At 41.3% G+C, this 42,274-nt stretch carries 39 protein-coding genes; 17 read left to right on the top strand and 22 right to left on the bottom strand.

Annotated features, from left to right (window positions below; genetic code table 11):
• The 5 genes from ACJAT7_RS06835 to ACJAT7_RS06815 form a co-directional block, all read left to right on the top strand.
• The coding region (locus ACJAT7_RS06835) for a hypothetical protein (RefSeq protein WP_415226051.1) at positions 1-256 on the top strand (256 nt) is incomplete at its 5' end.
• A 370-nt stretch (positions 257-626) separates the two neighbouring features.
• On the top strand, positions 627-2,531 hold the full coding sequence (htpG, locus tag ACJAT7_RS06830; RefSeq protein ID WP_415226050.1) for a molecular chaperone HtpG: 1,905 nt from the start codon (positions 627-629) through the stop codon (positions 2,529-2,531).
• 117 nt (positions 2,532-2,648) lie between these two features.
• Complete coding sequence (gene adk, locus ACJAT7_RS06825) at positions 2,649-3,293, top strand: adenylate kinase (protein WP_415226049.1); 645 nt, start codon at positions 2,649-2,651, stop codon at positions 3,291-3,293.
• Between the two features lie 72 nt (positions 3,294-3,365).
• Positions 3,366-4,346 carry a ferrochelatase gene (gene hemH, locus ACJAT7_RS06820; protein ID WP_415226048.1) on the top strand — a complete coding sequence of 327 codons (981 nt, stop codon included), beginning with the start codon at positions 3,366-3,368 and terminating at the stop codon, positions 4,344-4,346.
• Positions 4,343-4,870: a C40 family peptidase gene (locus tag ACJAT7_RS06815; RefSeq protein WP_415226047.1), complete on the top strand. Its 528-nt coding sequence runs from the start codon at positions 4,343-4,345 to the stop codon at positions 4,868-4,870. Before hemH ends, ACJAT7_RS06815 begins: the two co-directional genes overlap by 4 nt.
• A gap of 132 nt (positions 4,871-5,002) precedes the next feature.
• Here ACJAT7_RS06815 and ACJAT7_RS06810 read toward each other — a convergent pair whose 3' ends face one another.
• From ACJAT7_RS06810 to ACJAT7_RS06785, 6 genes are all read right to left on the bottom strand, one after another.
• Positions 5,003-6,130 (bottom strand): JmjC domain-containing protein, encoded by a 1,128-nt coding sequence (locus ACJAT7_RS06810; protein WP_415226046.1) that lies wholly within the window; start codon positions 6,128-6,130, stop codon positions 5,003-5,005.
• Between the two features lie 94 nt (positions 6,131-6,224).
• A complete protein-coding gene (gene purB / locus ACJAT7_RS06805) occupies positions 6,225-7,598 on the bottom strand; it encodes an adenylosuccinate lyase (protein WP_415226045.1) in 1,374 nt (457 codons plus the stop codon).
• A gap of 63 nt (positions 7,599-7,661) precedes the next feature.
• Positions 7,662-8,291, bottom strand: coding sequence for a high frequency lysogenization protein HflD (gene hflD, locus ACJAT7_RS06800; RefSeq protein ID WP_415226044.1), 630 nt, complete (start codon positions 8,289-8,291; stop codon positions 7,662-7,664).
• Positions 8,292-8,295: 4 nt separating this feature from the next.
• A complete protein-coding gene (gene mnmA / locus ACJAT7_RS06795; protein ID WP_415226053.1) occupies positions 8,296-9,444 on the bottom strand; it encodes a tRNA 2-thiouridine(34) synthase MnmA in 1,149 nt (382 codons plus the stop codon).
• Positions 9,445-10,300: 856 nt separating this feature from the next.
• On the bottom strand, positions 10,301-10,651 hold the full coding sequence (locus ACJAT7_RS06790; RefSeq protein ID WP_415226043.1) for an Imm51 family immunity protein: 351 nt from the start codon (positions 10,649-10,651) through the stop codon (positions 10,301-10,303).
• 429 nt (positions 10,652-11,080) lie between these two features.
• On the bottom strand, positions 11,081-11,386 hold the full coding sequence (locus tag ACJAT7_RS06785) for a hypothetical protein (RefSeq protein WP_415226042.1): 306 nt from the start codon (positions 11,384-11,386) through the stop codon (positions 11,081-11,083).
• A gap of 327 nt (positions 11,387-11,713) precedes the next feature.
• Between ACJAT7_RS06785 and ACJAT7_RS06780 the strand changes: the two genes are divergently transcribed.
• Positions 11,714-12,334 (top strand): glutaredoxin family protein, encoded by a 621-nt coding sequence (locus ACJAT7_RS06780; RefSeq protein WP_415226041.1) that lies wholly within the window; start codon positions 11,714-11,716, stop codon positions 12,332-12,334.
• A 130-nt stretch (positions 12,335-12,464) separates the two neighbouring features.
• Here the strand turns inward: ACJAT7_RS06780 and ACJAT7_RS06775 are convergent, their stop codons facing one another.
• Entirely contained in the window at positions 12,465-13,250 is a 786-nt protein-coding gene (locus ACJAT7_RS06775) for an NRDE family protein (RefSeq protein WP_415226040.1), read from the bottom strand.
• A gap of 1 nt (position 13,251) precedes the next feature.
• Positions 13,252-13,764, bottom strand: a complete 513-nt coding sequence (locus ACJAT7_RS06770) for a DinB family protein (RefSeq protein WP_415226039.1) — start codon at positions 13,762-13,764, stop codon at positions 13,252-13,254.
• Positions 13,765-14,055: 291 nt separating this feature from the next.
• On the opposite strand from ACJAT7_RS06770, the gene ACJAT7_RS06765 reads away from it, so the two are divergent.
• The 5 genes from ACJAT7_RS06765 to ACJAT7_RS06745 are packed head-to-tail and all read left to right on the top strand — an operon-like array spanning position 14,056 to position 17,969.
• Positions 14,056-14,511 (top strand): YHS domain-containing (seleno)protein, encoded by a 456-nt coding sequence (locus tag ACJAT7_RS06765; RefSeq protein ID WP_415226038.1) that lies wholly within the window; start codon positions 14,056-14,058, stop codon positions 14,509-14,511.
• On the top strand, positions 14,511-15,050 hold the full coding sequence (locus ACJAT7_RS06760) for a hypothetical protein (protein ID WP_415226037.1): 540 nt from the start codon (positions 14,511-14,513) through the stop codon (positions 15,048-15,050). The genes ACJAT7_RS06765 and ACJAT7_RS06760 overlap by 1 nt, the downstream gene beginning before the upstream one ends.
• Positions 15,044-15,883, top strand: coding sequence for a hypothetical protein (locus ACJAT7_RS06755; protein ID WP_415226036.1), 840 nt, complete (start codon positions 15,044-15,046; stop codon positions 15,881-15,883). The genes ACJAT7_RS06760 and ACJAT7_RS06755 overlap by 7 nt, the downstream gene beginning before the upstream one ends.
• A complete protein-coding gene (locus ACJAT7_RS06750) occupies positions 15,880-16,788 on the top strand; it encodes a cyanophycin synthetase (protein ID WP_415226035.1) in 909 nt (302 codons plus the stop codon). The genes ACJAT7_RS06755 and ACJAT7_RS06750 overlap by 4 nt, the downstream gene beginning before the upstream one ends.
• Positions 16,788-17,969 (top strand): MFS transporter, encoded by a 1,182-nt coding sequence (locus tag ACJAT7_RS06745; protein WP_415226034.1) that lies wholly within the window; start codon positions 16,788-16,790, stop codon positions 17,967-17,969. The genes ACJAT7_RS06750 and ACJAT7_RS06745 overlap by 1 nt, the downstream gene beginning before the upstream one ends.
• 208 nt (positions 17,970-18,177) lie before the next feature.
• Here the strand turns inward: ACJAT7_RS06745 and ACJAT7_RS06740 are convergent, their stop codons facing one another.
• The 6 genes from ACJAT7_RS06740 to ACJAT7_RS06715 form a co-directional block, all read right to left on the bottom strand.
• Positions 18,178-18,906, bottom strand: coding sequence for a DsbA family protein (locus ACJAT7_RS06740; protein ID WP_415226033.1), 729 nt, complete (start codon positions 18,904-18,906; stop codon positions 18,178-18,180).
• Positions 18,907-18,915: 9 nt separating this feature from the next.
• A complete protein-coding gene (locus ACJAT7_RS06735) occupies positions 18,916-19,443 on the bottom strand; it encodes a protein disulfide oxidoreductase (protein ID WP_415226032.1) in 528 nt (175 codons plus the stop codon).
• Positions 19,443-21,542: a protein-disulfide reductase DsbD family protein gene (locus tag ACJAT7_RS06730; RefSeq protein WP_415226031.1), complete on the bottom strand. Its 2,100-nt coding sequence runs from the start codon at positions 21,540-21,542 to the stop codon at positions 19,443-19,445. The genes ACJAT7_RS06735 and ACJAT7_RS06730 overlap by 1 nt, the downstream gene beginning before the upstream one ends.
• 1,244 nt (positions 21,543-22,786) lie before the next feature.
• On the bottom strand, positions 22,787-23,659 hold the full coding sequence (rhlP, locus tag ACJAT7_RS06725; protein WP_415226030.1) for a rhombotarget lipoprotein: 873 nt from the start codon (positions 23,657-23,659) through the stop codon (positions 22,787-22,789).
• 631 nt (positions 23,660-24,290) lie between these two features.
• Complete coding sequence (locus ACJAT7_RS06720; RefSeq protein ID WP_415226029.1) at positions 24,291-24,962, bottom strand: hypothetical protein; 672 nt, start codon at positions 24,960-24,962, stop codon at positions 24,291-24,293.
• A 1,064-nt stretch (positions 24,963-26,026) separates the two neighbouring features.
• Complete coding sequence (locus tag ACJAT7_RS06715) at positions 26,027-26,620, bottom strand: pseudouridine synthase (protein ID WP_415226052.1); 594 nt, start codon at positions 26,618-26,620, stop codon at positions 26,027-26,029.
• 331 nt (positions 26,621-26,951) lie between these two features.
• On the opposite strand from ACJAT7_RS06715, the gene ACJAT7_RS06710 reads away from it, so the two are divergent.
• Complete coding sequence (locus ACJAT7_RS06710) at positions 26,952-29,180, top strand: NADP-dependent isocitrate dehydrogenase (RefSeq protein WP_415226028.1); 2,229 nt, start codon at positions 26,952-26,954, stop codon at positions 29,178-29,180.
• A 91-nt stretch (positions 29,181-29,271) separates the two neighbouring features.
• Here ACJAT7_RS06710 and ACJAT7_RS06705 read toward each other — a convergent pair whose 3' ends face one another.
• The 3 genes from ACJAT7_RS06705 to ACJAT7_RS06695 all read right to left on the bottom strand — a co-directional run bounded on the left by ACJAT7_RS06705 (position 29,272) and on the right by ACJAT7_RS06695 (position 32,253).
• Positions 29,272-29,868: an FMN-dependent NADH-azoreductase gene (locus tag ACJAT7_RS06705; RefSeq protein ID WP_415226027.1), complete on the bottom strand. Its 597-nt coding sequence runs from the start codon at positions 29,866-29,868 to the stop codon at positions 29,272-29,274.
• Positions 29,869-30,221: 353 nt separating this feature from the next.
• On the bottom strand, positions 30,222-30,701 hold the full coding sequence (locus tag ACJAT7_RS06700) for an aminoacyl-tRNA deacylase (protein WP_415226026.1): 480 nt from the start codon (positions 30,699-30,701) through the stop codon (positions 30,222-30,224).
• A gap of 868 nt (positions 30,702-31,569) precedes the next feature.
• Positions 31,570-32,253 (bottom strand): DUF3334 family protein, encoded by a 684-nt coding sequence (locus tag ACJAT7_RS06695; RefSeq protein ID WP_415226025.1) that lies wholly within the window; start codon positions 32,251-32,253, stop codon positions 31,570-31,572.
• 258 nt (positions 32,254-32,511) lie between these two features.
• Between ACJAT7_RS06695 and ACJAT7_RS06690 the strand changes: the two genes are divergently transcribed.
• The 3 genes from ACJAT7_RS06690 (at position 32,512) to ACJAT7_RS06680 (ending at position 35,701) form a co-directional block, all read left to right on the top strand.
• Entirely contained in the window at positions 32,512-33,957 is a 1,446-nt protein-coding gene (locus ACJAT7_RS06690) for an ATP-binding protein (RefSeq protein ID WP_415226024.1), read from the top strand.
• Positions 33,958-33,960: 3 nt separating this feature from the next.
• Positions 33,961-34,656: a response regulator gene (locus tag ACJAT7_RS06685; protein WP_415226023.1), complete on the top strand. Its 696-nt coding sequence runs from the start codon at positions 33,961-33,963 to the stop codon at positions 34,654-34,656.
• Between the two features lie 160 nt (positions 34,657-34,816).
• Positions 34,817-35,701, top strand: a complete 885-nt coding sequence (locus tag ACJAT7_RS06680) for an EF-hand domain-containing protein (RefSeq protein WP_415226022.1) — start codon at positions 34,817-34,819, stop codon at positions 35,699-35,701.
• Positions 35,702-35,778: 77 nt separating this feature from the next.
• On the opposite strand, the gene ACJAT7_RS06675 is transcribed toward ACJAT7_RS06680, so the two are convergent.
• The gene (locus ACJAT7_RS06675; protein ID WP_415226021.1) at positions 35,779-36,207 is read right to left on the bottom strand and encodes a hypothetical protein; all 429 of its coding nucleotides are present in this window, start codon (positions 36,205-36,207) and stop codon (positions 35,779-35,781) included.
• A gap of 318 nt (positions 36,208-36,525) precedes the next feature.
• Here ACJAT7_RS06675 and ubiK point away from each other — a divergent pair, with 318 nt between their 5' ends.
• Positions 36,526-36,792: a ubiquinone biosynthesis accessory factor UbiK gene (gene ubiK / locus ACJAT7_RS06670; protein WP_415226020.1), complete on the top strand. Its 267-nt coding sequence runs from the start codon at positions 36,526-36,528 to the stop codon at positions 36,790-36,792.
• An 8-nt stretch (positions 36,793-36,800) separates the two neighbouring features.
• Entirely contained in the window at positions 36,801-37,184 is a 384-nt protein-coding gene (locus ACJAT7_RS06665) for a DUF2750 domain-containing protein (protein WP_415226019.1), read from the top strand.
• Positions 37,185-37,276: 92 nt separating this feature from the next.
• Here the strand turns inward: ACJAT7_RS06665 and rraB are convergent, their stop codons facing one another.
• From rraB to hemL, 4 genes are all read right to left on the bottom strand, one after another.
• On the bottom strand, positions 37,277-37,642 hold the full coding sequence (rraB, locus tag ACJAT7_RS06660; RefSeq protein WP_415226018.1) for a ribonuclease E inhibitor RraB: 366 nt from the start codon (positions 37,640-37,642) through the stop codon (positions 37,277-37,279).
• Positions 37,643-37,654: 12 nt separating this feature from the next.
• On the bottom strand, positions 37,655-38,398 hold the full coding sequence (locus ACJAT7_RS06655; RefSeq protein WP_415226017.1) for a 1-acylglycerol-3-phosphate O-acyltransferase: 744 nt from the start codon (positions 38,396-38,398) through the stop codon (positions 37,655-37,657).
• A 6-nt stretch (positions 38,399-38,404) separates the two neighbouring features.
• Positions 38,405-40,669, bottom strand: a complete 2,265-nt coding sequence (gene parC / locus ACJAT7_RS06650; protein ID WP_415226016.1) for a DNA topoisomerase IV subunit A — start codon at positions 40,667-40,669, stop codon at positions 38,405-38,407.
• 178 nt (positions 40,670-40,847) lie between these two features.
• The gene (hemL, locus tag ACJAT7_RS06645) at positions 40,848-42,125 is read right to left on the bottom strand and encodes a glutamate-1-semialdehyde 2,1-aminomutase (protein WP_415226015.1); all 1,278 of its coding nucleotides are present in this window, start codon (positions 42,123-42,125) and stop codon (positions 40,848-40,850) included.
• Positions 42,126-42,274 lie beyond the last annotated feature (149 nt).

Below are 42,274 nucleotides of genomic sequence, written 5' to 3'. Positions count from 1 at the left end.
ATTGAATCGACACTCATTTTTATCCGTCATTCCCGAGTTGTTTTGTCGGGAATCTCATCGCAATAACTGTAGAACTCAGCGAGATCCTCAACAAAATACTTTGAGGATGACGGTGAATAATCTGCGCAGATGGTACTGCAAGTATCGCGACAGCGATGTGGTACGAGCGGGTGAATTCTGCGAACCCTTATCGTTGCATTTTGTTTCCTTAAACCTTGTTCAAGGGACTGCAATGCAAGGGGGTATTCCCATGTGATAGTAGGGCGAGTTTGCCGATAGGCAAGGTTCACGAGCGGACGAGCTCTGCGAATCCTGACCGTCGCCAAGCGCCTAATAGCGATAAACCCCAGTCCTTCTGTGAAGGGCTGGGGTTTTTTCGTTTAAGCGCTTAACGCGCTGAGTACTCGAGCATGGGAAATAAAGAGTTGCCACGCAGTGGCATGAGCGGGCTAAGCTCTGCGAGTCCTGACCATCGCCAAGCGACTCCTTTATAAGAGATGTGATGAATTAGAATTATTTATGATTAATTCATCGTCTTACCTTGAAATTTTATCCTGCATCCCCATTTTATGGTTATCGTTTAAACCAAAGTCTTGTTTAGGCTAATTCAAAGAGAAATAGATATTATGGAACATCAACAAAATCATACGTTCAGTGCTGATACTGGCAAACTTCTTAAATTAATGATCCACTCTTTATACTCAAATAAAGAGATTTTCCTGCGTGAGTTAGTGTCAAATGCAGCCGATGCTGCTGATAAATTACGCTTTAAAGCCCTTTCTGATGGCTCCCTTTTTGAAAATGAGGCAGATCTACGTGTTCGCTTAAACTTCGATGCAGATCTTAAAACCATCACTATTAGCGATAATGGTATTGGCATGACGCGCGATGAGGTCATTGAACATTTAGGTACGATTGCGAAATCAGGAACCAGTGATTTCTTTGAACATCTTTCTGGTGACCAAGTTAAAGACTCGCAACTTATCGGTCAATTTGGTGTTGGTTTTTACTCTTCATTCATTGTTGCTGATAAAGTAACGGTCAATACACGTAAAGCAGGTGAAGATGCTTCAACAGGTACCTGCTGGACTTCAACGGGTGAATCAGATTACACCGTTGCTGATATTGAAAAAGCGGACCGTGGTACTGAAATTATCTTGCACCTTCGTGATGACGAAACTGAATTCTTAAACGATTCAAAATTGCGCTCAATTGTTACTAAATATTCTGACCATATCAGTATTCCTGTGGAAATGTTAACAGCTGCAACAGAAGAGTCTGAGGGAGCTGACGGCGAAAAAGTGCCTGCAACTGAAGCCGTTTGGGAATCAATCAATAAAGCGACGGCGCTTTGGAGCTGTGATAAAAACGAACTTAAAGATGAAGAATACCAAGAGTTCTACAAGCATATCGCTAATGATTTTGAAAACCCGTTAACCTGGACTCATAACAAAGTTGAAGGCGAGCAGGCCTACACAAGCCTACTGTATATTCCTAAACGTGCGCCGTTTGATCTGTGGAACCGCGAAAAAGCGCATGGTCTGAAATTATATGTTCAACGTGTCTTTGTTATGGATGATGCTGAGCAGTTTATGCCGACTTATTTGCGTTTCGTTAAAGGTGTGCTTGATTCAAACGATCTTCCATTAAACGTTTCTCGTGAAATTCTGCAAGATACACGTGTTACCGCTAAATTACGCGGCGCATGTACAAAACGTGTGTTAACAATGTTGACTAAGTTTGCTGCTAAGCATGAAGAGGAATATAACGGTTTCTGGAAAGAGTTTGGTCAAGTATTGAAAGAGGGCCCAGCTGAAGATTCTAAAAATAAAGAAAAAATCGCTAAACTATTCCGCTTCTCTTCAACAAAAACGGATTCAAGCGCGCAAACTGTTTCATTAGATGCATACATCAGCCGTATGATTGAAGGTCAGGATAAGATTTACTACATTACCGCAGACAGTTTTAATGCCGCTAAAAACAGCCCGCACTTAGAAGTGTTACGTGAGAAAGGTATTGAAGTTTTATTGCTTTCTGATCGCGTAGACGAGTGGTTATTAAGCCATCTACCAGAATACGACGGCAAAGTTTTCACTTCTGTTACACAGGGCGATCTAGATTTAGGTAAGCTCGATAGTGAAGAAGAAAAGCAAGAGCAGGAGAAAAAAGAAACTGAATTTGCAAGTTTTGTTGAACGCGTTAAAACAGTGCTCGGAGATAAAGTTAAAGATGTGCGTTTAACGCATCGTTTGACCTCTACGCCATCTTGTATCGTTGCTGATAGCGATGATATGAGCACGCAAATGGCTAAGTTAATGGCGCAAATGGGACAACCTGTACCTGAAAGTAAGCCTGTTTTCGAGATTAACCCTGAGCATGTGATGATTGTTAAATTGGCTGATATGGCTGATGAAGATCTATTCACGCAATGGTCTGAGCTGTTACTTGAACAGGCGATTCTCTCTGAGAAAGGCAGTTTAGATGATCCGTCTGAGTTTGTTGCTCGTATCAATAAGTTGTTATTAGGTTAATATAAAACCTTCAAAAGGCCAGCTTATGCTGGCCTTTTTTGTTTACGGCCTTGAGAAATAGGGCGTAAAAGTGTAAATTCCAACTCAATTTATTAATAGTTAACAAAGGACGCAACAATGCGCATTATCTTACTAGGTGCTCCAGGTGCAGGCAAAGGAACGCAAGCTCAATTTATGATGGATAGATACGATATTCCACAAATTTCTACCGGCGATATGTTGCGTGCCGCTGCAAAAGCGGGCACAGAGCTTGGTTTAAAAGCCAAAGAGTTAATGGATGCAGGGCAACTTGTCTCTGATGAATTAATCATAGGTTTAGTGAAAGAGCGTATCGCTCTCGATGACTGTGCAAAAGGTTTCCTGCTTGATGGTTTTCCGCGCACTATTCCGCAAGCTGATGCGATGAAAGATGCTGGCGTTATTGTTGATTTTGTACTTGAATTTGATGTGCCAGATGAAGAGATAGTTAAACGTATGGCGGGACGCCGAGTTCATTCTGGATCTGGACGTACTTACCATCTCGTTTATAATCCGCCTAAGGTGGAAGGCAAAGATGATCTGACTGGCGATGATTTATCTATTCGCCCTGATGATCAAGAGTCAACGGTCCGTAAGCGTTTAGATATCTACCACGCACAAACAGAGCCGCTTGTCGCTTATTACAAAAATGAAGCTGCGCAAGGCAACGGCGCGCATTATAAATTTGATGGTACAAAAGCTGTTGATGTTATCAGCGGTGAGCTCGCTGAAATTCTTGGTTAATATTTAACCTGAAATTTTATTAGGGGCGTGAAGCCCCTTTTTTGTCGCTGAAATTTATGATATAGGTAAATAATGAATAAAAAAATTGCAGTTTTATTGGTTAATCTGGGTACACCTGAATCTCCTGACAAAAAAAGTGTCAGGAAATTCTTACGCGACTTTTTATCCGATAAGCGTGTTGTTGATACCGCCCGCTTAATCTGGCTGCCGATTCTTTATCTGATTGTCCTGCCGCTTAGATCGCAACGGGTTGCCAAGCTTTATAAAAAAATATGGTTTGAAAATGAATCGCCGTTACGTTTTTATACGCGGTCACAGGCGCAAAAATTAGCGGATAAGCTGGCTTGTGAAAAGATAACTGTTGAGTATGCGATGACCTATGGTAAACCGACAATTGCACAGCAGATGCATAAATTCCAGCAGCAGGGGATCACAAATTTAACTGTATTACCTTTATACCCGCAATATTCAGTCTCCACTACTGCACCTGTTTTTGATCAGCTAAGCGCTGCAATTAAGCAGCAGTTTAACTTCCCCGCGCTTAACTTTATTCACGACTATCATGATCACCCGCTCTATATTAACGCTTTAGTTAACTCGATAAAAACAAGCTGGCAGGAAAAGGGACAATCACAATTATTGGTCTTCTCGTTTCATGGTATTCCTAAGCGCTATGTCACCCTCGGAGATGTTTACCAGCAGCATTGTGAATCGACCGTGCAATTGGTGGTGAGCGCGCTCGGGCTAAGCAAAGAGCAGTATAAGTTGTGTTACCAGTCACGTGTGGGGCGCGAGGAGTGGTTAAAACCATATTTAGATAAAACCCTGCCGGAAATTGCGAAAAGGGGGATACACTCTATCGATATCATTAGCCCGGCATTTTCTTGTGACTGTTTGGAAACCCTGGAAGAATTAGCTATTGATAATAAAGCGCTGTTTTTAGAAAATGGTGGAGAGCAGTATCATTACATTCCCTGTTTAAATGATAGTGAAGAGCATATTCAATTATTTCAAGCATTGGTGAACGGATCTAGGGTTACTCAATCAGAGTGAATAACTCATTATCAATACTGTTCTCGCTGCTTTTTATCAGCCTGCTCAGCGCGTGCTCTGCTACCTCTCCTGTTTCAGAAAAAAGTGCGGGTACAATAGACGTCACGGACAGATCAAATGTGCAAAGATCTGCGGCAATGAAAACCGATGATCTGCTTTTTGTTTTATTGCGCAGTGAATTCCAATATTGGAAAGGGACGCCCTATAGCTTTGGCGGGCAGACTAAAAAAGGCATTGACTGCTCCGCATTAGTGCAAAATGTCTATGAAAACAGTTTTCATCTGCCACTGCCGCGCGTTGCTAAAAGACAAGCCGCAACCGGTTTGTTTGTCTACAAAAATGCTATTCAAGTCGGTGATTTACTGTTTTTCAAAACAGGTTGGAAAGAGCTGCATGTGGGAATCTATATGGGAGATAAGCAATTTTTCCATGCATCAAGCAGTAATGGGGTGATGATTTCATCCCTTGATAATGTTTATTGGCAATCTAAGTATTGGCAAGCTCGGCGCATTATTGATGAGTGATTTAGATAGCAGTGAATGAGCAACCTCTTTGCTTGAAGCTCGCCTGGATAGCTAAGCAATAAAGCGCTGTGCCGGATTTTAGCCGAGATAAAAGAGAACGGCTAGGCACCGTTAGCGGTTCTCTTAGAGACGTTAAGTTGCGTACCAGTAACCAAGATTGACCAACTGAGTAAATAGGGTTAACGCGTTTTTATCTTCGATAAGCAGTTCCAGTAACTCACTGCCGACCTCATCCTGATCGCAAAGATGATGGCCCAACTCAGTGAACCCTTCACAGTTAAATAGTTCCCCATTGATGAACAGCAGTTGCGGCTCTCGTTCGAAGTATACTGCGCGCAATCCACCGATGCGGGTGAATTGTGCTCCCTCATCAAATAGTGCCAGTATCTCAGCACTGCTATGAGGCTGCTCAGGTTCAGCAATATCTAACTCATGTTTTGCTTCACTGATCATTTTTCCAAACCAGGGGATAAGCGCCGCGGGTGTTTGGCATTTTGCCAACATTACTCTATGTAATTCGTTCAATTCCTGCGTTTCAATTTGCCCCGGCTTTTCACGCATCTGCATCTCTCTATCCAGATAGCGCTCAGACGGCTCGTTGCTATCAAGAGAGTAATCGGCAAAACTGCTTAATAGATCATTTTGATCCGGCGCGCGAAAGCCCACGCTGTAATTTATTGCAGCTTCTAGCGCAGTACCTTCGTGTGGATAGCCGCATGGAATATACAATATATCGCCGGGCTCAAGCTCTACATCGATAATCGCAGCAAACGGTTCGCAGTGTTTGAGCGCGCCATGAGCGGCAAACTCTGTCATGGCTAATTTATCGCCCACTCGCCAGTGACGTTTACCTAAGCCTTGGATAATAAATACATCGTAATTATCGATATGCGGGCCAACGCCGCCTCCTGCTGTTGAGTAACTAATCATCAGATCATCAATGCGCCAGTTAGGCAAAAAACGGAAAGGGCGTACTAACTCCTGCGCTTCTACATGCCAGTGATCCACTGCCTGCACCAATAAGCTGGCGCCATCATTTTCCAGTTTTTCAAAGCTGCTAAAGGGGCCTAATTCAGCTTGCCATTGCTGATCGGTTTTATAGACAAGGCGGCTTTCAATTTCCTCTTCCATTGCCAAACCGGCAATTTCATCGGGCATAATGGGATCTTCAAAGTCGATAAACCCTTTTTTAATCACAGTGGGTTTTTTCTGCCAGTAGGTGTCGAGAAAATGGTTGATATCTAAATTGAGTTCGAACATTAAAACCTCATTAAACAGTAAGTAATAAAAATATTATATAACAAACAAAAAAGGCAACCCGTGGGCTGCCTTAAATAAAGTGATGATCTGCGACTTAGTCGACTAGTTTTTCTACTAGTTGGATTGCCTGACCGATATAGTTAGCCGGTGTCATTGCTTTAAGCTGTGCTTTTACAGCATCGGTGAGTTCAAGGGTATCGATGAAATCCGCCATGCCAGCGCCATCAACACGTTTACCGCGAGTCAGCTCTTTCAGTTTTTCGTATGGTTTTTCGATACCGTAACGGCGCATTACCGTCTGAATTGGCTCAGCTAGCACTTCCCAGTTAGCATCTAAATCTTTAAGCATATTGGCTTCATTAGCTTCTAACTTGCTGATCCCTTTAAGGCTTGATTCATATGCGATAACAGAATAACCGATTGCAACACCTAAGTTACGCAGTACAGTTGAATCTGTTAAATCACGCTGCCAGCGGGAAACGGGCAGTTTTGCTGCAAGATGATCAAATATAGCATTTGCCAGCCCTAGGTTACCTTCAGAGTTTTCAAAATCAATCGGGTTAACTTTATGAGGCATAGTAGAAGAGCCGATTTCACCCGCAATTGTTTTTTGTTTGAAGTGACCCAGACAGATATAACCCCACATATCGCGGTCAAAATCTAACAAAATAGTATTGAAACGCGCAATCGCATCAAATAGCTCGGCGATATAATCATGCGGTTCAATTTGTGTGGTGTACGGGTTAAATGTTACGCCCAAGCTGGTTACAAACTCTTCTGCAAAGGCTTGCCAATCAAGTTCAGGGTAAGCGCTAAGGTGTGCGTTGTAGTTACCTACCGCGCCGTTAGTTTTACCTAATACTTGTGTTGCTTCTATCTGTTTAACTTGACGCTGCAGACGCGCGACAACATTAATCAGTTCTTTACCAAGTGTTGTCGGTGAAGCGGGTTGACCGTGTGTGCGGGACATCATTGGAATTGCTTTGTACTCGAGCGCTTTTGCTTTAATCGCAGCAATGATTTTGTTGCAGTAAGGAAGAATAACGTCGCTTTTAGCAGTGCCCAACATTAATGCGTGAGAGAGGTTATTGATATCTTCAGAGGTACATGCAAAATGAATAAACTCAGATACTGCATTTAACTCTGCAATGTTAGCTACTTTTTCTTTTAAGAAGTACTCAACGGCTTTCACATCGTGGTTAGTGGTTGCTTCAATATCTTTAACACGTTGCGCATCAGCTTCGCTGAAGTTAGCAACAATTGCATCAAGATGTGCGTTAGCTTGATCAGAGAATGCGGGAACTTCTGCAATACCGTCAGTTTCTGCTAGTTTTTGTAACCAGCGCACTTCAACTTGTACACGGAATTTGATTAAACCGAATTCACTAAAAATACCACGTAAAAGTTCCGTTTTGCTACCGTAACGGCCGTCAACTGGTGATACAGCTGTTAGTCCTGAAAGTTCCATCTGTTGCTCCTAAGTAAAAGTAGGTTGTTCTAAAGCTATGTAGGTTTAATCATCACTGGTTGATTAAACGCGGTGTAAATTCTGTTTGGCCTGGTGAATAATCGCTTTACGAGAGAACATTAATTGACGGCGTTTGCCCCCAATTTGTCGCCATAAAACAGCCGCCCGGACACCGGCTAATAACAGTGCGCGGATTTTATGCTGAGTCTGCTCCTGTTGCAAGCAAGACGGGTTACCATTCACTTGAATTTTGGGACCTAAATTACTGATCAGGTCTTTATAGATAGAATCCAAATTGCTCAGCACGTTACTGTCATCAATTTCAAAATGGGCCAGCTGCCGTTGTACTTGATTGATGCGCTCGCCGAGCATATTCAGGGCAGAGCCATTGGCAGTTAGTTTCTTTTCAAGGGCAAGCATGCCAATAATATATTTAGTTACCTGCAAATTGCGTTTGTTGCCGCTGTTGTCCAGTTGCTCAATCATACTTTTAAAACCAACAGCCAGTGATTCATACCCGCCAAAAATTTCTAATGGTGAATCACTCTCGGTGCGCATAATTGAGCGCAGGGAGGCGTCAAAGGCCGCCGCATCGGGGCACAGTCCTTTAGTTGCAAGTTTATCCACCAGATAAGCCGCCTGGCACATAGCCGCGAACGCGATACTACGAGATTGTAAATTATGGAATGACATGATTTTATTTCTCTTGTTGTAAATGCTGTTCAATAATTGCGCCACCTAGGCATACTTCATCGATGTAAAATACCGCTGATTGGCCCGGAGTTACCGCCGCTTGTGGTTCGTCGAAAATTACTTCTAAGGTGTCATCATCAATGGGCGTCACAGTGCAAGGAATATCCTGTTGACGATAACGGGTTTTTACCGTGCATCTAAACGGTTTGCTTTTAATGGTTCGGTCTACCCAATCGCACTGTTTAGCAATAAGGCCGTAGGAAAATAGTGCAGGGTGATCAGCGCCTTGCGCGACCAATAAACGGTTATTTTCCATATCTTTGCCAACCACATACCAGGGATTTTCATTGGAGTTCTGTAACCCGCCGATACCCAACCCTTTACGTTGGCCTAGCGTGTGGTACATCAGCCCCTGATGTTGACCAATCACTTCACCTGTTGGGGTGAGAATATCTCCCGGCTGTGCCGGTAAGTACTCTTGCAGGAATTCTGTGAATTTACGCTCACCGATAAAGCAGATGCCGGTGCTGTCTTTTTTATTGGCAGTGATTAAATCTTGCTCTTCAGCGATACGGCGCACCTCAGGTTTCTCTAATTCGCCAACGGGGAACAGTGTCTTAGCTATCTGTTTTTCACCCACGGCATATAAGAAATAACTTTGGTCTTTATTATTATCGAGTCCACGTAACAGCTGCACATGACCATTTTTTTTACGGCGGCGCACATAGTGACCTGTAGCAATATAATCGGCACCGAGATCTTCCGCAGCAAATTCTAAAAATGCTTTGAATTTAATCTCTTTATTACACATGATGTCAGGATTTGGGGTACGCCCTGCTTTATACTCAGCAAGAAAATGTTCAAAGACATTGTCCCAGTATTCCGCTGCAAAATTGATAGTGTGTAAGATGATTCCTAACTTATCACAGACTGCTTGCGCATCCTGAAGGTCCTGAGCTGCGGCACAATACTTATCAGTATCATCCTCTTCCCAGTTCTTCATAAATAGCCCTTCAACCTGGTATCCCTGTTGCTGTAACAGATACGCGGATACGGATGAATCGACACCGCCGGACATTCCGACGATCACTTTAATTTGGCTATTGTCTGTCATAAAGAACTCTCTTACTGATTTGGAACGTGATTTTAACAGAATTTAAATAAGAAAGCAGGGGGGATTTGTGCTCTTAAAGCCTATAAATTTACTCTGTATACAGGGGCTTTACCGATCCCATGCGCCGTGCGGGAACCTATTTATTGCTAATATCAAGTTGCAAACCCTTGTGATATTTTCGCGTCGACCGCTATATTATGCTGGAGTTTATTTTACTCCTATTACTCTACTTTGCGGAACGACTAAGCTGCGCTATCGGTAATAACGATTCCGATAGCACGGGAGGGAGATGTAATTGTTAGTTGAAAATGACTTTTATCCCGGATATTTTTTAAATGCGGCAGTTGCTAGGAATAAATCAGCCTTATTGTGTAATAAAGAAACGGAAAAACCTCTTTAAGATCTACTTTTGTGCTGATTTAGGCTATTCAATTGTTTATTTTGTAATTATATTTCACTTTACTATTTACATTAAAGTGTGATCTAGGTAACATTTATTTGTCCACTGAGGACAGCAAATAAAATTATAAAAGGAAATTATTATGGATATGCAAGCATTTCACACAGCACAAAACTTTCTAGCCTATAGCAACAGTGAAAAAAGCAAGAAGAATAAGAGCGCTAAGAGCAAATTTACTTTTCCATTCTTTAAAAAGTGATGAGAAAAGCACTGGTTAGAGAAAACCAAACTTCAAAAATAAATATAACAGCGGAAGTGGATCTTTATAACAGATAAAAGGAAAATATCTTCCGCTTTATTTATGGTTACTACTCATTTAAAAAAAATGCCTCCTTGCCTGCAACTTTCCCTGTTTGCAGATAGTCAGTTAACAAATCAGCCATTCAGTTTATTCTTATTTGATCGTCCTTAATAGCGAATTGACATCTGCGTTATCTAATTAACTAAATTCGGTTCAAAGTCATATTGAGCATATCTTGTAATCTGCGCATCTAATAACGCTTTATCTTCATAAAATGAAAATACCATCTCTGCAATTTCGTGCAGTGCCTCTTTATCTTCACTGTGGATGCAAAAGCTCATCGTTTCATCGCCAAATGTGATTTTTTCCAGCAGGGTTGGATTTTTTTCTGCAAGCATATTTTCTATCAATAAAGCCCAGTCCTCGCCATCACCTAAAAAATCATGCAATTCAAATGCAGACCATTTTAAATCACTTAACATAAGGGTATGGTCTTTTTTGAAACTTGAAAACAGAAAAGGTTGGTAAGCATTTGCTTGTTTCATAATGTCTCTCTGAGTAAATGGATGAAATATATATTTTTCGGATTGTCTTCATCCTACATGCTTACTATCTTTTTAATGCAGCCCGCATCAAAATTTTGAATTTAAAAAGTAAAGATTTTCAAATGGTCGGGGAAAATTATTGTTTTTATGAGAAGGGAACAGCGGAATTTTAAAAGCAGAAGCAGCTGGTTAATTTTCTGATTTGCAGGTTTGTCGTTGTAAACCGGCACCACTTTCATTATTGCTGTTTTGCATTGCCCGAAGGGAGTTTCACCCTTTGACTGCGTGTAGATGATGAGAAATAGCAACGCAGTTTTTAGTTCGAGGGCAGCGTTTCTCAACAGTAATTCAAATAGGGTAAAGAGAGTTGTGTTTGTCGCAATAACTCACAGTGCAGTAGGCAGGAACTATGCGCCTGCCCGTCTTTTTTTAGTTCAGAATCTCGATGATCTCTCTCGATGCTTCGATTAAGCGAACAACCCGATCTTCAATTTGCACCGTTATTATGCCTTGGAGATCGACGGGAACGACAATGTGAGCGCTATGGTAGATCTCTGCTTCAAGTGTTTCACCAACGTTAAGCTTTTTTTGCCATCCTGGCGGCAATTGGCCTCCTCGTGCAACTTTCTTTTGTAATCCAGGCGGAACTGTTTTTTCTTTATCGGATTTAGCCTCTACGCTGCTAAGGCCCAACGAGAGCATAAGAGTTAAAATAGTGACCATTATTTTTTTCATATTAATCAATCTCATATTAGGGTGAAAATAGAATATCCAGCATAGGCATGAACGAATGAGCTGAAACTAATAAGTTAGAATACCACTATTTGCATATCTATGATTGATTTAACGAATAAATCTAATCATGTCTAACGTAACGCCATTGGAGAGCGGCTTCCAATACATCTCACCATATAAAATACATTCATTCACCGCGAAAGGGCGGGCATAATTACTGTGCCAGCACAAATCTACTATAATCATTTTATCGATAAATATATTTCCGCTGCGCGCTGATGGGAGTGAGGGGGAATACATAATTTATCCCGTTAAAAAGGAAAATAAATGACTCAACAACCGATAAAAGTGTATTTATTTCGTTGGGCTGGTTCTTGGGGGCCCTTCCAAGTCAAAATTCCTTGTGGTGAATGTACCTTAACCAAAGATGTGATCCTCGACACTATTAACAAAGAATTATCTGGGATTCCAGTAGAATTAGAATGCAGGGAGTGGCTTAGTGAATGGTGGAAACCGTTATTGAAAGGCGGATGGCATGCACCTATAGTGATAGTCGGAGGTAAGGTTATTAGTCAAGGAAGTGCGCTGAATCGAGGGCTTCTCACACAAGCCGTCATTGAAGTTTATGCAAAACAAGTGAAAATCACGGGGAACCACCTTTTTGGAAAAGAAACTTGTCCTCATTGTAAACGTGCGAAAGGGTATCTTGAACAAGCCGGCATCACTTATGATTATCACGATGTCGTTAGTAGTCCACGTGATTTGTATGAGATGCTTGCCAGAGTAAAACCTCATATTGGTCCTAAAACACCAATAACGGTTCCGCAGATCTGGAGCGATGGTCATTATATCGGCGGCGCAGATAAGCTTCGCGATGTCGTCAAACAAAATGTTGAGCCTAATTATGATCGCGGGCAATGCTCACTGTCTCCTTCCGAAGATAAATAAGTGCAGATCCGGTTTTTCGTTAAATTTAAAAGCAATCAGTTAAAATATGCTCTGTTGTATTAACCACCACAAGCGCTTACTTTCGCCCTTTGAGGGCTGAATCAAATAAACCTCCGGCTCAACCGGTAAGTTAACGCTCGTTAATCAATGCGGGGTTTTGTAGCGCGAGAAGACGTTGTTGCTTGATTAATGAGGGAATAACAAAAGGAGGTTTGTCATCGCTAATATGGCATCGCCATTGTTGCAGGCTGGCTTCCGGGTAATAGTTAAATTCGCAGCAATTAGCATCGAGTAACACCTGACAGATACTTTTACTGTGGGCATCACTACGGTCCATTAATACGGAATCTCCCCGGCTGCTTAAATCATGCTGCAGATGAATTTTGTGCAAAACCTCAGTTGCAGACAACTCAGGTGACTGCGCTAACCATTGTTGAAAGCGCTCTTGGCGTTTAGCTAACACAGCCTCTGTATTGAGCGCAGATGAGCTAAACAGCATTGCCGGTTGACTCGCATTATTAATACTTAAATGCCGACCATTCCAGCATAAATGTAAGCATTCACGACTAGAAATCAGCATTAAATCAAAGGGGTTGTAGTATTGATAGTTTTGCTCAGACAGGTGTTTTTTAACAAGGCTAACGTTGCCATAGGCTAAGGCCTGCGGAATGATATTTCCACGAGTGGGCGCCGTACTAGATTGAGGGTCTTGATAGCGATTGAGTAAGGCGAGTACCACACCCAGATTATTAACACCAAACCATGTGCCTCCGGCTTGTCCGTCTATTGGGTAGAGTTGCTCAATCCCATCTTGTTGCTGCTCTTTTAAACCAGCTTCATGGCGTGAGCGCGATTCATCACGGTTCATGGTTATCACCAAGGAATTGCTTAAACGCAGCACGCTAAGTGTACACATATTAATGACTTTGCTGACGCAGGTAACTGGCTGTACCAGGTGCTATGCCTATTACTTCATCGACCTGGATATCTAACTCTTTTGCCACTAATTTGGCATAGGCCAAATGATGCACGGTATGGTTAATCAGGTAACATAATTCCCGGCTTAGGCTGCTATCAAACAGCATGTTTTGTTGCTGCTTTAAGGAAATTTCCGACTCAACCTTCACCGCGCGTTCTTTTAATTCTGCATGAGGTTGGTTGAACCATTCAATTAACTGCTTAATTAACTGCAAAGCCAACCCTGCATCATTTTCAATTTCGCTGTCGCGATGGCGGCTATTGTAGTCAATATTATCATTGATTAAACCCTGCTGAAACGCTAAAAAATGATCCAGAATATGGCGAATATGTTTGCCAATGCCTGATTCGCTATGGATTGAAGGTTGGTTATAATATTTTCCTTCACTCGCTATCACTAATTGTTGTACTTGCAGTAGTGCCTCTACTGTCGCTTCACGCAGCTGCTTCATTGTTGCTCCATTTGTTTAAAAAATCTCTGCCCTTTATATGACCGAGGTAATGGCAAAAATATTTCCCTCGAGGGCGCTTAAATCAATAATAGTTTATTCACCTTTGGATTGGTTAAGTGAATGTTTACTGAAAAACAGATCTTACCTTTAATTTTTAGCTACAAAAACACTATTTTTATAGACCGGCGCACAGTGCTGTCATCTCAGCCATGCAAAAAAAACAGACTAATGTGAAATATTTACAAGCCTGCCTAGGTCTAATAGTTCAGTTGCAGTAAATAAGGACATAAAATGAAACTTGCAAATATTTCAATAAAAATATTGTTATTGCTGTCTATTTTCAGCTTCCGTTCAGCCCTGGCTGTAGATCAAGTTTATACCGGCTATTTTAGTCATAAGGCGATATCAGGGTTTGATGCGGTTGCTTTTTTTAGCGAACAAAAACCGGTTAAGGGCTCGGCAAAATTTAGCCTTGAATATAAAGGGGCCGATTGGTATTTCAGCAGTCAGCACAATTTAGAACAGTTTAAAAAAAATCCGGGTTATTTTGCGCCGCAGTACGGTGGTTACTGCGCATGGGCAATGGCTGAGAATAAAACGGCAGCGGGCAATGCACCGTTTTGGACAATTTATCAGGATAAGCTGTACCTTAATTACGATCAAGAAATACAAGATCGGTGGTTCGCAGATAAAAATAACTTTATTAAAAAAGCCACTGAAAACTGGGCGAAAATGGATAAAAAATAATGGTGCGACTGAGTAAAACTAAGGTTGTTAGCTGGTTGATTGTATTGTGGGTAAGTAAAGTTTTTCTGTTTTCACTCCCTCACAAGTTCAGCTTACACCCGGATACACAGCATATTTTTGGCATAATAGGACAATGGATGACGGGGATTCTCACGGTGGATATAGGCACCTGGTTCAGCAATTACGGATCTTATGCGGTGGGCTCTTTTGAGCTAATTGTGAGCATGATTTTATTGTTACCCGCGTTATTGTGGTTATTAACTAAAGTTAACTTGCTGCGGCGTGTGCCTAATCAGTTTTTAATGCATGCCGCGGGTGGTTTACTCGCTGTTTTTGTTATGAGTGGCGCTGTATTTTTTCATCTGCTGACACCTCTTGGGATAGAGGTGGTACACGAAGGACAAAGTGACCATGGCAGTTTATTTTATGCGGCCACTTCCATTGTGTTTTTGGGGCTTATTCTTTTTGTTATTAATATTCGCAGTTACAAATTGGAATTAACCCGGAAAAATCTGCACACGAGGGGGTCAACTTGCTGACACGCATCGCACTGGTTGTTTCATATATTTTATATTGTATTAGGTTTCTAGTTGGACCCTGGAAGTATTTTCAGCTCAATGCTACCTACTTTAATGAACAACGTAATCTGTTTTCTAAATTAGATATGGATGCACGTATTCCCAAACAATGGCAGCTTGAGCAGTTTATGGATATTGCTAATAACAACCCCAGTGCTTACCCTGTTTTTATGAAACCTGAATGGGGGCAAAACTCACAGGGCATTGTGCGTATTGATAACTTACTCGCGCTGCAGAAAATACGCCAGAAACGCAGCCCAAGCCCGCCATTTTATCTGCTTCAGCAAGCTGCACCGGAAAAACGCGAATTTGAAATCTTTGTTATTCCAGAAAAAGATAATTTACAGCAATTTTCCGTTTTATCTATTACTGAAACCTGTAACAGCGGCGATGATCCTCTGCCGATTAACGGTATCTACAATGACCATACCTACTATACGGACTGTTTAGGCCTGCTTAGCTTGACTCAACAACAGAAAATTTGGTCGCATCTTAAACAAATTGGTGAATTTCGTATTGTCCGTTATGGCGTTCGTGCTGATTCGCTGGAAAGTCTGATTGCGGGGCAGTTTCATGTTATTGAAATCAACCTTTATGTCCCTATGCCGCTGATTTTATTAGTGCAAGATGTTGGTTTTTGGCAAAAAATTAAATTTATACGGCGCAGTATGAAGCAGTTAGCCAAAGTCACCACAATGATTCCGCGCACCCAGGCCGTTAAATCGGTGTTTTTTAATAAATTAAAATTGGCTCAGCGTTTAAAAAGAGCCACTAAAAATGAGACTTCATTATGATTCAGTTGAAAAAGATCCTTTATGCATGGATAAGTAAAAAATTTATGGGCGGCTGTAGTCATTATAATGATCTGCGTGTGCGTAAAAGTTGCCGCAGCAAGGAACAAGCAAGAGATGTTTTTGCCGCGGCTAATGTCCCGCATGCGCAGGGATTAATCTTTTTAAACCCTTTAAAAGCAATAAAATTTGCCAAAGAAGTTGGCTTTCCTTTGGTGATCAAACCTAATGTCAGTGGCTTTTCACGGGGCAGTTATTTTCCGATTCAAAACCACAAAGAACTGTGGCGGGCGATTTTATTAGCCAAATTATGGTGGCCCTATACGGTTGTAGAGCAATATTTACAGGGCAACAATTATCGTGTGGTAGTGGCAAACGGGCAGATAATGTCAGTGTTACAGCGTTATGCTCCTTTTGTAACCGGTGATGGGATCTCTTCGATCAGCGAGTTGATTGACCGGGAAAATAGCATCAGAGAAGAGATGAATTTATACCCTTGTATTTCGCCACTGCAAAAAGGCCAACAAACGTTAACCTTTTTAGCCAAAAAAGGTTATAACTTGGCAACTGTACCTCAATTAAATGAACAGGTTCTGCTATTTTATCGCATCTCATTAGCACCCGGTGGCGTGGTTGAAGTGATTGATAAAGAGACTATTCCAGAGGTGAATCAAAGATTGTTTAAAGATGTGCTGAAGCGCTTCGATGCCAATATATTAGGCATTGATGTGATTATGGAGAAGGGTATTACGACGGATTATCAACAGCAAAAATGTATTTTTTTAGAGGTTAACTCACGTCCCTATTTAAAAATGCATGAGTTCCCCCGTTATGGTAAAGCTGAAGATCTGTCGGTGCATTTTGCACAATTGGAAAAGCTTAATATCCAACAAACAGATACCTATTAATGAGAAGCTTAGTCCGCAGCTTTTATCTATTTGTCGCAATACACTCCTTTCTGATCGGTTTGTTACCCATCTTTATTCCGGTTATTCTTTGGAATAAAGGGCTTTCGCTCAACGAGATTGCCCATTTTATCGCGCTTAGCGCAATCGGTTTTATTATTGCGCTGTATTTTTGGGATAGGTTACGTGCGGCAGGGGACTGGTCAAAGATAGTGGCGCTCTCTTTTGTCTTGGAAATATTACTGGTGATCATCTTATTATGGGATTTTTCGCCCATACTATTATCGTTCGGCGCATTGATCAATGGCGCAGCCGGGTGTTTTTACTGGTCAACTCAACGGGTTTTATTTCAACGTATTACGCAAACAAAAAACAGTGGTGCGCGCTTTGCTAATTTTCAAATTTTAGTGATGATTGCATTAAAATTAGGTATCTTGCTGGGCAGTTATTTATTAGCAGCCGCACAGATTAACCTGCTGCTTATTATTTTTATGAGTATCTCCACCCTCGGTTATTGGCTGCTTAGATACAGGCTGGCTAGCCAGATTGAACTATTAAGTACCAGTCAGCCCAGTGCTTTTTCTCTGCTTGAGGTGATTAACTTTAAAGACACTTTTAAGTCGAAAATGATTTTTTTAATTGATGGTCTCTTTTTATTCCTGGAAAGCTATTTTTGGGTGTTGTCATTATATCTTCTGACCCAACAAAACCTCTTAAAACTGGGCTTGCTGATTGTGCTTTTAAGCGTACTTTTAGCCTTTATATTCTACGTTATCAAAAAGCGTATTGACCGTACTAACGCCCAGCGCATCTTCACTATCGCAGTGTTCGGTTATGCTATCTCCTGGCTGCTGCGCGGGCAATTAAGTCTGCAGGAAGGCCCACTTCTCTTATATTCAGGTGTATTGCTGATTGCCTTTTTAAGCAGCTTTTTTCGCCTCGCGTTTAACAAACGTTTTTATGATATCGCAAGCTTAGCGCAGCCCATTCAATATATTATCTGCAAAAGTTATTATTCTCAGTTTGCTTTGCTATTGTTTTTCAGTCTTGCAGGTTACTTTTTCAATAGCAGTGACGCGCCACTGCAACAACTACAGCATTTATATCTGCTGATTATCCCATTGGTTTTTGTTTATCTATTTTATGGGCGTACACAAACCAGAGGGGCTGGCAAGCTAATTTAATAGAACGTCTATGATTTTTCGGCCTCAATATTGGTCATTGATAGTAGTAAACAAATAGAAAATACAGCGTTATCAACGAAGTGTCGTTAATAAATTAGATGCTCGATAAATGGGAATTATGATTATTAAAAGATCTGACCAAGTCGCGTTGCAATAAAACCTGCACACCCATAGCGGTCAATTTAAGCTACGGGTGCTGATTTTTATGCTATTTTAATTGTGCTTGGATCAATTTATCTAGTTGCGCTTGAGGAATAGCCCCTGGAATTATTTCATTGCCAATAATTAAGGCTGGCGTTCCTCGCAAACCTAATTGACTGAATATTATCTCATTCTTTTTCACCATCTTCTTTTTCATTTCATTCGCTGTTAACGCCGCTTCAGTACCCGTCATCTCTGCTATTGTCATAATCGATTTACGGTCATGTCGTGATGGTTTAGCCATCATTAAACGGTGTACTTCAGAAAAGGCGGGTCTGTTATTCTCCCATACATTCAAAGCATACCATGCTGTATTGGTATCCAAACCAGGGATCATCCGCTGCTGAAAGGGTAAGTCGATATTAACGACTCGAATTTCAGGATACTTTTTAATCATCTTAACCAGCCCTGACTCTAAACGCTTGCAATAGGAACAGTTGTAATCGGTAAAGTTGATAACGGTTAGTTCAGGGGCCTCTGAACCAAAATAAGAATGCATTGGATTGTTATATAAATAGTCATGATTCTGTTTTAGTGTACTACTGATGCTTCCTTGACCCTCGACGTACTTGGTTAAGTTTTTATGTAATCCTTCAATAATTTCTGGATTCTGCTCTAATAGAACAGCTATTTCGGATAATTGTTTTTGTTGCGCAGCGCTGATATTTTCCGCTGATATGACCGATGAGAACAGCAGGCTTGCTGCAATTGATGTTGATAATAGCAATGATTTCATAAGGTTACCTTAAGAGAAGTATAAACGTAGCCACATACCCATTGGGGTTGTAAAGCCGGTTGTGATTGAAGATATTTCACCGTTTTTGACGATGACGATTGATGGAGTGGCAGTAACATTCCAAGCTTGGCCAAGGTTACCTGTTGTATCGTTAATGACCGGGAAGTTGTACTCTTTGTAAGCCATAAATTGTCCTAAGCGTTTATCATTACCGGATGAGAGAGCCACAGAAATGACTTGGTGACTTGTCGATAGCCAATTTATACTTGGGCTGACGAAGTTACAAACCGGGCACCAAGTTGCCCAGAAATAGAGTAAAACGGGTTTATCGTGACTCATTTTTTTAATATCCACCCAGTCACCTTCCAAGGTACTCATCGAAAGTGAAGGCATATTTGTTGATGGCATATCTCTGCTACGCCAAAGATCAATAGCGATAGAAAAAACTGTAATAATAAGGGTGAATGTCAGGATCTCTTTCATCCACCGTGCTATTTTTGTTTTAGGTTTACCTTTTTTCATCTCTTTATTCGCCATTATTGTTTTTTCCCTGCATTTTCCAGTGCCTGCATAACTTCATCACTGCTTAATAAAATAGGTAAAGGCAAACCTTGTGGGGCATTAGGGCCATAAACCACATTTAGAGGTACCCCAAATCGTTGATGACTTTTCAAATAACTCGTTACCTTGTCGCTTGGTTGAGTCCAATCGCCTTTCATGGTGATCACTCTCTCTTGCTGCAACTCAGAATAGACGGGATCTTGTAAAATAACGCCGATTTTATTGGCTTTACAAGTGATACACCAATCAGCCGTTACATCAACAAAAACGGTATGACCCTGCTTTACATGTTGATCAATGCTATTTTCATTGAGTGGCAACCAAGTCAGATCGTCCTCAATAAGTGCTTGAGTGGTAAGGTTCGCAATAAAAAGCCCCGCACCGGTTAATAGTAAGCTAACGGCTAAAATCACAATCACCGTCTTTTTACCTTGATTTTTAGCTATTAAGTATAAAAAACCAGCACAGAGCAATAAACCAATCACCACGGTTGCTAAGCCTCCGATAAAAGGCACGAGTAAACTTAATAACCACAGCGTGGTCACAAACATCATCAAACCAAAAACAGCTTTTATTTTATGCATCCATAGCCCGGGTTTGGGCATCAATGATATGAGGTTTGGATATAACGCAAAAACCAGCCAAGGCAACGCCATGCCCAGTCCTAAAAAGGTAAATACCATCCACATTTCAAAGACGCTTGCCCCTAAAGCAAAAGCCACGGCAGTCCCTAAGAAAGGTGCGCTACAGGGCGTCGCAAGCAACGTTGCAAACATACCTTGCACAAAATGACCCGAGGTTGAATCCCCCCCCTTATTAGCAATGGATGTTGACAGTCGATTGGGTAATTTAACTTCAAATAACCCCAGTAAATTCGCTGTGAAGAGTGCTGTTATAGTTACCATAAAACCAATAAACCACGGGCTTTGGAACTGAATCCCCCAACCCATCACATTACCTGTGAGCTTTAAAATTAGTAACCCTAATGCTAATAACCAGAACGAGGTTAATATCCCAGATGCAGAGGCTAAAAATTGCAGGCGAATAGTACGTTTACTTAAATGTGAAGAGGTAAGCATACTGTTAAGCTTCATGCCTAATACGGGTAATACACAGGGCATAATATTGAGTATTAAGCCCCCGAGTAATGCAAAACCAATCATGGTAAATAAGTTGCTTGAACTACTTTTTACTAACGGTTTATCATCAATCACAGCACTTAATTCATGAGAAAAAAGCGTGTCAGAAACGGTGATATAAACAGACTTTCCGGCTAGGTTGGTTTTTCCTAACCAATTGGTTACCTTATAGGTTGCCGTTACAATGTGATTATTAATGTTGATTGAGGGTTGAGAAAAAGAGTCATCGCTGACCTCGTTACCATCCACAATAATCTGTGGATCCTGCCACTCTTTTGTTTGCTGTAATTTCACTTGCAAATGCTGTGAATCATAGTCAAAGGATGCCTTAATAACATGGGTTGAGTCACTTTGGGTCGGAACGGTTGAAATCCCCTGTTGATATAAATGTTGCGCAGTTGCATCGGCTTTAATATCTGCCAATGTGACAGCGGGCAAATCCAATTCATATTCCGTGAGCACACAAATATTGGTACAGGTCGGAAGTGATAATTTTCCTGAAAAAACAATCGGTTGATTAATATCATCAAAGGTTAATTGCATTGGGAAAATAACATGATGTTTGTAACCAAGGGTCATGATACCTAGTTGCTGATAATAAGTGGGGGTTGGCCAGAGCCATTCTAAATCAGATAGATTACTTGATTGACTCCAGTCAAGTATTGGCGCAACGCCTGCTTCACCTGGCGATCGCCAATAGGTTTTCCACCCACCTTCAAGGTTAACTTCTAGTAAGCCATTGGCTTGGTTATTGGTTTTATCAACCTCACCGGTAAGCATAAAACGCACTTGAACTGGTGGGTGATCGGGATGGGTTAGCCAACCTGTAGAAATAGGTTGTGCTGACACTGAAAAAGCTGACAATAATAGTGATGAGGCGAATAGAATCGCTAATCGCAATATCGCTGTTATTTTAATTAGTTGAAGTATAAACACAGTATTACTCCGGAAATATTTTATAAAAAGATGTAACTATCCAGACGCATAATAAATGTGATCTGTTATTTAAAATCTTCAGATGTTTGCTTAGTTTGAAGAGAAAAAGAGTGAAAAAAGGTATTTATTCACTCTTACCTTAACTAAAAAAATGGCCTGAATAGTTACAAAGAGATAGGTATTAACGGAATTTTTATTCTTGAAATGTGCAGAATGCCAAGTGTCGCCTGATCCCATAATAGCTAATGGGTTCAGTGAAAAGATGGGGGGGGCGTGATTGTTGAAGTATTATAGCGACAATGACCAGCGCTAGAACAAACATCGGAATAGCAAACTCTAGATTAAGAGCAAAAGTATTGATGAGGTGCTCACTGCTGCTGCATTTTGACCCGCTATCATCTTGAGTGTCGGACGCCACTTGTTCTGTCAACTCTAAGTGGGGTGTCAAAGGGCATAACGAGGACCTTCCTAGATTTTGAGAAATGCATACAAAGAGCACAATAGTCACTAATAGTAATGACCATGATGCAAGTGTTTGAGGCTTGTATTGTAAGCGCGAGAATCTCAAAAAATATAACTCAATCTAAAAGTCTGAATATCATCGTATCCTATTGGTAAAGGCAGAAAAGTCAAGATAGTTTTTGTCTCTGTTTCCAACACCCTCGAAGAGCAGGATTGTTGTTTCCTATGCAGGGAGTGTTAAAAAACCTATTTTATATCAGTGGTATAGACTCAAACAGGAATACTATACAGTCTCAATCATTGCTTCATCAGGGCGAATAAAATTCAAATACTAGCCTTAATCTGCATCCTTTTTGATGAGCATTTCTGAAAAAAGGTTTGAGTCCCATCTTTTTTTTGCATGTAGGTTTTAGCCTACTTTGCCCTGAATAGTAATGTAGATAGCCGCATCGGTTATTCGTATGCCTTCGCTTGAGATCGTTTGTTGTAACTTTCATTGTTGGAGTTCCGCCCCGAGCCATTTTTTAATATTGAAATGCCCAACTGCTTTTTAACGCACCACCTCAGACATTACGTCCCTGTACTGGCTGAGGTTAGAGAAATCTAGGCCGAGCCTTCTCATAAAACTAAACTGTCGTTTAATTCGTTCTATGTTTTCTCTTGCTAAAGCAGTTGTTCATTTCAATAAAAATGGACTGGGAATTTGTAGCCGCATTGGTTTGGTTTATTTATAAAAAGGTTTGGATGTCCCGCTTTTTGCCCCGCGATAATCGCTTTGCCTGTTATATTTTCATTCTACGGCTACAGTATAAAACGCCAGCAAGAAGGATCATTATTGTCGTTTCAAAGGGCCCCATAGCACCTCCACCTGTGTAGCCTTCTGCGTGTACAACTTTAACCTGTTCAGGATTTTTTTTGATTTTATCTTTGAACTTTTCTAGCTGCACAGTGAGATTTGAAATCATATTTGTGGTGGCATCTTCAAAGCTCTTAATACTGTCCCGTCGTAATTCTTCACTGAGGTTTATTGGGGTTGAACGACCTTTTACATTACTGGTTCCGGGCGCTCTAAATAGCAGGCTTTTACTCTGAATGTCATATACTGCTGTATCTAACATGGTACTTGTATCATTTTTCTCACCAGAAACAAAATACGCACCAACGAGAGTCCAGTAGGTTAATGACAATAAACCTTCATCGGTAAATTGAACCTGATCATATGAAACCAAGGCGATCAGATCAATCCCGTACATTGTTTTTATCTGTTCAAGATTTGCAAAACCACCCCCAGCTGTTAGGTATGCAGATGGAATAACTTCTATATCACTAACGAAATCATGCACTCTAAAGTTATCTGCAACTTTATTAAGAAGATCTGTTTTATTGGCTTCAGTAAGTGCGCCACCACCCACAACGCCTGACCACAGATTAATTCCTCTGGAGCGAGGCGACTGCTCAGGAACAAAGGCGATTCCTACTTTTATCGGGATATTGAGAGTTGGTATTGAGGGTTGTACGACGATGTTCGACTCTTTTGGATAGAGGTAATCTACAACGCTACTTTTAGTTCTCGTTTGTTGTCCAGCACATCCCGATAGTTGTGTTATCAAAACCGTTATTACGATGCAAATCGATATTCTATAATTTATGCTCATATTTATACCTTTTTGTCTGATATATCTAGCGGCTATACAAATCTAACATTTTATTAGGTGGAACCAATGTCGTTTTTCCACAATAAAGGTGTCCACCAATTAACTTTAGTTGATATTAAAAATATATTTTGTATGTGCTTGTTGATCTGTCATATTCAAACAATAAATAATGAGTAAAGATGGGGGCGCGGGCTTTAGCCGGCTTTGTTCTGAATAGTAATGTAGATAGCCGCATCGGTTATTCGTAAGCTTTCGCTTGTGAGCTGATGATTTTTATTCTTCGTGGATATTCCGCTTGTTTTGCTCTACATAGCCCGATAGTCATGTAGATAGCCGCATCGGTTATTCGTAAGCCTTCGCTTGTGGGCGTTTGTTGTAACTTTTATTGTTGGAGTTCCGCCCTGACGGCGTGTTACTTTTTCTCAACAGCAAGAAAAAGTAACCAAAAAGTGCCGTTCCGAACGTTTTTTATTCTTGACTGCTCAATCACTTTTTAACGCACCGGCTTGGACAGCACATCCCTGTGCTGGGCCAAGCCTAATGAAATCATCCATGATTTCCTTTGCTAAAGTAATTTCTCAGCCAAGAAAAACGTAAACGGAAAGCAATACACTAGCCGCATTGGTTTGGTTTATTTATAAAAAGGTTTGGATGTCCACTTTGATAAATCTTCAGTTGAAACCAAAGTCGCAATATCACTAATATTACCAATCATTAATTTAATAGGCATGCTGCCTGAATCACTATTAAAAACACCAATTCGTAACTCTTGCTGATGTGAAAACTCCAAATCTTTTATAAATGGGCCAACTTCATCATGCCTCTCTTTTATATCTACATACTTCACAAGGCTTGGGATAAATTTGTAACCATGCATAATTGCAGAGTCCTTTATTCTGGACAGAAAAGTCTCTGAATCATTAATAAATACAGCTGTGTTACCAAACCCAGTTAATACTTGATTATCAATACTGTCGCCTAATGTGACCTCCTCAGAAACATTAATAGGAAGGTGATAAATACAGAATACATTCAGGTTATCAATATTATTGTTGGTTATTATTCCTAAACCGTCATTAAACGTTCCAACCACTTCAGAGATTCCAGTTTCTTTATTTTTGGTACTTAACTGAGCCCCTTTTAGTTGCATCATTCTTTCGATTCCATCATGAGGATCGTGGCGTTGTTCGTTATACTCATTTTTCCGATAAGAAGAGAGTACATCCATATAAATCTCTCCTGTGTCTAAGAGAAGTTTCATATGCTCAAATGCACCGAACTTTATTAAGAAATAATTATCCATTTTGATACACAACCTTTCTCTGCCTATCCGTTTTATAGATCTCACTGCGACGTAAAGGCAGTACCACCTATCTCATTTAAACTAATCTCCACGATATATAATAATCAACAAACAAACAATCAATCGGAACAGTGGGTGTTCAGTAAGCATTTGATTTTGTATAGATAATATCACCGGCAGGGCGAAACTCCCACAATGAAAGTTACAACAAGCGCTCACAAGCGAAAGCCTGCAAACCAATCAAATCAGCTAGGTTGAAAACTCATTGAGATTCTCGACTAAACACTTCGAGAATGACGAAGAATAGTTTATTTGTCGATAAAAATAACAAGGGAAGGTTGGGCGCTCACCTCTTTTGTAATGAATTCGGAAGGAATGAGTCACCAAGCCAATGCGGCTACGAAAATTTCCGTACGTTTTTCTTGTGCTGAACAAGCGCTTTAGCAAGGGAAAACATGGATGTTTTCTCTAACCTCAGCCAGTACAGGGACGTAATGTCTGAGGTGGTGCGTTAAAAAGTGGTTGGGCAGTCAAGAATAAAAAACGTTCGGAACGGCACTTTTTGGTTACTTTTTCTTGCTGTTGAGAAAAAGTGACACGCCGTCAAAGGTGGAAGACCAACAATAAAAGTTAAACCAAGCGCCCACAAGCGAAGGCTTACATATAACCCATGCGGCTACCAATATTACCGTGCAGACCAAAGCGGACTAAAGTCCGCGGCCCGTTTCACCATCTACACGCCGTCAGGGCGGAAGACCAACAATAAAAGTTACAACAAGCGCTCACAAGCGAAGGCTTACAGATAACCAATGCGGCTACCAATATTAACGTGCAGAGCAAAGCGGACTAAAGTCCGCGCCCCGTTTTATCATCGACACACCGTCAGGGTGGAACTCAATCGATGAAAGTCAAACCAATCAAATCGGTTAGGTTACAAACTCATTGAGATTCTCGACTAAAGATCCCGAGAATGACGATGATTATTTTGTTTGCCGATGAAAATTATAAGGTGCGATATGCGAAAGCCTACAATCAAACCAAATCGTCTAGGTCATAGCAAATAACTACAGCAGTTTATAACTGCCATTATCAATCCCATCAATCGTCCAACTGCCAACACGGTAACGGATCAAGCGCAGCGTCGGAAAACCGATATGCGCTGTCATACGTCGAACCTGACGATTGCGACCTTCAGTAATAGTAATACTCAGCCAAGTAGTGGGAATATTTGCCCGCTCGCGAATCGGCGGATTGCGCGGCCAAATATCCGGATCAATCATTATCTCAATTTTAGCGGGCAGGGTTAAACCGTCTTTAAGCTTGACACCTTTACGCAGTTTGTTCAGATTTGACTCCGTTGGCACGCCTTCTACCTGTACCCAATAAGTTTTACTGGTTTTCGCATCGGGCTGGGTGATTTTAGCCTGCAGTTGACCGTCATTGGTCAGTACCAATAACCCTTCGCTATCTCTGTCTAACCGACCTGCGGCATAAACCTCCGGGATATCGATAAAATCCTTTAAGGTCTGGCGTCTGTTTTCAGGATTGCTCTCGTCGGTAAACTGGCTCAGCACATCAAAGGGCTTATTAAAGAGTAGGATTTTTTGTGGACCATTTAAAACAACCGCTTTGCTTTTCTGCGCGCTGCTTTTTCGCACAGGTGTTGGCGTGGTCTTGGTGCGATTATTTTTAAAGCGTTGATTCGATTTTGTAAACACAAGTCTCTACCCCTAGCAAATATAAAGAGCGCGATTATAGCAGACCTCTCTTTGTCAGGGGGCTTCATGGCATTAAAATTACATCTTTTTTGTCGATTTAGTGGAGAGAAAATAACCCTGCAATTTTAATAAATTGGCGTTCAATTGACCATCTAAGTGGACTATTTATCAGTTTTCGTTATGATAAAGGCCTAATTTTTTGTGGCATAGTAAATTTATAACAGTTTTTATGCTTAGTTAAAAAATTCTAACTCTTGTTAAAGGAAATAATATGACAGATAAATCAGCAAAGATTATTTATACACAAACGGATGAAGCACCTGCACTGGCGACACACTCACTGCTACCCATTGTGAATGCCTTTACAAAAGCTGCTGATATTGTTGTTGAAACACGAGATATCTCTTTAGCGAGTCGTATTATTGCCAACTTCCCTGAACAGTTGACGGCTGAGCAACGCTTGCCGGATGCTTTATCTGAATTAGGTGATCTTGCCAACACACCTGAAGCAAATATTATCAAATTACCTAACGTCAGTGCGTCAGTTCCTCAGTTACATGCTGCGATTAAAGAGCTGCAAGCGCATGGTTACGCTCTCCCTGATTTTCCTGAAAACCCGCAAACTGATGCTGAAAAAGAGGTGAAAGCACGTTATGCCAAAGTACTAGGCAGCGCGGTAAATCCGGTACTGCGTGAAGGTAACTCAGATCGCCGTGTTGCTGAGGCGGTTAAACAGTATGCGCAAGAACATCCGCACCATATGGGGGCTTGGAGCAAAGACTCAAAATCACATGTTGCTTATATGCAAGAGGGTGATTTTTATGGCAGCGAGCAGTCTGTCGTTCTCACTCAAGATGATGATCTGAAAATAGAATTTACTAATACAGCGGGTGAAGTCACTGTATTAAAAGCGTCCACACCGGTATTAAAAGATGAAGTGATTGATGCGTCGGTAATGAGCAGTACGGCACTGCGTGCGTTTTTTGAAGCGCAAATGCAGGATGCAATCGATAACAACATTATGCTTTCTCTGCACCTTAAAGCCACTATGATGAAGGTATCAGATCCTGTTATTTTTGGCCATGCAGTTACGGTTTACTTTAAAGAGGTATTTACTAAATACGCGGACTTATTTGCACAGTTGGGTGTTGATCCAAGTAACGGTCTGGGCGATGTTTATGCAAAAATAGCTAATTTACCTGCTGCGCAAAAAGCGCAAATTGAGGCCGATATTCAAGCCGTTTATGCAACACGTCCGGCACTTGCAATGGTTGATTCTGATAAAGGGATCACTAACCTGCACGTTCCAAGTGATGTGATTGTTGATGCTTCTATGCCCGCTATGATCCGCTCAAGTGGTCGGATGTGGGATACGCAAGGTAAGCTTGCAGATACGAAGGCTCTGATACCCGATCGTTGTTATGCGGGTATCTACCAGAAAACGATTGAATTTTGTCGTGAAAATGGTGCATTTGATCCGGCAACCATGGGCAATGTTTCTAATGTTGGACTAATGGCGCAAAAAGCGGAAGAGTACGGCTCACACGATAAAACATTTATTATCCCTGCAGCAGGCACAGTTAAAGTTACTGATGGCGCAGGTAATATGCTAATGCAACATGCTGTGGAAGAGGGCGATATCTGGCGTATGTGTCAGGCTAAAGATGTTCCAATTCGTGACTGGGTGCGTTTAGCGGTTAGCCGTGCAACAGCCACTGGTCAACCTGCTATCTTCTGGTTAGATGAAAATCGTGCACATGACAGAAACTTGATTGTAAAAGTAAATCACTACTTGAAAGATCATGATACAGCCGGATTAGATATTCGCATTATGTCGCCTAATGAAGCGATTAAATTCTCTTTAAAACGCGTGCTTGCCGGTGAAAATACCATCTCGGTAACGGGCAATGTGTTACGTGATTACCTAACCGATCTGTTCCCGATTTTAGAGCTTGGCACAAGTGCAAAAATGCTTTCAATTGTACCGCTACTTGCTGGTGGTGGTTTGTTTGAAACAGGGGCGGGCGGCTCGGCACCTAAACATGCGCAGCAGTTTATTGAAGAAGGGCATCTGCGTTGGGATTCGCTGGGTGAGTTTTTAGCACTGGCGGTTTCTATCGAAGATATTGCAGCGAAAACGGCTAATAATAAAGCGGTCATTCTTGCTAAAGCGCTGCATATTGCCAACGGTAAATTCTTAAAAGAAGATAAGTCACCTTCACGTAAAGTGAATGAGCTTGATAATCGCGGCAGCCATTTCTATCTGGCGTTGTACTGGGCAGAAGCGCTGGCAGCACAAACAGAAGATGCACAGCTGCAGGCTACCTTTGCACCCCTTGCAAAAGCGTTGGCTGAAAATGAAGCGGCAATTATTAACGAACTAAACGCAGCGCAAGGTAAAAAAGTGGATCTGGGCGGTTACTTTCATACCAATCCGCTTAAAGTTGCGGCTGCAATGCGTCCAAGTCAAACGTTAAATACTATTTTAGCTGCAATTTAATAGCTGTTAACTTAGGTTATTTAGCAAAAAGGCGCTCACTGAGCGTCTTTTTTGTTTTTGGAGAGTTATGATGCTGCACTGTGTTTAACGTTTAAGCATGCTCCAATACTTTGATCTGCTGGCTTGCCTGCTCTAAATTAAGTGCGGCAGTCTCTGGGCCCATGGCCAACGACTCTGCATAAACCACTTCAACATCGTTAATGCCAATAAAACTCAGTATGTTTTTTAAGTAGGGGATTTGTTGATCGCTAACTTGATTTTTATGCGCCCCGCCACGTGTCGTGATAATAATTGCACGTGTGTTGGTAATTAATCCTACTGGTCCCTGTTCGGTATAGCTAAAGGTTTTACCCGCGCGTGCAATCAGATCGATCCAGTTTTTTAACTGTGTTGGGATCATAAAGTTATACATAGGTGCGCCAATCACCAGCAAATCTGCCAATATCAGCTCGTCAATCATTTTATCAGAAAGAGCCAAGGCTTCTAGTTGCTTATCATTGAGCTGCTCGGGGGCGCGCATTGCAACTGCAATTTCACCATCTAAAACAGGCAAGGGCTGCAGCGCAAGATCGCGCTCGGTAATGGTTGCCGACTGTTGGTTATATTGTGCCAATAGTTGATCAATTAATTTCGATGAGCTGGAGTGTTCACCTAAAATACTCGATTTTAACGCTAATACATTAGTCATGATTTTATCCTTTGGGTTCTTTTCTATTAGTATACTGAGGATAAAAAATAATAAAATTGCATCTTGTCGAATAGTTTGTTCAGTTTTTCTGAACTGTTTTTTAGCCGGTTTTCAGATGCCAAGTGTCTAAATTTCGGATCGCCCGCTACTAGCTTAATCAGTACTGTTTTCCACTTACTTGTAAGTATTACAAGCGCGGTCTAATGAGTAGATAGAGCAGCATCTGATAAATAGATAAGCAGATCTAAGCGAGAAAAGATGAACAGAATGGTTGTTTAAAAAAAGAATATTGCCCGTAAGTACTTATGCGTGCTCACGGGAATGGGTTTGCTTTTCCCTGTGCATTTGCGAGCTTAATGAAATACACGATGAGAAAAATGTAAAGGCCTCGCCCCTTGCATCAACCTAGAAAATTCATCTATGGTCAGCTCGATTAACGACTCGTGATCTCCCGCCTCGAGATATAAACAGGGCTGTTGCATCAAATATTGATCATACACTCTGTCCATGTTGTAAGGTTCTGCGATGGGGGGGACTGCCCCATGGTCACAATCGGTAAACAACTGATAAAGCGCCGCTTCTTTGATTAGATGAAACTGTTTATTTAACATTTCATTGAGTGTTATTAAACTGACTTTATGGCTGGCCGGCAAAATTGCCATTAGCTTCTGACCTTCGCTGTCTTCGAGCACGACGGCTTTAACGAGTTGCTCTGCAGGAATATTTGAGGCAATGGCAGAGCCTAGGGAATTATGGCTTGGCGAATGTCTTAATAATTGATAGTGAATATGCTCGTTATCTAAATATGTATTCACTTTTTTTACAATACTCATGATCAGACCTCCTTTAGTGATTAGTTACACTAAAAGTATAGTTCAAAGCATCTTGACGGATCTGAAATTAGCATCTAAAAATAAGATTTCATTAGCCGTGTGGCTTGTTTATGAGGTCTCATTTTATGGCATCATTCTGCATATCCTGCTTGTGTTGAGGCGAGCTGGTAACCGATCGATTTATTACAATAAAGAGAGGGAGAATGATTAGGCTGGGAGTGTTATTTATAAAAAGGCTATTTTTGATAAATAGCGTAAGGTCTGTATTTATGAAGTGGTGGAAAATATTTTCACCACTTCGTTGTTAAGCAAAAAATGCTTGGTTTTTATTTTTATTTTTAGTTTTTATCCCACTGATTCCTTTTATTCCTTTCCATTACGTTTTATGAAATAGTATTTCATATAACCGGCAAAAACAGCGTTTAACACAATCATGATAGTAAAAGTGACAACGGCTGAGTTATCCATTAACACAGAAAAATAATTCATTATAACCTCCTGCTTTTTTATATATAAAGTAGATGACGGTAGTCACCCAATTAACTCCTTGTTGTTTCACAATAGATGAAAAAACAGTTAAAAATGTGATCTCACAGAAATTTGTTATAAAAAGAAAAAAAAGTTTTTTTGCTAAGTGGTGTGGGTCACGATTAATCAAAGCTAGGAGTCTGAAAAACGCGCAATAGAGGCAAGTGTAAATAAAAAAAGTGTGAAAACTTGATGATTTTTAATATTAAAAATGAATAAGCTTGGCCTGACAAGGAGGGGAATAGACCCTGTTTTTTACAATCTAGTAAAAAATGGGCCGTTCAGTCAAACGTCAAATTTAATGACGGGGTCTCGTTTTATGGGATCACGGTGCAATCGGTTAGATACCTAACTGATCCAGCAAATCCTGCTCTGCTTGGCTGCTGCTATCTTTGGTCGTTTCTTGATTTTCTGTGGGTGTATCCGGTTGAAAATCAAATAACGCATCAATATCAAAGATCTCTTTTTCCTCAAATGTTGGCAGTTTTATGAATTCTGTTTTATCCATAGCCAACTCTAAATAGAAGATATTGTTTTGTTCCGTGGTAAAGGTCACGCGTCGTGCCTGCGGACGATCCAGATTGGTATCTATGGAAAGCATGACTTGTTTATTAATGGTTAACATCTTAGGTTGATTTTGTGTAATAGAGGTGTGTAGCTGTTCGCCTATTACACCAGTAAAATCGCCAACAATTTGGTTCATCAGCTCACCCATCACATCACCCACATCATTAGCTGTGTGTGATTGTGCTAGCTCATTTTTTGGAATTCCCATATGAATCATGTATTTTTGGTATATCTCTATGGCCGCTTTAGCGGTGAAGTTGATAATAACTAATCCCGAAAAACCACCATCAAAAAGAACAAAACATCCAAGATCTGGTTTTAGACAGGTTTTATTGATCTTTTGCACCATAGCAGAGTAGCTAATTGGACGGTCAGTTGCGGTAGTGAGCACTGACTTTACTGAATTGCATAATACCAGCAGAATATCGTCAGTTGTTATTGTTTTAGCTTTAGCCATGGAAATCCTTATTAAAGAGATAGTTTTTTATATAGACTCAGACAGTTGAAATTATTAATAATAAACAGGTTTAACGTAATCTTGCCAATAGTACGCCATTAGTTAATCTCTGTTTTATCTTAATGCACATTTTGACAAAATAGTCGTTAATAATATGTTTAGAACAATGACGGCAGCAGACAAAGAAAATAATTGCTCAATGCGATCTCACTTTATACAAAGCTAATTATTGTACTCAATCATTGCAAGGTAACTAAAATGCGCTTAACCATTTTTCATAAACTGTTTGTCTCTTTATTACTTACCAGCACTATCATGATGGCTGGCATGGCCCTGCTGATTAATAATAGTTTCCAAAGTGGCTTACAAATTTACCTTAATCAGCGCAAGGTAGATAAACTCGAAGTGATTGCATTGCAGGTCAGCCAATATTACTCAACTAAAAATGGCTGGAAAGAGATTAAAGCTCAGCCCTATTTATGGGAAAATTTACTCAAGCAGGTTTTTCGGCGATCTGAAGATGGTAATCACCCGGAGAGGCATGAGCGAGGGAACGGTCGGCTTTCATTACATGACAAAATCATCCTCTTAAATGATCAAGGCATGCCTGTTTTTGACTACCCAAAAATGCGCAGACATGGAAACCGTGATCTGCAATTAAACAATGATCTGCAATTAAATAAGGATCCGCAATTTATTAACGTGCCGGTCACGTTTGATAATAAAACGGTGGGTTGGATTTCCATTATGCACAGAGAAACCATTCCCAGTCCGCTGGCCGAAAGCTTTTTTAAACAGCAGCTAAATAATTTTTATCTGATTGCTATCTGGGTCGCCCTGTTTTCCTTTGCTGTTGCGGGTGTATTGGTCCGCCATTTTCTTAAACCGTTAAAGCATCTGCATTCAGGTGCAACCGCCCTGCAACATGGTGACTTTCAACAGCAAATCCCGGTACAGGGAAATGATGAATTAGCTGAGTTGTCACAAACCTTTAATCAGTTAACTAATACACTCAAGCAGCAAAAGAAACTCAGAGATCAATGGCTGGCGGATATCTCGCATGAGTTGCGCACCCCGGTTGCTGTGCTACTCAGTGAAATAGAAGCGATTGAGGATGGCATACGTAAACCGGAGCCTAAGTATATTCAATCACTGCATGATCAGGTGGTAAACCTGAGCTTTTTAGTCGATGATCTCTACCAATTATCCCTCTCGGACTCAGGGGTAAATATCGACAGATCGCAGCGTGTTGATCTTACTCTGCTGCTTGAGACTATCGCCAACCAGAATGAGGCACGCTTAAGCGAAAAACAGATTCAGCTAAAACGGATCTATGAGGGGCCCGCTATTATGCTGCAAGCGGATCGAAAATCATTAACTCAGCTGATCTCAAATATTTTTGAAAATAGCTATCGTTATACCGATTCTGGTGGTGTGATGCAGATAGTCTTATCCCAAAAAGGAGAATATATCGAGCTGATTATTGAAGATAGCGCGCCAGGGGTACCCAATGAGTCATTGGAAAAACTCTTCAATCGACTCTATCGTGTTGATAAATCGCGCAGTAGAGCTAATGGTGGCTCCGGCTTGGGTTTATCTATCTGCCAAAATATTGTCAACGCTTATGGCGGAAAAATCAGCGCAAACCATTCCCCTTTAGGTGGTCTGCAAATTAAAATTTCGTTACCGATCAAAGAGGTATAAGCGATGAATTATCAGGAAAAAACCATTCTTATTGTTGAAGATGAACCCTCGCTGGCGACTGTATTATGTGAATATTTTGCACAATCAGGATTTCAAACTCATATCATAGATAACGGTTTGGAAGTGATCGACTGGGTTAAGCGCTACCAGCCTGATCTGCTGATCCTTGATTTAATGCTGCCGCAACGTAACGGGCTGGATATTTACCGAGAGCTGCGCACTTTCAGTCAAGTGCCGGTGGTGATGGCAACGGCCAGAATCGATGAGCTGGATCGCTTAATTGGACTCGAACTGGGCGCCGATGATTATATCTGCAAACCATACAGCCCAAGAGAGGTGGTGGTGCGGGTGAAAAATATATTACGCCGTGTCAGTGATGAGGGTAGGGCGCAGGAAAATCAGCTTGGGCTGCATATTGACGAGAGCAAAATGACGGTCTCGCTTAATGGACAAAACATTATCTTAACGCCAGCGGAGTTTCGTCTACTTGCCTTTTTTAGCAAGCACCCGCAACAGGTATTTAGCCGCGAGCAGCTGATGACCCATATCTATCAAGACAGCCGGATAGTGACCGACCGTACCATTGACAGCCATATTAAAAATCTGCGCCGTAAATTGCAACAGGCATCACAAGATACATCCTCGACGAGTGAATGCATTAAATCAATATATGGCGTCGGTTATAAACTGGCGCTATAAGTAATCTCAGCGCTAATATCCTTATTTTCTCCATAATTCCTGCGCATTCTGGTTTTATAGTTAATTCATAAGTTAAGTGCAATCAACAAGCCTTATTGAATGAGATGCAATTTATTCGTTATCGATATTACGAATATCGGCTAAACCAGGAGAGAGAATCATGAAAAAAAATCTATTTATTACTGCCGCCCTATTAATGGCAAGCGCTACTTACAGCTTTGCAAATGCGGACAATTTTAAACCCATGACCTTTGCGCAACACGATACAAATAGTGACGGCGTACTGTCCAAAGACGAGGTGCGCGGAGGTTTGCTAGCAAACTTTGCAGAATTTGATAGTGATGCCAGCGGCGCGCTTTCAGTAGAAGAATTTGCCGCTGCTAGAATGGCTAAGCAAGGCAGAGCAGGCAAGTTCGCTAAACAGCTAACGTTCGCCGAGATGGATCTCAACAGTGATGGTCTATTATCAAAGGCTGAATTTGCAGCGCTTAAACAGCACAGAAAAGATCACTCAGGCAAAGCGTATAACCGTCCAACTTTTCAAGAGATGGATAAAAACAGTGACGGCGTACTGGCAAAAGAGGAAGTAGGCAGGCGTTTATTGGCACATTTCGCTGATTTTGATACAGACGCCAACGGCACGCTTTCTGCAGAAGAATTTAGCGCAGTTAGAATGGCGAAGCAAGGCAGACACCATAACCGTCCAACTTTTCAAGAGATGGATACAAACGGTGACGGCGTATTGGCAAAAGAGGAGGTCGGCAGGCGTTTACTGGCAAATTTTGCTGAATTTGACAGTGATGCCAACGGCACGCTTTCCGCAGAAGAATTTGCAGCCGTTAGAATGGCTAAGCGCGATAGAGGCGGTAAACACCATAACCGTCCAATGTTTGAAGCTATGGATACAAACGGTGACGGCGTACTGGCAAAAGAGGAGGTGTGCGGACCTTTACTTGCCGATTTCGAACTCCTTGACACGGATGGAAACGGCTCTCTTGCAAAAGATGAGTTAGCACAGGATAGAGGTCTAAAAATACAGAAATAACAGTGATATACGAATATTTTCATAAGGCGCTTTGGTAGCGCCTTTTTTGCATTTTTCGGGTATAAACCTGATAATTTTTATTCACTTATTATAATATTTTTGAAATGCTTTTTCTTGCTGAAAAGAAAATCAATATCAGGCGGGAAATCTTTATTTGCTTTGCCAAATTTCATCATATCGAAAATTTTAAATTCAGTTAACACTGCGTATTGATAGGGTTTGAAATCATTATTGGCCTGCAAAGTCGGATCAAAATAGAGGTCACCTTGCCTGATAATGGCATGCTCGATCAGCGGATCTTGGCAACGGTAACCGAGAACATATCTTTCGCCCCGCCCATAGATAACATTCATATAGCTGTTGTAAAAACTTTCATCTGCCTGACGTGTGCAGTTTGCCAACGCATCGTCCGGCATCGCATTGACCGTGACGATCCGGATATTTGCAGGATTTAAATTTAAATTACTCAGTTGTTGATGAATTGCTTGAATAGTTAGCTCTGTCACTTTAGATACCGTTTATGTAGTTAATAAAATCGCCAATATTATACATAATTATCTCTCAAAAGCGTTAAACTATAATCTAAATCCGAGCTACCGGCATCTACAGCTAGCTTGGGTAGACTTAAGTAGAGCGGGACCGCAAAACATATTTGTAGCTGCAATATGCTTAAAGCCTAGCTGTTTCAGATCTACTATTGGCTCTGCCCCTGCTTAATCACAGCCTATATTGCCGCACTGATAGGGTGAATAAAAGTTAAACACACGATAGAAATTAACCGAGGGTAGGTTTACAATAGCTCCACAAATTCAAGGAGGGCAACCATGTTTAACCCAAAAAAATTAGAAGATATCGCCAAACAAGTTAGCGATTCGTTGCCTGCGGGCGTAAAAAACTTCGGTGAAGAAGTTGATCGTAAAATCAAACAGGTATTACAAGCACAATTGGGTAAACTTGATATGGTTAGCCGTGAAGAGTTCGATGTGCAAACACATGTGTTATTGCGTACGCGTGAAAAACTTGCTGAAATGGAAACGAAGTTTACTGAGCTTGAAAATAAATTAAACCAGACAACTAAAAAAGAAGACTGAGAAATAAAATGAAAGAAGGGTATTTAAAAAGCGCAGAGCTGTTTGTTGAACAGGTAACCAAGCAGGAGCAGTTATTTGGTTTGTTTGACGAAAATGAAGGCTGGGCCAACTGCCATGCACATGATAATAAAGATGCGAAAGCGGTTTATCTGTTTTGGTCTGATCCCGCTTTAGCTGCAAAACTACAATCCGAAGAATGGGCTAACTACCAGGTCCGAGCGATAACGCTTCCCCTGTTTTTCGAGTCTTGGTTAGACGGAATGCAAAAAGAAGAGGTTTTTGCAGGTGTAAACTGGGATCAAGAGCTCTGCGGCTTAGAGATTGAAGCGATGGTTTTGAAAAACGCATTGATTGAAAAAGAGCAAGAGCTGAGTAAGCAAGAAACAGAATAAGTGTAGATTGAGAATCAGAGCTAAATAAAAGCCGCAAAAAAGTAAATTTTTTGCGGCTTTTATTGGCTTTTTATTTTTAACCGGGTAACAGTTTATTCTTCCGGGTAAGTGCCCCAGCCATCGTAATCAATGTCGAAAGATTGGCTAAGGATCAGCAGCTTTTCAACATCTTCCATAATCGCTTCCTCATCCAAGTTCATTTCCACAACCACATCAAAACTTAAAATAAGCGAACCATCTTCAAGCTCTAACTCTTCCGGATCTGTGACTTCATAACCTTTCTTAAAACAGGCAATTGCTGCTTTTTCTAAGAGGTCAAAATCACTGCAAGAAAGGTGGTGTTCAACCATATAGACAGCATCTGGATTGCTGCCATCTTCGAGAAGAGCTTCAACAATCTCTTCTGTTTCTTCGCGAAATTCTGCTAATAACTCGTTTAACTCTGCCGTTTTTTCCATTATAAATTCCTATTAACCACAACAATTCTTATTACTATCCGGACGTTTCACTTCTGCATTTAGTTGCTCGAACTTCTCTAACATAATGGCATGAGCATCATTCATTAAACGCCGTATTTCACGTTTTTTATACTGTGATATATCCATCGGTTCAAGCATTTCAACAATTACTTCACCGTTATCCCAGCGATTTAAATTAACCTGCTGGTGGGTATCTGAAATAACGGTCGGTACAATATTAACCCCCGCTTGTAACGCCGTATGGAATGCGCCCATTTTAAATGGCATTAACCCTCGGCCCCGGCTGCGGGTTCCTTCGGGGAAGATCCACACGGCTATATTTTTAGCGCGCATCTGCTCCACGATATCTGTGATGGTGCTTTTTGATTTATTTTTATTGTCCCGGTCGATCAAAATATTACCGGTTAACCAGTAAATAATGCCAAAAAAAGGTATCCAGACCAGACTTTTTTTACCTATGGTCACTGAGTCCGGCTGCACGGCTGCTGTGGTTGTGACCATATCGCAGTTATTTTGGTGATTGGCAATATAGACTACCGAGCCGTTATTTTTAGCGCTTTCTGGTATGCGCACTGTCACTTTCAACCCGACCAATCGGGACATTTTGCTAAATAAGATGGCAAAATGGTAGGTGTTTTTGGGGTTGCGTGGACTGAATAAGCAATAAAAGACAGCGTACACACTCATCAAGATCAGACTTAAAGTAATTAATATAATACGAATAATAAATAACATGATTTCTTATTTCTCTTGTTCTGTTATAACGTCTACTTTATCAACACGCTGTAATCCGCGCGGCAGTTTATTGCCGCGGCGCCCTCGTTCACTTCTGTAATGTGCTAAATCACTGGCTTTTAAGGTGAGCTTACGTTTGCCTGCATGAAGCGTTACAGAGCTGGCTATCGGGATAATTTTCAGCATAGTAACAAACTCTTCACGCTTAGTCGCTTTTGCTGAGCTGATGTTAATCATTTTATTTCCTTTACCTTTACTTAAACTCGGCAAGCTATTAACCGGGAAGATTAACATACGGCCTTCATTGCTGATGGTTAAGCACAAGTCGTCTTCGCTATCACTGAGTTTTTGCGGCGGCATTAACAACGCTTTTTCGGTGAGATTTATCATTGCCTTACCATTTTTATTGCGGCTATTAATATCACTGAATTTGGCGATAAAGCCGTAACCATGATCGCTGCTGATGATGTAGCGGTCATCATCATCGCCCATTAACACGCTCACAAATGGCACGTTGGAGTTTTGATTAAATCGACCTGTTAGCGGCTCCCCTTGAGAGCGCGCTGAGGGCAGTGAATGCGCATCCAGAGAATAAGCGCGGCCAGTACTATCGATAAATATACAGCTTTGATTACTTTTACCCTGGGCGCTGGTAAGGAATTCGTCACTGGCTTTATAACTTAATGCATGCGGGTCGATATCATGTCCTTTTGCCGCGCGAACCCAGCCTTGACTGGATAATACAATGGTCACGGCTTCGCTTGGTGTCAGCTCTTTTTCGGTTAATGCTTTTGCTTCGAGGCGCTCTATCAGAGGCGAACGTCTGTCATCACCATACTTGAGCGCATCCGCCTGGATCTCTTTTTTTACCAAGGTATTTAAGCGTCTTTCTGAGCTTAATAAAAGTTCGAGTTTCTTCTGCTCTGTACTTAATTCAGCCATCTCTCCGCGAATTTGAATCTCTTCTAATTTAGCAAGTTGGCGTAGTTTTATTTCTAAAATGGCATGTGCTTGTTTTTCGGAAAGGGAAAAACGTGAGATTAATTCGGCTTTTGCATCATCAAAGCTGCGGATGATTTCAATCACTTCATCAATATTTAAATAGGCGACTAATAACCCTTCTAAAAGGTGCAGACGCGATAAGATTTTGTCGAGGCGGAACTGTAAACGGCGGCGAACGGTGGTAAAGCGATAAACTAACCATTCAGTTAAAATTTTCAGTAGCCCTTTTACCTGCGGACGCAGATCCAAGCCGAGCATATTGAGGTTAACTTTATGGTTAACTTCCAGATCGGTTGAAGCAAACAGATGGTTCATTAATGCTTCGCTATCGATTCGGTTTGAGCGCGGTATAATCACTAATCGGGTCGGATTTTCATGATCGGATTCATCGCGCAGATCAGCCACCATCGGCAGTTTTTTATCCTGCATCTGTTTGGCAATATCTTTTAGAATCTTACCGCCTGATACGCGATGAGGGAGGGCGGTAATAATAATTTCACCGTGATCAACTTGATATACCGCGCGACTTTTAAAACTGCCTCTGCCGCTTTCATAAATCTTTTTGATATCACGGGCGGGGGTGATGATCTCCGCTTCCGTCGGATAATCCGGGCCTTGCACAAACTGCAGCAAATCATCCAGCGTCGCTTTGGGATTTTCAATTAAATGACAGCAGGCTGATGCGACTTCACGGACATTATGCGGCGGAATATCGGTTGCCATACCAACGGCAATACCGCTGATACCATTAAGTAAGATATGCGGCAAACGTGCAGGTAACAGCACCGGTTCTTTCATGGTGCCGTCAAAATTGGGCTTCCAGTCGGTTGTGCCTTGAGAGATTTCCGTCAGTAATATTTCTGAAAAAGCAGATAAACGAGATTCGGTATAACGCATCGCAGCGAATGATTTAGGATCGTCGGGTGCACCCCAGTTACCTTGACCATCAATCAAGGGGTAACGGTATGAAAAAGGCTGCGCCATTAAGACCATCGCTTCGTAACAGGCACTATCACCATGCGGATGATATTTACCTAATACATCACCGACGGTACGGGCAGATTTTTTATGCTTAGAAAGCGCGGATAAACCAAGCTCAGACATCGCAAAAACGATACGTCGTTGTACCGGTTTTAAACCATCTCCGATATGAGGCAGCGCGCGATCCATGATCACGTACATGGCGTAGTTGAGATAGGCATCTTCGGTAAATTTGGCAAGCGGGAGCTTTTCAATACCTTCTAAGCTTAAATCTAATACTTCACTCATGTTTAACAACCCTGTTTATCTGATGTTGGAAAAAGGCGCTAGTATAGCGTAATAGCAGCGTGACAAAAAATTATCTGATCATCTTTAGTGGGGATTTGTGAAGAAAAAGACGAGAAAAAATGCACGGCCTATTTATCGCGTTAGGCGTCGTGCATTTTTTAGCTATTTCGCGCTTAAATTATAACTGGGAGAATGCTTTTTTAGCCGCAACCAAGGTATCTTCAATATCTTGTTCTGTATGTGCTAAGGATAAAAATCCAGCTTCGAAGGCTGATGGCGCAAGATAAATACCTTGTGCGAGCATCAAGTGGAAGAATTTTTTGAATTTCTCTACATCACAAGCGCAGACCTGTTGAAAGTTGCTTATCTGTTTCTCCTTTGTAAAGAATAAACCAAACATACCACCGACATAGTTAACGGTTAACGGTACATTTTCCTGTGCCGCCACTTTTTCTAATCCAAGTGCTAATTTTTTTGTTTTTTCGGCAAGTTGTGCATACTCTGGCGTATCCAGTGCCGTTAATGCTGCGAGTCCTGCATGCATTGCAATTGGATTACCCGATAATGTGCCCGCCTGATAAACCGGACCTGTGGGCGCAATATGTTGCATCACTTTTTTCAACCCGCCAAATGCGCCGACCGGCATGCCGCCGCCAATCACTTTACCTAAGGTGGTCAAATCCGGGGTTACACCGTAATAAGCTTGTGCGCCGCCCAGTGCAACGCGGAAACCGGTCATCACTTCATCGAGAATAAGCAGTGCATCATGTTCATCACAAATCTTCCGCAATCCCTGTAAAAACCCCTCGTTTGGCGGGATACAGTTCATATTTCCGGCAACGGGCTCAACAATGATACAAGCAATTTGCTCTGGGTATTCATTAAACAGTTGCTGCACCGATTGAAGATCGTTATAGATTGCGGTCAGTGTATGTTTTGCAACGTCGCGCGGAATACCTGGTGAGCTTGGTTGACCCAGTGTTAATGCCCCTGAGCCTGCTTTTACCAGTAGTGAATCAGCATGGCCATGGTAACAGCCTTCAAATTTGAGTATTTTATCGCGCCCGGTAAAACCTCTGGCTAGACGAATGGCACTCATGGTTGCTTCAGTGCCCGAGCTTACCATGCGCATCTGCTCCATTGAGGGCATTAAGCTTTGTACTTTTTCTGCCATGGTTATTTCAATTTCAGTTGGCGCGCCAAAACTCAATCCATTTTCAGCCGCGGCCAAAACAGCGGCTTTAATGTCAGGGTGGTTATGACCTAAAATCATCGGTCCCCAAGAGCCAACATAATCAATATATTTTTTCTTATCGACATCATAAATATAAGCATCTTGTGCTTTTTCAATAAAAAGTGGCTCACCACCAACGCCGTTAAATGCACGAACGGGGGAGTTCACTCCACCGGGGATAATTGCTTGTGCTCGATTGAAAAGCTGGGTAGAGAGGCTCATAAAAGTCCTAATAAAGAGTGTAATAAAAAGACAATATAGCAGGTTCTGCGGTATGATAAAAATTGCTGTTTGCATTATTGATGCTTCTTTCCTGTATCATATTGCTTTGAGCTATCTATTTTATATAATTAGCCTTTTATTTGTTGTTG

The organism is Psychromonas sp. (genome assembly GCF_047632995.1).
GTDB lineage: Bacteria > Pseudomonadota > Gammaproteobacteria > Enterobacterales > Psychromonadaceae > Psychromonas.
Note: the sequence above shows the minus strand (reverse complement) of the source record. Positions and strands in the feature narration are given on the sequence as shown.

Bases quoted from the DNA above. Each gene is read 5' to 3' on its own strand.
- htpG (WP_415226050.1), top strand. From the start codon at position 627: ATGGAACATCAACAAAATCATACGTTCAGTGCTGATACTGGCAAACTT.
- adk (WP_415226049.1), top strand. From the start codon at position 2,649: ATGCGCATTATCTTACTAGGTGCTCCAGGTGCAGGCAAAGGAACGCAA.
- hemH (WP_415226048.1), top strand. From the start codon at position 3,366: ATGAATAAAAAAATTGCAGTTTTATTGGTTAATCTGGGTACACCTGAA.
- ACJAT7_RS06810 (WP_415226046.1), bottom strand. From the start codon at position 6,130: ATGTTCGAACTCAATTTAGATATCAACCATTTTCTCGACACCTACTGG.
- purB (WP_415226045.1), bottom strand. From the start codon at position 7,598: ATGGAACTTTCAGGACTAACAGCTGTATCACCAGTTGACGGCCGTTAC.
- hflD (WP_415226044.1), bottom strand. From the start codon at position 8,291: ATGTCATTCCATAATTTACAATCTCGTAGTATCGCGTTCGCGGCTATG.
- ACJAT7_RS06790 (WP_415226043.1), bottom strand. From the start codon at position 10,651: ATGAAACAAGCAAATGCTTACCAACCTTTTCTGTTTTCAAGTTTCAAA.
- ACJAT7_RS06785 (WP_415226042.1), bottom strand. From the start codon at position 11,386: ATGAAAAAAATAATGGTCACTATTTTAACTCTTATGCTCTCGTTGGGC.
- ACJAT7_RS06780 (WP_415226041.1), top strand. From the start codon at position 11,714: ATGACTCAACAACCGATAAAAGTGTATTTATTTCGTTGGGCTGGTTCT.
- ACJAT7_RS06775 (WP_415226040.1), bottom strand. From the start codon at position 13,250: ATGTGTACACTTAGCGTGCTGCGTTTAAGCAATTCCTTGGTGATAACC.
- ACJAT7_RS06770 (WP_415226039.1), bottom strand. From the start codon at position 13,764: ATGAAGCAGCTGCGTGAAGCGACAGTAGAGGCACTACTGCAAGTACAA.
- ACJAT7_RS06765 (WP_415226038.1), top strand. From the start codon at position 14,056: ATGAAACTTGCAAATATTTCAATAAAAATATTGTTATTGCTGTCTATT.
- ACJAT7_RS06760 (WP_415226037.1), top strand. From the start codon at position 14,511: ATGGTGCGACTGAGTAAAACTAAGGTTGTTAGCTGGTTGATTGTATTG.
- ACJAT7_RS06750 (WP_415226035.1), top strand. From the start codon at position 15,880: ATGATTCAGTTGAAAAAGATCCTTTATGCATGGATAAGTAAAAAATTT.
- ACJAT7_RS06745 (WP_415226034.1), top strand. From the start codon at position 16,788: ATGAGAAGCTTAGTCCGCAGCTTTTATCTATTTGTCGCAATACACTCC.
- ACJAT7_RS06740 (WP_415226033.1), bottom strand. From the start codon at position 18,906: ATGAAATCATTGCTATTATCAACATCAATTGCAGCAAGCCTGCTGTTC.
- ACJAT7_RS06735 (WP_415226032.1), bottom strand. From the start codon at position 19,443: ATGGCGAATAAAGAGATGAAAAAAGGTAAACCTAAAACAAAAATAGCA.
- rhlP (WP_415226030.1), bottom strand. From the start codon at position 23,659: ATGAGCATAAATTATAGAATATCGATTTGCATCGTAATAACGGTTTTG.
- ACJAT7_RS06720 (WP_415226029.1), bottom strand. From the start codon at position 24,962: ATGGATAATTATTTCTTAATAAAGTTCGGTGCATTTGAGCATATGAAA.
- ACJAT7_RS06710 (WP_415226028.1), top strand. From the start codon at position 26,952: ATGACAGATAAATCAGCAAAGATTATTTATACACAAACGGATGAAGCA.
- ACJAT7_RS06705 (WP_415226027.1), bottom strand. From the start codon at position 29,868: ATGACTAATGTATTAGCGTTAAAATCGAGTATTTTAGGTGAACACTCC.
- ACJAT7_RS06700 (WP_415226026.1), bottom strand. From the start codon at position 30,701: ATGAGTATTGTAAAAAAAGTGAATACATATTTAGATAACGAGCATATT.
- ACJAT7_RS06695 (WP_415226025.1), bottom strand. From the start codon at position 32,253: ATGGCTAAAGCTAAAACAATAACAACTGACGATATTCTGCTGGTATTA.
- ACJAT7_RS06690 (WP_415226024.1), top strand. From the start codon at position 32,512: ATGCGCTTAACCATTTTTCATAAACTGTTTGTCTCTTTATTACTTACC.
- ACJAT7_RS06685 (WP_415226023.1), top strand. From the start codon at position 33,961: ATGAATTATCAGGAAAAAACCATTCTTATTGTTGAAGATGAACCCTCG.
- ACJAT7_RS06680 (WP_415226022.1), top strand. From the start codon at position 34,817: ATGAAAAAAAATCTATTTATTACTGCCGCCCTATTAATGGCAAGCGCT.
- ubiK (WP_415226020.1), top strand. From the start codon at position 36,526: ATGTTTAACCCAAAAAAATTAGAAGATATCGCCAAACAAGTTAGCGAT.
- ACJAT7_RS06665 (WP_415226019.1), top strand. From the start codon at position 36,801: ATGAAAGAAGGGTATTTAAAAAGCGCAGAGCTGTTTGTTGAACAGGTA.
- rraB (WP_415226018.1), bottom strand. From the start codon at position 37,642: ATGGAAAAAACGGCAGAGTTAAACGAGTTATTAGCAGAATTTCGCGAA.
- ACJAT7_RS06655 (WP_415226017.1), bottom strand. From the start codon at position 38,398: ATGTTATTTATTATTCGTATTATATTAATTACTTTAAGTCTGATCTTG.
- parC (WP_415226016.1), bottom strand. From the start codon at position 40,669: ATGAGTGAAGTATTAGATTTAAGCTTAGAAGGTATTGAAAAGCTCCCG.
- hemL (WP_415226015.1), bottom strand. From the start codon at position 42,125: ATGAGCCTCTCTACCCAGCTTTTCAATCGAGCACAAGCAATTATCCCC.